General features: G+C 61.4%; 60 protein-coding genes, 3 tRNA genes and 2 rRNA genes (2 of these 65 cut by a window edge). 31 read left to right on the top strand and 34 right to left on the bottom strand.

Translation table 11 applies throughout. From position 1 onward, the window contains the following. Positions 1-479 carry the 3' portion of a flavin reductase family protein gene (locus tag KVU_RS13335; protein WP_013383156.1) on the top strand. 136 nt of this gene lie to the left of the window's left edge, so the window shows 479 of its 615 coding nt (coding positions 137-615); its start codon lies off the left edge, out of view; the stop codon is at positions 477-479. On the opposite strand, the gene KVU_RS13330 is transcribed toward KVU_RS13335, so the two are convergent. Beyond that, the gene (locus KVU_RS13330) at positions 476-1879 is read right to left on the bottom strand and encodes a c-type cytochrome (protein ID WP_013383155.1); all 1404 of its coding nucleotides are present in this window, start codon (positions 1877-1879) and stop codon (positions 476-478) included. The two genes, KVU_RS13335 and KVU_RS13330, sit on opposite strands and share 4 nt — an antisense overlap. Positions 1880-2216: 337 nt before the next feature. Here KVU_RS13330 and KVU_RS13325 point away from each other — a divergent pair, with 337 nt between their 5' ends. The 6 genes from KVU_RS13325 to KVU_RS13300 all read left to right on the top strand — a co-directional run bounded on the left by KVU_RS13325 (position 2217) and on the right by KVU_RS13300 (position 6701). Then, complete coding sequence (locus KVU_RS13325) at positions 2217-2591, top strand: hypothetical protein (RefSeq protein ID WP_014538119.1); 375 nt, start codon at positions 2217-2219, stop codon at positions 2589-2591. Positions 2592-2658: 67 nt separating this feature from the next. After that, positions 2659-3531, top strand: a complete 873-nt coding sequence (locus KVU_RS13320) for an MbnP family copper-binding protein (RefSeq protein WP_013383153.1) — start codon at positions 2659-2661, stop codon at positions 3529-3531. Between the two features lie 5 nt (positions 3532-3536). After that, a complete protein-coding gene (locus tag KVU_RS13315) occupies positions 3537-4703 on the top strand; it encodes a methanobactin export MATE transporter MbnM (RefSeq protein WP_014538117.1) in 1167 nt (388 codons plus the stop codon). Further along, entirely contained in the window at positions 4700-5539 is an 840-nt protein-coding gene (locus tag KVU_RS13310; protein ID WP_013383151.1) for a copper uptake system-associated protein, read from the top strand. Before KVU_RS13315 ends, KVU_RS13310 begins: the two co-directional genes overlap by 4 nt. After that, positions 5536-6039 (top strand): copper chaperone PCu(A)C, encoded by a 504-nt coding sequence (locus KVU_RS13305; RefSeq protein WP_013383150.1) that lies wholly within the window; start codon positions 5536-5538, stop codon positions 6037-6039. The genes KVU_RS13310 and KVU_RS13305 overlap by 4 nt, the downstream gene beginning before the upstream one ends. Further along, a complete protein-coding gene (locus KVU_RS13300; protein ID WP_013383149.1) occupies positions 6039-6701 on the top strand; it encodes an SCO family protein in 663 nt (220 codons plus the stop codon). Before KVU_RS13305 ends, KVU_RS13300 begins: the two co-directional genes overlap by 1 nt. A gap of 27 nt (positions 6702-6728) precedes the next feature. On the opposite strand, the gene KVU_RS13295 is transcribed toward KVU_RS13300, so the two are convergent. Together KVU_RS13295 and KVU_RS13290 are read right to left on the bottom strand one after the other, a co-directional pair. Further along, on the bottom strand, positions 6729-8501 hold the full coding sequence (locus KVU_RS13295; RefSeq protein ID WP_014538116.1) for a putative bifunctional diguanylate cyclase/phosphodiesterase: 1773 nt from the start codon (positions 8499-8501) through the stop codon (positions 6729-6731). Between the two features lie 236 nt (positions 8502-8737). Beyond that, positions 8738-8813: transfer RNA gene (locus tag KVU_RS13290), tRNA-Lys, on the bottom strand. A gap of 149 nt (positions 8814-8962) precedes the next feature. Between KVU_RS13290 and trxA the strand changes: the two genes are divergently transcribed. The 7 genes from trxA (at position 8963) to KVU_RS13255 (ending at position 15105) form a co-directional block, all read left to right on the top strand. After that, complete coding sequence (gene trxA, locus KVU_RS13285; RefSeq protein ID WP_013383147.1) at positions 8963-9859, top strand: thioredoxin; 897 nt, start codon at positions 8963-8965, stop codon at positions 9857-9859. After that, a complete protein-coding gene (locus KVU_RS13280; RefSeq protein ID WP_060486233.1) occupies positions 9859-10533 on the top strand; it encodes an LON peptidase substrate-binding domain-containing protein in 675 nt (224 codons plus the stop codon). Before trxA ends, KVU_RS13280 begins: the two co-directional genes overlap by 1 nt. Next, entirely contained in the window at positions 10530-10718 is a 189-nt protein-coding gene (locus KVU_RS13275) for a Trm112 family protein (protein ID WP_013383144.1), read from the top strand. Before KVU_RS13280 ends, KVU_RS13275 begins: the two co-directional genes overlap by 4 nt. 27 nt (positions 10719-10745) lie before the next feature. Beyond that, positions 10746-10985, top strand: a complete 240-nt coding sequence (locus KVU_RS13270; protein ID WP_013383143.1) for an exodeoxyribonuclease VII small subunit — start codon at positions 10746-10748, stop codon at positions 10983-10985. A gap of 3 nt (positions 10986-10988) precedes the next feature. Beyond that, positions 10989-11861 (top strand): polyprenyl synthetase family protein, encoded by an 873-nt coding sequence (locus KVU_RS13265; protein WP_013383142.1) that lies wholly within the window; start codon positions 10989-10991, stop codon positions 11859-11861. A gap of 12 nt (positions 11862-11873) precedes the next feature. After that, complete coding sequence (gene dxs / locus KVU_RS13260) at positions 11874-13808, top strand: 1-deoxy-D-xylulose-5-phosphate synthase (protein ID WP_013383141.1); 1935 nt, start codon at positions 11874-11876, stop codon at positions 13806-13808. 112 nt (positions 13809-13920) lie between these two features. Further along, positions 13921-15105, top strand: a complete 1185-nt coding sequence (locus KVU_RS13255; RefSeq protein ID WP_013383139.1) for an MFS transporter — start codon at positions 13921-13923, stop codon at positions 15103-15105. Here KVU_RS13255 and mtaB read toward each other — a convergent pair whose 3' ends face one another. Together mtaB and dapF are read right to left on the bottom strand one after the other, a co-directional pair. Beyond that, entirely contained in the window at positions 15106-16374 is a 1269-nt protein-coding gene (gene mtaB / locus KVU_RS13250; protein ID WP_013383138.1) for a tRNA (N(6)-L-threonylcarbamoyladenosine(37)-C(2))-methylthiotransferase MtaB, read from the bottom strand. It abuts the gene before it with no gap. Then, positions 16374-17216 (bottom strand): diaminopimelate epimerase, encoded by an 843-nt coding sequence (dapF, locus tag KVU_RS13245; protein ID WP_014538114.1) that lies wholly within the window; start codon positions 17214-17216, stop codon positions 16374-16376. Before dapF ends, mtaB begins: the two co-directional genes overlap by 1 nt. A gap of 99 nt (positions 17217-17315) precedes the next feature. Between dapF and KVU_RS13240 the strand changes: the two genes are divergently transcribed. Next, positions 17316-17391 (top strand) — tRNA-Lys (locus tag KVU_RS13240). Between the two features lie 150 nt (positions 17392-17541). Next, positions 17542-17994, top strand: coding sequence for a GNAT family N-acetyltransferase (locus KVU_RS13235; protein WP_254656148.1), 453 nt, complete (start codon positions 17542-17544; stop codon positions 17992-17994). Between the two features lie 114 nt (positions 17995-18108). Here KVU_RS13235 and KVU_RS13230 read toward each other — a convergent pair whose 3' ends face one another. From KVU_RS13230 to KVU_RS13190, 9 genes are all read right to left on the bottom strand, one after another. Next, positions 18109-19128 (bottom strand): zinc-dependent alcohol dehydrogenase, encoded by a 1020-nt coding sequence (locus KVU_RS13230; protein ID WP_013383135.1) that lies wholly within the window; start codon positions 19126-19128, stop codon positions 18109-18111. Positions 19129-19186: 58 nt separating this feature from the next. Then, the gene (locus KVU_RS13225; RefSeq protein WP_013383134.1) at positions 19187-19978 is read right to left on the bottom strand and encodes a transporter substrate-binding domain-containing protein; all 792 of its coding nucleotides are present in this window, start codon (positions 19976-19978) and stop codon (positions 19187-19189) included. A 52-nt stretch (positions 19979-20030) separates the two neighbouring features. Beyond that, positions 20031-20762, bottom strand: a complete 732-nt coding sequence (locus KVU_RS13220; RefSeq protein WP_013383133.1) for an amino acid ABC transporter ATP-binding protein — start codon at positions 20760-20762, stop codon at positions 20031-20033. Continuing rightward, positions 20746-21396: an amino acid ABC transporter permease gene (locus KVU_RS13215; protein WP_013383132.1), complete on the bottom strand. Its 651-nt coding sequence runs from the start codon at positions 21394-21396 to the stop codon at positions 20746-20748. The genes KVU_RS13220 and KVU_RS13215 overlap by 17 nt, the downstream gene beginning before the upstream one ends. Position 21397: 1 nt before the next feature. Further along, complete coding sequence (locus tag KVU_RS13210; protein WP_013383131.1) at positions 21398-22078, bottom strand: amino acid ABC transporter permease; 681 nt, start codon at positions 22076-22078, stop codon at positions 21398-21400. A gap of 33 nt (positions 22079-22111) precedes the next feature. Further along, positions 22112-22873, bottom strand: coding sequence for a 2-dehydro-3-deoxy-D-gluconate 5-dehydrogenase KduD (kduD, locus tag KVU_RS13205; protein ID WP_013383130.1), 762 nt, complete (start codon positions 22871-22873; stop codon positions 22112-22114). Beyond that, positions 22870-23712 carry a 5-dehydro-4-deoxy-D-glucuronate isomerase gene (kduI, locus tag KVU_RS13200; protein WP_060486232.1) on the bottom strand — a complete coding sequence of 281 codons (843 nt, stop codon included), beginning with the start codon at positions 23710-23712 and terminating at the stop codon, positions 22870-22872. The genes kduD and kduI overlap by 4 nt, the downstream gene beginning before the upstream one ends. 39 nt (positions 23713-23751) lie before the next feature. Then, entirely contained in the window at positions 23752-24459 is a 708-nt protein-coding gene (locus tag KVU_RS13195) for a GntR family transcriptional regulator (RefSeq protein WP_014538113.1), read from the bottom strand. A gap of 160 nt (positions 24460-24619) precedes the next feature. After that, positions 24620-25561 (bottom strand): LysR family transcriptional regulator, encoded by a 942-nt coding sequence (locus tag KVU_RS13190; protein WP_162491172.1) that lies wholly within the window; start codon positions 25559-25561, stop codon positions 24620-24622. A 149-nt stretch (positions 25562-25710) separates the two neighbouring features. Between KVU_RS13190 and KVU_RS13185 the strand changes: the two genes are divergently transcribed. The 11 genes from KVU_RS13185 to KVU_RS13135 all read left to right on the top strand — a co-directional run bounded on the left by KVU_RS13185 (position 25711) and on the right by KVU_RS13135 (position 35889). After that, positions 25711-27315 (top strand): ABC transporter substrate-binding protein, encoded by a 1605-nt coding sequence (locus KVU_RS13185; RefSeq protein ID WP_013383127.1) that lies wholly within the window; start codon positions 25711-25713, stop codon positions 27313-27315. A 55-nt stretch (positions 27316-27370) separates the two neighbouring features. Continuing rightward, complete coding sequence (locus KVU_RS13180) at positions 27371-28474, top strand: NAD(P)/FAD-dependent oxidoreductase (protein WP_014538111.1); 1104 nt, start codon at positions 27371-27373, stop codon at positions 28472-28474. 10 nt (positions 28475-28484) lie between these two features. Further along, positions 28485-28841: a RidA family protein gene (locus tag KVU_RS13175; RefSeq protein ID WP_013383125.1), complete on the top strand. Its 357-nt coding sequence runs from the start codon at positions 28485-28487 to the stop codon at positions 28839-28841. A gap of 15 nt (positions 28842-28856) precedes the next feature. After that, positions 28857-29864, top strand: coding sequence for an ABC transporter permease subunit (locus KVU_RS13170; RefSeq protein ID WP_013383124.1), 1008 nt, complete (start codon positions 28857-28859; stop codon positions 29862-29864). A gap of 11 nt (positions 29865-29875) precedes the next feature. Further along, entirely contained in the window at positions 29876-30772 is an 897-nt protein-coding gene (locus KVU_RS13165) for an ABC transporter permease subunit (RefSeq protein WP_013383123.1), read from the top strand. Positions 30773-30775: 3 nt separating this feature from the next. Next, complete coding sequence (locus tag KVU_RS13160; protein WP_013383122.1) at positions 30776-31609, top strand: ABC transporter ATP-binding protein; 834 nt, start codon at positions 30776-30778, stop codon at positions 31607-31609. After that, on the top strand, positions 31609-32448 hold the full coding sequence (locus KVU_RS13155; protein WP_013383121.1) for an ATP-binding cassette domain-containing protein: 840 nt from the start codon (positions 31609-31611) through the stop codon (positions 32446-32448). The genes KVU_RS13160 and KVU_RS13155 overlap by 1 nt, the downstream gene beginning before the upstream one ends. Then, a complete protein-coding gene (locus tag KVU_RS13150; protein WP_014538110.1) occupies positions 32445-33530 on the top strand; it encodes an alpha-hydroxy acid oxidase in 1086 nt (361 codons plus the stop codon). The genes KVU_RS13155 and KVU_RS13150 overlap by 4 nt, the downstream gene beginning before the upstream one ends. 15 nt (positions 33531-33545) lie before the next feature. After that, on the top strand, positions 33546-33968 hold the full coding sequence (locus KVU_RS13145; RefSeq protein WP_013383119.1) for a GlcG/HbpS family heme-binding protein: 423 nt from the start codon (positions 33546-33548) through the stop codon (positions 33966-33968). 138 nt (positions 33969-34106) lie between these two features. After that, positions 34107-34511: a hypothetical protein gene (locus tag KVU_RS13140; RefSeq protein ID WP_164928159.1), complete on the top strand. Its 405-nt coding sequence runs from the start codon at positions 34107-34109 to the stop codon at positions 34509-34511. Positions 34512-34530: 19 nt separating this feature from the next. Continuing rightward, positions 34531-35889 (top strand): PepSY-associated TM helix domain-containing protein, encoded by a 1359-nt coding sequence (locus tag KVU_RS13135; RefSeq protein WP_013383117.1) that lies wholly within the window; start codon positions 34531-34533, stop codon positions 35887-35889. Between the two features lie 40 nt (positions 35890-35929). Here the strand turns inward: KVU_RS13135 and KVU_RS13130 are convergent, their stop codons facing one another. Genes KVU_RS13130 through KVU_RS13120 form a run of 3 tightly spaced genes read right to left on the bottom strand, consistent with a single transcriptional unit; the run spans position 35930 to position 37960 of the window. Then, on the bottom strand, positions 35930-36907 hold the full coding sequence (locus KVU_RS13130; protein ID WP_013383116.1) for a zinc-binding dehydrogenase: 978 nt from the start codon (positions 36905-36907) through the stop codon (positions 35930-35932). 12 nt (positions 36908-36919) lie between these two features. Then, positions 36920-37327, bottom strand: coding sequence for an organic hydroperoxide resistance protein (locus tag KVU_RS13125; protein WP_013383115.1), 408 nt, complete (start codon positions 37325-37327; stop codon positions 36920-36922). A gap of 12 nt (positions 37328-37339) precedes the next feature. Further along, a complete protein-coding gene (locus tag KVU_RS13120) occupies positions 37340-37960 on the bottom strand; it encodes a TetR/AcrR family transcriptional regulator (RefSeq protein WP_236953119.1) in 621 nt (206 codons plus the stop codon). Positions 37961-38069: 109 nt separating this feature from the next. Here KVU_RS13120 and KVU_RS13115 point away from each other — a divergent pair, with 109 nt between their 5' ends. From KVU_RS13115 to KVU_RS13100, 4 genes are read left to right on the top strand one after another with little or no spacing between them, the layout of a single operon-like run. After that, a complete protein-coding gene (locus tag KVU_RS13115; RefSeq protein WP_013383113.1) occupies positions 38070-38330 on the top strand; it encodes a metal-sensing transcriptional repressor in 261 nt (86 codons plus the stop codon). An 11-nt stretch (positions 38331-38341) separates the two neighbouring features. Continuing rightward, a complete protein-coding gene (locus KVU_RS13110; protein ID WP_044008111.1) occupies positions 38342-39451 on the top strand; it encodes an S-(hydroxymethyl)glutathione dehydrogenase/class III alcohol dehydrogenase in 1110 nt (369 codons plus the stop codon). Continuing rightward, entirely contained in the window at positions 39451-40284 is an 834-nt protein-coding gene (fghA, locus tag KVU_RS13105) for an S-formylglutathione hydrolase (protein ID WP_013383111.1), read from the top strand. Before KVU_RS13110 ends, fghA begins: the two co-directional genes overlap by 1 nt. 1 nt (position 40285) lies before the next feature. Further along, on the top strand, positions 40286-40681 hold the full coding sequence (locus tag KVU_RS13100) for a VOC family protein (protein ID WP_013383110.1): 396 nt from the start codon (positions 40286-40288) through the stop codon (positions 40679-40681). 43 nt (positions 40682-40724) lie between these two features. Here KVU_RS13100 and KVU_RS13095 read toward each other — a convergent pair whose 3' ends face one another. From KVU_RS13095 to KVU_RS13020, 17 genes are all read right to left on the bottom strand, one after another. Beyond that, positions 40725-41624, bottom strand: coding sequence for an ABC transporter ATP-binding protein (locus KVU_RS13095; RefSeq protein ID WP_013383109.1), 900 nt, complete (start codon positions 41622-41624; stop codon positions 40725-40727). Then, on the bottom strand, positions 41621-42430 hold the full coding sequence (locus KVU_RS13090; RefSeq protein ID WP_013383108.1) for an ABC transporter ATP-binding protein: 810 nt from the start codon (positions 42428-42430) through the stop codon (positions 41621-41623). The genes KVU_RS13095 and KVU_RS13090 overlap by 4 nt, the downstream gene beginning before the upstream one ends. Continuing rightward, positions 42427-43314, bottom strand: a complete 888-nt coding sequence (locus KVU_RS13085) for an ABC transporter permease (RefSeq protein WP_013383107.1) — start codon at positions 43312-43314, stop codon at positions 42427-42429. Before KVU_RS13085 ends, KVU_RS13090 begins: the two co-directional genes overlap by 4 nt. Positions 43315-43317: 3 nt before the next feature. Then, entirely contained in the window at positions 43318-44295 is a 978-nt protein-coding gene (locus tag KVU_RS13080; RefSeq protein WP_013383106.1) for an ABC transporter permease, read from the bottom strand. Positions 44296-44349: 54 nt separating this feature from the next. Further along, positions 44350-46005, bottom strand: coding sequence for an ABC transporter substrate-binding protein (locus KVU_RS13075; protein WP_013383105.1), 1656 nt, complete (start codon positions 46003-46005; stop codon positions 44350-44352). A 31-nt stretch (positions 46006-46036) separates the two neighbouring features. Then, a complete protein-coding gene (locus tag KVU_RS13070; protein ID WP_013383104.1) occupies positions 46037-47059 on the bottom strand; it encodes a glycoside hydrolase family 3 N-terminal domain-containing protein in 1023 nt (340 codons plus the stop codon). Beyond that, positions 47056-47562 carry a GNAT family N-acetyltransferase gene (locus tag KVU_RS13065; protein ID WP_013383103.1) on the bottom strand — a complete coding sequence of 169 codons (507 nt, stop codon included), beginning with the start codon at positions 47560-47562 and terminating at the stop codon, positions 47056-47058. Before KVU_RS13065 ends, KVU_RS13070 begins: the two co-directional genes overlap by 4 nt. Before the next feature lie 126 nt (positions 47563-47688). Beyond that, the gene (locus KVU_RS13060; protein ID WP_014538108.1) at positions 47689-48462 is read right to left on the bottom strand and encodes a GntR family transcriptional regulator; all 774 of its coding nucleotides are present in this window, start codon (positions 48460-48462) and stop codon (positions 47689-47691) included. 24 nt (positions 48463-48486) lie between these two features. Further along, positions 48487-49122, bottom strand: a complete 636-nt coding sequence (locus KVU_RS13055) for an ABC transporter ATP-binding protein (protein WP_013383101.1) — start codon at positions 49120-49122, stop codon at positions 48487-48489. Further along, positions 49115-49846 (bottom strand): ATP-binding cassette domain-containing protein, encoded by a 732-nt coding sequence (locus tag KVU_RS13050; protein WP_013383100.1) that lies wholly within the window; start codon positions 49844-49846, stop codon positions 49115-49117. Before KVU_RS13050 ends, KVU_RS13055 begins: the two co-directional genes overlap by 8 nt. Next, positions 49840-50652: an ABC transporter permease gene (locus KVU_RS13045; RefSeq protein ID WP_013383099.1), complete on the bottom strand. Its 813-nt coding sequence runs from the start codon at positions 50650-50652 to the stop codon at positions 49840-49842. The genes KVU_RS13050 and KVU_RS13045 overlap by 7 nt, the downstream gene beginning before the upstream one ends. Next, complete coding sequence (locus KVU_RS13040; RefSeq protein WP_060486231.1) at positions 50649-51617, bottom strand: ABC transporter permease; 969 nt, start codon at positions 51615-51617, stop codon at positions 50649-50651. The genes KVU_RS13045 and KVU_RS13040 overlap by 4 nt, the downstream gene beginning before the upstream one ends. Then, positions 51602-52165: a periplasmic substrate-binding domain-containing protein gene (locus KVU_RS16200; RefSeq protein ID WP_217563430.1), complete on the bottom strand. Its 564-nt coding sequence runs from the start codon at positions 52163-52165 to the stop codon at positions 51602-51604. Before KVU_RS16200 ends, KVU_RS13040 begins: the two co-directional genes overlap by 16 nt. 2 nt (positions 52166-52167) lie before the next feature. Further along, positions 52168-53139, bottom strand: coding sequence for an ABC transporter substrate-binding protein (locus KVU_RS16195; RefSeq protein ID WP_217563429.1), 972 nt, complete (start codon positions 53137-53139; stop codon positions 52168-52170). Between the two features lie 522 nt (positions 53140-53661). Further along, positions 53662-53738, bottom strand: a tRNA-Met gene (locus KVU_RS13030). Between the two features lie 48 nt (positions 53739-53786). Further along, positions 53787-53901: ribosomal RNA gene (rrf, locus tag KVU_RS13025) — 5S ribosomal RNA — on the bottom strand. A gap of 78 nt (positions 53902-53979) precedes the next feature. After that, positions 53980-55993 (bottom strand): 23S ribosomal RNA (locus tag KVU_RS13020); it runs 823 nt beyond the window's last position.

The raw sequence follows: 55993 nt of genomic DNA, 5'->3' as shown, positions 1-55993 counted from the left end.
ATCTGGTCGCCTCGGCCCCCGCGCAGGTGATGTTTTCATCCACCGCGCAAAAGGCGGATCGGGGCGATACCAAGGACAGCGTCGGCAATATCCGCGAGACCGGCGTCTTTTGCGCCAATATCGTATCCGAGGCGCTGCTGGGCGCAATGAACCTGTCTGCGGCGAATTGGCCGCGCGATATTGATGAATTCGAAGCAGCGGGCCTTGCCAAGGCCGACTGCCAGACCATCAACTGCCCGCGCGTGGCGGACGCGCCCGCCAGCCTTGAATGCGTGGTCAGCCAGATCATCACGCTGGAAGGCGCGCATAATTTCATGGTGATCGGGCGCATCACCGGCGTGCATATTGCCGATACCTGCCTTGATGCAAACGGTGCCTTTGACCCGCGCCTGTTCGGGCAGGCCAGCCGCCTTGGCTATGCCGATTACGCGGTGGTGCGCGACACCTTTGCGATGCCGCGCCCGCAAAGGATCGGTTAGCCGAACCGCGCGCGGCGGCGGCGGTTGCGGATCAGATAGATGATCAGCAGCAGCACAGCGACCGCACCAATGCCGCCCAAGGCCAGCAGATAGGGCATGGCGCGCATCAGCAAAGGCGGCTCGCCGCCCGCTTGCAGCAGCTCGACATAGGCGGCATCCACCACCAGTTCGGGGTTGCCATAGGATTGCAGCACATAGTTCGCCACATCGGCGATTTGCTGGCTGGTCCACTGGCCAGCATAGGCCGGCATGAAGAAGTAATCTTCCTCGGTCTCGCGTTGCAGGCCCGAGGAAATCACCATCACCAGATTCGCCGCCGAGGTGCCGCTGGTTGCCGCATTATTCACCAGCGAGGGGTAGTAGAAATCATCCGTGCCGCGCGCATCCGCACCGTGGCAATTGGCGCAGCTGGACAGGAATAGTTGCTCGCCCTCGGGGTTCGGGGTGACCGCAGGCACTGCGCCGACCGTGCCATCGGGGTTCATCAGCGCCAAAGTATCGGGGTCGCGGAAGGCAAAGCTGGGCACGTCCTGCCCCTCGGTGCGCACAGGCGGGACGGTGCGCAGGAAAGCCGCAATCGCCTGCAGATCGTCATCGTTCAGATATTGCAGCGAATAGCTGACAGCCTCGGCCATGGGCCCTGCGGCCTGGGCTTTGCCATGGGCGTTGCCTTGGCGCAGGTATTGGACGATTTCCTCGTCGCTCCAACCGCCGATACCGCTGATCGGGTCGGATGTGATGTTCGGCACATCCCAGCCGCCCACGTTTCCGCCGGACAAGAAGGGGCCGCCCTCGGCCATCAGGATATTGCGAGGGCTGTGGCAGGTGTTGCAATGGGCCAGCGCCGTCACCAGATATTCGCCGCGATCCGCACCGCCCGGTTGCGTGGTCGCCGCATCGAAGGGCTGGTTATGCCCGAACAGCAGGTTCCAGCCCGCCATGACGTAGCGAATGTTGAACGGGAACGCGAGGCTGGTTTGCAGCGCCGGCGCCTGATCAATCGGCTCGATTTCCGACATGATAAAGGCGTAAAGCGCGCTGATATCCTCGTCCGAAATCCGCGCGTAATCGGCATAGGGCATACCGGGATAGATCATATGCAGACCCGGCGCGACGCCGTGGCGGACGGCGCGTTCAAACTGCGCTTCCGTCCAGCCACCAATGCCGAATTCAACCGAGGGCGTGATGTTGGTCGAGATCATCTGCCCCATCGGCGTGTCCAGCACATAGCCGCCCGCCCATTCCAGACCTTCCTCGTGGTTGGTGTGACAGGCAGCGCAATCGGCTGCGACCGCAACATATCGCCCACGCTCGACCAGATCAGGATCGAAATCCTGCGCCAGAACACCCATGGGAATCAGGGCAAGCGTAGCAATAGCGGGCAGTGCAAGGCGGTTCATCCTGCAACTCCTTGGGACAATCTGTCTGTTGGGCGAAAACTCAGGCGGCAACATGGCAAATGCAGCCGATACGCGACCCTCGGCGCATTTGAACGCACGATCTGCACATCAGTCACGACCACGCGTAGCTCCGTTGCGGCGTCAGGGTCTGCCTGCCTGTCTTCGCAGATTGCGAAATAAGCAGGATTTCAACAGGCTTACCCAAATTATTGTCGGATGTGAACACCCAAGAGGCGGCCGCGCCCCCTTGCATAGCAGATGTGATCGCATTGCACGGCAATTCAGCATTGCCAATTCTGCCCCGCTGACGCTATGTCCGTCCAAGGGGGACACGCGCGTGAGCCTGTATCGCAGAAAAATAACCGCCGAGATCGGCGCCGCGCTGGCGGTGCTGGGCCTGTGGTTATTGGTGATCATCTCGCCGCTGCACCAGGTTTCCGCCTTTGCGCGCGATGCGGGCTTTGGCACCCCTTGGACGATCTGCAACGTGCCGCAAGAACATGGCAGCGCCTCGCATGATCCGATGATGATGGCCTGCCCCGTCCATGCGATCGGCAAAAACCATCTGGATCTGGCCCTGCCGCCCGTTCTGGCGGCGCAGATCCTGCATACGACATTCGCCTACGCCAACCTGACCATGCCCGCGCGCCTTGCATGGTCGCGCATCCACCTTGAACCGGGGCAACCACGCGCCCCGCCTGCAGTGCTCTGATCTTTTGACGAGATCCGCCGTGCCTTTGGGCGCGGCAAAGACCTGTATGTTTTTCAAGGATGGACGGATGAAATCCGCTTATTTTGCTGCCTTTTTGGCAGCGACCGCCGTGCCCGCGCTGGCCGAGCAGCCCGTAACGCTGAACTTTGTCGCTGAAATCGGCGGCGCGGCGTTCGATTGCAGCCAAAGCTATGACCATTTGGGCGCAACCCATGCGCAGATGAATGTCACCGACTTTCGCCTGTTCGTGCAGGATGCCGCGCTGATCCGCGCCGATGGCAGCCAGCAGCCGATCACCCTGACCGCGAACGACTGGCAGCACGAGAATGTCACCCTGCTGGATTTCGAAAATGGCGCGGGCCATTGCGCAGGCACCGGCAATGCGCCGATGAACACCGTCATCACCGGCGAGGTGCCCGAGGGCGATTACATCGGTGTCAGCCTGACGCTGGGCGTGCCTTTCGCGCTGAACCATATCGATCCGACGCTGGCCAGCGCACCGCTGAATACGACGGGCATGTTCTGGACGTGGCAGAACGGGTTCCGCTTTTTGCGCATCGACTTTGCCCCCGCAGGCGGCACGCCGATGGCGCATGAAGGCCATGGCGGCCATAGCGATCACGGCAATGCGTCGGGCTGGTATCTGCACCTCGGCTCGACCCAATGCGCCGCCGCCTCGCAGACCGAGGCGCCCAGCGCCTGCGTCTTTCCCAATCGCACCACGGCAAGTTTCACCAGTTTTGACCCCGCCACCCAAGTGATCGTGGTCGATCCCGCGCCGGTGCTGCGCGATGCGGATGTGACGGTGAACGCGCCCGATACCTCGCCCGGCTGCATGTCGTTCCCTGGCGATGCCGATTGCGACAGCGTGATCCCGAAACTGGGACTGGCTTATGGCGATCATCCCGCCGAGGCGCAGCAATTGTTCAGTATCAGGTAGCACCCATGCGCAAGCAACTTTGCCTTGGGTTCGGTGCGGCGCTGGCAATCCTTGCCGCCGTCGCAACCGCCGGGGCCAATGGACGCTATATCTGGCCGATGCCCGCGTGGATGCCGCCCCCGCCCGTCCCCGCTGGCAATCCGATGTCAGCGGAAAAGGTCGATCTGGGGCGGCACCTGTTCTATGACGCACGGCTGTCGCGCGATGGCACGGTGGCCTGCGCCTCGTGCCACGAACAGGCGCGCGCCTTTAGTGACGGGCGCGAACTTGCGGTGGGGATTGGCCAGACCATCGGCATCCGCAATGCGCCCGCACTCGCGAATGCGGGCTATGTGCCGCAGCTGACATGGGCCAACCCGCATCTGACCACGCTTGAGGCGCAGGCGCTGGTGCCGTTGTTTGGCGAAGACCCGGTCGAGATGGGCAGCAATGGGCGCGAGGCCGATATTTTCGCCGCCCTTGCTGCCGATCCCTATTACACGGATGCCTTCGCCAGCGCCTTTCCCGATCGGCCCGTGATCGACCTGTTCACCGTGACGCGGGCCTTGGCAGCGTTTCAGCGGTCGCTGATCTCGCTTGATAGCCCCTATGACCGGTTCAAATATGGCGGTGACGCCGATGCCATGACGCCCGCCGCCCTGCGGGGCGAGCGGTTGTTCTTTGACCATCGGTTTGAATGCTACCACTGCCACGGCGGCATCTTGTTCACCGACAGCCAGCAGACCGCGCGCAATCCCGCGCCAATGCTGGGGAACCATAATAACGGTCTTTATAATATCGGCGGCACGGGGGCCTACCCCGCGCGCGCCACCGGCCTTTATGAGTTCACCGGCCTTGCCGCTGATATGGGCCGTTTCCGCACCCCCAGCCTGCGCAATGTCGCGGTGACCGCGCCCTATTTCCACGACGGATCGGCCGCGAGTTTGCGCGAAGTGCTGGACCATTACGCCGCCGGCGGGCGCACCATCAGTGATGGGCCCCATGCCGGTATCGGGGCTGCAAACCCCTTTAAAGACGGCATTCTGGTCGGCTTTGACGCCTCGGACGCCGAGATCAACGACCTGATCGCCTTTTTGGAAAGCCTGACAGACGAGGGCTTTCTGACCAACCCTGCCTATTCCGATCCATGGCCTGCGGATCACCCCGCACGCGCAACAAGGATGATGCCATGAAGACCCTGATGATCGCCGCCGCCGCGCTATTTGCGGCCTCCTTATCCACATCGGTCGCCGCGCATGAGTTTGTGCTGCAGGATATCCAGATCATTCACCCTGCCGTGCCCGCAAGCCCGCCGGGGGCCACCGCCGCGCCGCTTTATATGGCGCTGTCGAATAACACCGATACCGCCGACCGGCTGCTGGGGATCGAGACTCCTTACGGCCCCGTGCGCTTTCGCCGCCCGGTGACTGCCGCCGATGGCACCACCCGTTTCGAGGGGATGGCATGGATCGACGTGCCGCCGGGCGAGATTGTCGTCCTCAGCCAAGGCGCGATGCATGGCGTATTCGATATCCCCGAGCCACTGCATGAGGGGGGCGAGATCCCCGTCACCATGGTGTTCGAGGCCCGCGGCCGCGTCGAAATGCATCTGATGATCGACCCGGTGGGGGCGCTCGATACCGAAACTTCCGTCGCCAGTGGTGCCCAAGCGCCGCAGGCGGGCGATGTGCTGCAAGTGGGGGCCGCGCTGCGCAGCGCCCTTGCGCCGACCCAAGCCACCATCATGCCCATCGTGCTGCACGGCAATCACGCTGTCGCCGGATGGAGCAATGACACCGACGCCGCCCGCGCCCTGCTGCGCCGCGTGGATGGCAATTGGCAGGTCGAGATGTGGTCGGGCGCAAGCCTGCTGCTGCCCGCGACCTTTGTCAGCATGGGGATGAGCCAGGCCGATGCCGAAATTCTGATTGCCGAGGTCAAAGCCTATGAAAGCATGATCGATCCCGCGATCATTGCCCGCTTTGACGCCTTTCCCGGGACTGTTTTGATCGAGGGGGATGCCCAATGAAACACCTGCTTTTGACCATGGCGCTGGCCATCGCGCTGCCTGGCCTTGCGATGGCGGTGACGCCTTTGTCCTATTCCACCGCGGGCGGCGCGCCGGTGCAGGCGGGCGAGGTCGAGGTCTCGGCCCGTTTTGCCCGCGCCACCTTGCCCAACGCGCCGGTGGGCGGTGCCTATATGACCATCACCAACAAAGGGGCCGAGGACGACCGCCTGCTGGGCGCGACGACGCCGCTGGGCCCCGTGACGCTGCATGCGATGGAAATGTCGGGCAGCGCGATGACCATGCGCCCGCTGCCCGATGGTGTGCCGCTGCCTGCGGGGCAGACCGTCACCCTCAGCCCCAGCGGCACACATGTGATGATCAGCCCGCTCACATCCGCGTTGGTGCAGGGCGAAACGCTTGACCTGACGTTGGAATTCGAAAAAGCAGGCGCCGTGACCATGACCTTTGATATTCTGGCGCTGAACGCGCGCACCCACCCCGAGGCCGAGCCGCAATAATGACCCGCAAACCCAAACAAACCCCCGTCGTCTCTGCTGAAGAGGCCAAGCGCCGCGCCAGCCTGCGCAATATCCGCATCGCGATCTGGGGCCTTGCCGCCATCGCAGGCGCGGGTGCGGTCTGGCTAACAACGACCCAGCGCACTGCGATCCCCGCACCGATGACGATGCAAGCCGCCTATTCCGACATCGGTCAGGGCGATTACAGTCTGCAAACTACCGATGGCCAGCCGTTCACGGCGGCCTCGCTGGTGGGGCAACCCTCGCTGGTGTTCTTTGGCTTTACCCATTGCCCCGATGTCTGCCCGACGACTTTGGGCGACATCACATTGTGGAAGGACGATCTGGGCGCGGTCGGCGATGACCTGCAAGTCGTGTTCATCACCGTCGACCCCGAGCGTGACACCCCCGAGCTGCTGCATGACTATGTCTCGTGGGTGCCCGATTCGGTGGCCGTCACCGGCACGCCTGAAGAGATCGAAAAAACCGTCACCGCCTTTCGCATCTATGCCAGCAAAGTGCCGCTAGAGGGTGACGATTACACGATGAACCACGCCGCCTATGTCATGCTGTTCGACGAAAACGGCCAGTTCAACCAGATCTTTAGCTATCAAGAAGACATCGACCGCGTCACCGCAAAGATGCGTGAATTCCTCAGCTAACCGGTATGGGGGCGGCGCGCCCGCCCCCTACCACGCGATCAGTGGCGGCATATTGCGCACCGCATCGCGCAGCCCGTCGATCGGGGTCGCCTTGGAAAAATACCAGCCCTGATAATAGTCGCAGCGCAGCGAGTGCAGCAGCTCAACCTGCGCCCGCGTCTCGACCCCTTCGGCGGTCACCACCTTGCCCATGGAATGCGCGATGTCGATCACCCCGCGCACGATGGCCAGATCCTCGATACTGTTGGTGATGTTCGAGATAAAACTGCGGTCGATCTTGATCCGGTCAATCGGCATCCGCCGCAGATGCGTCAGCGAGGCAAAGCCGGTGCCGAAATCATCCAGCGCAATCTCGACCCCCGCCGCATGCAGTTGCGACAGCCGCCCCGCCAGATGCTGGAAGTCGCGGCCAAGGAACACACCCTCGGTCACTTCGATGCAGAACTTCGATGGCGGAATGCCCGTCTCGCGCGAGAGTTCGAAAAACCGGTCGACAAAGGCGTCCGAGCGGAAGTCGGCATTGGTGATATTGATCGCCAGCCGTCTGAGCGGCACGTTCTGATCCAGCATAATGCGCATATCGCGAAAGGCTTGCTCGACCACAAACATGCCAATCGCAGCCTGCAATCCCGGATCATCCATATCGGTCAAGAACGCAGCTGGCGTGATCAGGTTTCTGTCGGGGTGATTCCAGCGCAAAAGCCCTTCGAATGACAGGGCCCCCGGTGAGGAAATCGGAACAATCGGCTGATAATACAGGTGAAACTGCCCGCGATCCAGGCCAACCTCGACCGCGTGCAGCAGCTCGCTTTTGCGTTCGGCAATCTCGCGCAGGCGCGGGATAAAGAATTGTGCCTGATCGCGCCCCAGCGCTTTGGAATGATAAAGGGCCATATCGGCGGCCTTGAACAATTCATCCAGCGAGCCCGCATGTTCGGGAAAACTGGCCACGCCAATGCTGGCGCTATAGCGACGAATGACCGAGCCCAGGGGCACAGGCTCGCGCAAATGGGCCAGTGCCGTTTGCACCAGATCATTCACCCCCGTGCGGTCCATATTGGTCATGACCAGACAGAACTCGTCCCCCCCTAGCCGCGCGACAAAGACATCCGGGCTGGACAGGGCACTCAGGCGTTCACTGACCAGTTTCAGCAGCGTGTCGCCAACATCATGGCCAAAGGTGTCGTTAATCTCTTTGAATGTATCGACATCCAACAATGCCAAATGCACCTGCCCGGGATTGTCGCGTTCAGGGGGCAGGACGCTTTCAAGATATTCCTGAAAGCTGCGGCGATTGGGGATGCCGGTCAACGAATCGACGCTCACAATGCGGCGCAACAATTCTTCGGCCGCATGGCGCGACGAGATATCAAAGCGAATCGCGGTATAGCTATCGACTTTGCCGTTGATATTCACATGGGGCACGATGGTCGTATCGACCCAGTAATGACTGCCATCCTTGCGCCGATTGCAGATCTCGCCATGCCAGACCTCGCCACCCGCAATGCGGCGATACATGCTGCGGAAAAAATCGGTACTGTGGATGCCAGAATTCAAAATACGGTGATTGGCGCCGATCAGCTCGTCGCGGGAATAGCCGCTGATCTCGCAGAACTTGCTGTTCACAAAGGTAATTGTGCCGCGCACATCGGTCATCGCGACGATGGCCGCGCTATCCAAAGCATAGCGGATGAATTCCATCTCGGATGGAAAGGGCGACAGGCTGGCGCGCTGCGGATGCAAGTCTTGCTCCTCAACCGTCAGGGCAGGCTGCTGGTCATGCGGTGCATTCGCCACCATTGTAGCGTCTTCCCTTAAATCAGCGCCGACCCCATGGGATAAAGCCCGGGCAAGCGCAGCGGTCAACGAGCCGCTTTGAAATGAATGAACCTTGTAAATACGTTTGGGCACGTCGTTTGGTAATAAACTATCACGTGCATAGGTTAACAGGACAAGGGCGCAGCACTGAACGGCGCGCAAAACCTGCAAAAAGATGCAGGAATGCAAGCATTCTGTTCAGCGGTAGAAAGGGAAAGTGGTGAGCCGTGTTGGGTTCGAACCAACGACCTAGTGATTAAGAGTCACTTGCTCTACCGGCTGAGCTAACGGCCCCACAAGGGCTGTCATAGAAATAGCATAAACTGCCGTCAACAGCAAAACGCGGGCCATGCGATGGCGACGTTGCGCGATGATCGCCCCCTTGCCCCTTGGCCTTTCGCGCCTTAGCACCATATTAGGCGCAAAGCGTATGGGGGCATGACATGGATCTGACAGCCGATCTGAACACCAAAGACATTATCATCGACGGCACAGATGCCGGTTTCATGGATGATGTGATTGCGGCCTCGCAGCAGGTACCGGTGATCGTCGATTTCTGGGCGACGTGGTGCGGCCCGTGTAAAACGCTGGGCCCGGCACTGGAAGCTGCGGTGAAAAAGGCCGGTGGCAAGGTGCGTCTGGTCAAGATCGACGTCGACAAGCAGCCGCAATTCGCCGCGCAACTGCGCGTGCAATCCATCCCGACGGTCTATGCGTTCTGGCAAGGCCAGCCGGTGGATGGGTTCCAAGGCGCGATCCCGCCCTCGCAGGTCGATGAATTCGTGAACAAGCTCTCCGCCCTTGCGGGTGACGACGGCCTTGGCGCCGCGCTCGATGCGGCCGATGAGATGATGGAGCAAGGCGCCTTTGCCGATGCGACTGAAATCTACAATGCTGTCAGCCAAGAAGAGCCGGAAAATGCCCGCGCCTATGCCGGTCTTGTCAGCGCCGCCCTTGCGCAAAACGATCTGGACGGCGCCGAGGCGGTACTGAACGGCGCCCCCGCCGTCATCGCGAAATCGCCCGAGCTTGAGGCCGTGCGCGCCCGTCTGGAACTAGCCCGTCAGGCCGCCAGCGCGGGTCCGGTCGATGATCTGCGCGCGGCTGTCGCCGCCGATCCCGCGAACCTGCAAGCGCTGTTTGACCTTGCCACTGCGCTGCATGCCAGTGGCGATGTGCAGGGCGCGGTCGATAGCCTGCTGGATCTGTTCCGCAAGGATCGCGAATGGAACGATGGCGCCGCGAAAGCGCAGCTGTTCACCATCTTTGACGCCCTGCCCCCGAAAGACCCGATCGCTTTGGCAGGCCGCCGTCGCCTGTCATCGTTGATTTTCGCGTAATGGCCGAGGCCGCGCCCGACCGGCTGCCCGCGCAGCTGCCCGAGCGCATCGCGCTATTCCCGCTGTTTGGCGCGCTGCTGTTGCCGCGCGCCCATCTGCCGCTGCATATATTCGAGCCGCGCTATCTGGCGATGGTGGACGAGGTGCTGACCAGCCCCCATCGTCTGATCGGCATGATCCAACCCCTTGCGCCGAACGAGGGGGCGCGCCTGCACCGCATCGGCTGTGTCGGGCGAATCGTCGGCTTTGCCGAGCGCCCCGATGGCCGCATGGATTTGACACTGGCGGGGGTCTCGCGCTTTCGCCTGACGTCCGAGCTGATCGTCTCGACCCCATGGCGGCAGGCCGAGGTCAGCTGGGACGGCTTTGCCCATGACCGCAACCGCATGGCCGAGACCGACCCCTATCTGGATCGTGCCGCGCTGTTCGCCCTGCTGGCACGGTTCTTTGCCGCGCGCGGGCTGCCGCATGATTGGCAGAACCTGAAATCCGTCCCGGACGAGCTGCTGATCAATGTGCTGTCGGTGCTGTGCCCGTTGCCTGCTGGCGACAAACAGGCGCTGCTGGAAACCCCGCATCTGCCCGAGCGGCGCGAGACGCTGATCACCCTTTTGGAATTTGCCCTGCAACGCGGCGGCGATGATGCCGCCGATGATGACGAGATCATGCAATGACAACCCCTGCCCCCCGCCTGTTCGACCCGCGTATGCTCGAGGCGCTGGTATGCCCGCAGACGCAAACCACCCTGACCTATGACCGCGAGCGGGGCGAGCTGATCTCGCGCGCGGCGGGTTTGGCCTTTCCCATCCGCGATGGCATTCCCGTGATGCTGGTGGACGAAGCGCGCAAACTGGACTAGGCCAAGCGCAGTATAAGGAGCCGTCCCATGACACAAAAACCCGTTGCGGATCTGTCCTTCGAGGAAGCCTTGGCCGAGCTGGAACAGATCGTGGCCCAGCTTGAACGCGGTGACGTACCGCTGGAAGAATCGATCAGCCGCTATCAACGCGGGGCCGAGCTGCGCGCCCGCTGCACCGCCAAGCTGAACGAGGCGCAGGAAAAAATCGCCCGCATCACGATCGGCGAAAACGGCCAACCCGCAGGGCTGCAGCCGTTCGAGGCGTAATCCATGCAATCCCTCTCCACGCGCATGGCGGCGGCGGCGGCTGATGTGCAGGCGCTGATCGCCGCACATCTGTCGCCGCTTGCCGCCGCAAGCCCCGTCGCCAGCGCGATGATCTATGCCTGCACCGGCGGCAAGGGGCTGCGCGGGTTTCTGGTGCTGGAATCGGCGCGCCTGCACGGGATCGCTTACGCCGATGCCCTGCCCGTCGCTGCGGCGGTCGAGGCTGTCCACGCCTATTCGCTGGTCCATGACGACATGCCTGCGATGGATGACGACGATCTGCGCCGGGGCCGCCCCACCGTTCACCGCCAATGGGACGAGGCCACCGCGCTGCTGGCGGGGGATGCGCTGCAAAGCCTGGGGTTTGAACTGATCGCAACGGCGGCTCTGCCCGATAGCGCCCGCGTCACGCTGCTGGCAGGTTTCGCGCGTGCGGCGGGCATCCACGGCATGGTCGGCGGGCAAGAGGCGGATATCGCCGCTGAAACCGCGGCGCGGCCCCTGTCCCTTGACCAGATCATCGCACTGCAACGTGGCAAGACCGGCGCATTGATCACATGGTCGGCCAGCGCAGGCGCGGTAATGGCGGGCGCGGATGCTGCCCCATTGCGCGCCTTTGGCGATGCCATCGGCCTTGCCTTTCAGATCACCGACGACATTCTGGATGTCGAGGGAAGTGCTGCCACAATGGGCAAAGCCGTGCAAAAAGATGCCGCCGCTGGCAAGGCGACCTTTGTCTCGCTGCTGGGGCTGCAAGGCGCCAAGGATCAGGCGCTGGCCCTGCTGCAAACCGCCGACGCGGCGTTGATCCCCTATGGCGCCACCGCTGCGACATTGCGCGAGACCGCGCAATTTGTCATCACGCGGCAGAACTGACAGGCTAGGCCCATGACCGATATCCCCCGCCCATCGACCCCGCTGCTGGACCGCGTGTCCTCCCCCGCCGATTTGAAGCGCCTTTCGGACGCCGATCTTGTGCGTCTGGCGGGTGAACTCAGGGCCGAGACGATTTCTGCCGTCAGCGAAACCGGCGGGCATTTGGGCGCGGGCCTTGGCGTGGTCGAGCTGACCGTTGCCCTCCATGCGGTGTTTGATGCGCCGCGCGACAAGATCATCTGGGATGTCAGCCACCAATCTTATCCACACAAGATCCTGACCGGGCGGCGCGACCGCATCCGCACCTTGCGGCAAAAGGACGGGCTGTCGGGTTTCACTAAACGCAGCGAATCGCCCTATGACCCGTTTGGGGCGGCGCATAGCTCGACCTCGATTTCCGCCGCACTTGGCTTTGCCGTGGCGCGCGATCTGGGCGGCGCGACGCCCGAGGGCGCGATTGGCGACACGATTGCCATTATCGGCGACGGCTCGATGAGTGCCGGCATGGCATTCGAGGCGATGAACAACGCGGGCGATCTGAAAAAGCGCATGTTCGTCATCCTGAACGATAACGAGATGTCGATCGCCCCGCCGGTGGGCGCGCTGTCCAGCTATCTGTCGCGCCTTTACGCGGGCGGGCCGTTCCAGGATCTGAAAGCCGCCGCCAAGGGCGCAGTGAACATGCTGCCCGAGCCGCTGCGCGAAGGCGCGAAACGCGCCAAGGAAATGCTCAAACACATGACCGTCGGCGGTACGATGTTCGAGGAGCTCGGCTTTTCCTATCTTGGTCCCATCGACGGGCACGATATGGAACAACTGCTGGCCGTGCTGCGTACCGTCCATGACCGCGCCACCGGCCCCGTACTGATCCATGCGATCACGCAAAAGGGCAAGGGCTATGCCCCCGCCGAAGCGGCCCGCGACAAGGGTCACGGCGTCGGCAAATTCGATGTGGTCACGGGCGAGCAAGCCAAGGTCAAATCGAATGCGCCCAGCTATACTTCGGTCTTTGCCAATGCGCTGATCGAGCAGGCGGAAAAAGACAGCCGCATCGTCGCGATCACCGCCGCCATGCCCGATGGAACCGGCCTTGATAAATTCATGGTGCGCTTTGCGGATCGCTGTTTCGACGTGGGCATCGCCGAACAACATGCGGTGACCTTTGCTGCCGGTCTTGCGGCGGGCGGAATGAAACCGTTCTGCGCGCTCTATTCGACGTTCTTGCAGCGCGGCTATGATCAGGTCGTGCATGATGTCGCGATCCAGCGCCTGCCGGTGCGGTTCGCGATCGACCGTGCGGGTTTAGTGGGCGCCGATGGCGCGACCCATGCGGGGGCGTTTGACATCGCCTTTATGGCGAACCTGCCCGGCATGGTCGTCATGGCCGCCGCCGACGAGGCGGAACTGGTGCGTATGGTCGCAACCGCCGCGCAACATAACGACGGCCCCATCGCCTTCCGCTTTCCGCGCGGCGAAGGTGTGGGCGTCGAGATCCCCGCCGACGCCCAGCCGCTGGAAATCGGCAAGGGCCGCATCACGCAGGCCGGCGCGCGCGTCGCGATCTTGTCATTTGGCACCCGCCTGTCCGAGGCTGAGGCCGCCGCCGAGCTGCTATCGGCCCGCGGCATCACCCCCACCATCGCCGATGCCCGCTTTGCCAAACCGCTCGACCGCGACATGATCCTGCGCCTTGCGCGCGAGCACGAGGTTCTGATCACCATCGAAGAGGGTGCAATTGGCGGATTTGGCAGCCATGTCGCCCAGCTTTTGGCCGAGGCTGGCGTGTTCGATCACGGATTGAAATTCCGCTCGATGGTGCTGCCGGATATCTTTATCGATCAGGCCAACCCCCGCGACATGTATGATGTCGCAGGTCTGAACGCGAATGATATCGCCAATAAAGTGCTGTCTGCACTGGGTGTTGCCCTGCTGGAACGGCGCGCTTAACGCGGAATATCTGCGACACATTTACGCTTGCACCTGCCCCCTGATTGCAAGATCACGGGGGCAAGGCTGCTGCTGGCGGTCCATTTCACGCATTTCATCCATGAGGACCGCCTTGAGCGCAACATTAGTTGCCGGCCGTAAAGTGCCGGTCGGAATCATTATCTTTGCCCTTGCGATGGGCGGCTTTTCCATCGGCACTGCCGAATTCGCCGCCATGAGCCTGCTGCCCTATTACGCGCTGAACTTTGGCATCTCCGAGGCCGAGGCTTCGCATGCGATCAGCTCTTATGCGCTTGGCGTCGTGATCGGCGCGCCGATTTTGGCCGTGCTGGGCGCGCAAATGTCAAAGCGCATCCTGTTGGTCGCGCTGATGGCGTTTTATGCCATTGCGAACCTAGCAGCATCCGTGGCGCCAACCTATCAACTGATGATCGTCGCGCGGTTTTTCGCGGGCCTGCCCCATGGCGCGTATTTTGGCGTCGCGATGCTGCTGGCGGCGTCACTGGTGCCCTATGAGAAACGCTCTTTCGCGATTTCGCTGGTGATTACCGGCCTGACCGTCGCGACGGTGGTCGGTGTGCCGGCTGCGAACCTGATGGGCCAAACCATCGGCTGGCGCTGGGGTATCGCGATCGTGGGCGCGCTGGCGCTGTTGACGGCTGTGCTGATCCTGTCGCTTGCGCCGCAGGACAAGCCGAACAAAGCCGCGAACCCCCTGAGCGAGCTATCGGCACTGAAAAACCGCAAGGTCCTGCTGGCGCTCCTCAGTGGTGCTGTCGGCTTTGGCGGGTATTTTGCGACCTATACCTATGCGGCCTCGACGCTGGTCGAAGTCACCCAGATGCCCGAGCGCATGGTGCCGCTGGTCTTTGCGTTGATGGGAATCGGCATGACGCTGGGCACGCTGGTCATCGGCAAGCTGGCCGATAAATCGCTGATCGGTACGGGATGGACCATCCTTGGCGCGTCTTTTGTGCTGCAACTGATCTATCCCAGTGCGACAGGCAATATCTGGTCGGTGGTGCTGGTGCTGTTCCTGATCGGCGCTTTCTCGTCCTTCTCGACCGTCATGCAGACCTGGCTGATGAATGTCGCGGGCGATGCGCAGACGCTGGCCGCGGCGATGAACCATGCCTCGTTCAATATGGCCAACGCGCTGGGGCCGCTGTTTGCGGGCATGGCGCTGGCGGCCGGCTGGGGCCTGCCCTCGACCGGTTATGTCGCCGCCATCATGTATGCGGTTGGCATGGTGATTTTCGCGATCATGATCTGGGATCTGAAACGCGATCAGGCCTGATTACAGCGCGCGGGCCGTCAATTGATTGCCCGCGATGCCCATGACCTCAGCATTCACGATCTGCCCCTCGGGCTGATCACTGTCGAAAATGACCTCGGTGAATTGCGCGGTGCGGCCCATACGGGCGTTTTCCATCAACACACGATGCTGCACGCCCTGTTGCTGCGCCAGATGCACTGCCACCTGCGCATCGCCCGCCACGCGCAGACGCGCGGCACGTTCGCGGATGGCATTGCCGTTCACCTGCGGCATCCGCGCGGCGGGCGTGCCCTTGCGCGGGCTATAGGGGAAGACATGCAGCCATGTCAGGCCACAATCTTGCACCAGCTTTAGCGAATTTTCGAACATCGCCTCGGTCTCGGTCGGAAAGCCGGCGATGATATCGGCGCCAAAGGTCATGTCGGGGCGCAAAACGCGCGCCTCTTCACAAAAGCGGATGGCGTCTTCGCGCATGTGGCGGCGCTTCATCCGTTTCAGGATCATATTATCGCCCGCCTGCAACGACAAATGCAGATGCGGCATCAGGCGCTGTTCGGTCGCGATGGCCTGCATCAGCATCTCATCCGCCTCGATCGAATCGATAGATGAAATGCGCAGGCGCGGCAGATCCGGCACCAGCTTTAGAATCCGCATGACCAGATCGCCAAGGCGCGGCGTCGCAGGCAGATCAGCGCCCCACGAGGTCAGATCGACACCGGTCAGCACCACCTCGTTATAGCCGCGATCCACCAGACGCTTGATCTGATCGACGACGACGCCCGCAGGCACCGAACGGGAATTACCGCGGCCATAGGGGATGATGCAGAACGTGCAGCGGTGGTCACAGCCGTTTTGCACCTGCACATAGGCGCGGGCGCGCGTGCCAAAGCCGTCGATCAGGTGACCGGCGGTTTCCTTGACCGACATGATATCATCGACCTGCACGGGTTCGGTGCGGCCAATCAGATCGGGTGCCATCGCGGCCCAAGTCTCGGGCTTCATCTTTTCAGTGTTGCCGATGACGAAATCGACCTCGCCCATGGCGGTAAAGGTCTCGGGCTCGGTCTGGGCGGCGCAGCCGGTGACGATGATCTTTTTGTCGGGATGCTCGCGCCGTAGCTTGCGGATCTCTTGGCGGGCCTTGCGCACGGCCTCGGATGTGACGGCGCAGGTATTCACCACGACGGCGCCGGACACGCCCGCGCGGGCGGCCAGATCCTTCATCGCCTCGGTTTCATAGGCATTTAGGCGACAGCCGAGTGTCGCAAAAATCGGCGCGTTCTGATCCATTACAGGCTATCCAGAAATTGCTGCGTCAGCACGCCGTTAAAGGCGTGCATCGTTGGCCCCGTCATCCAGACCCCATCATCGCGCCATTCGACCTGCAGGCTGCCGCCGTCCAACACGATTTCCACCTTGGCCCGCGTCAGGCCACGACGGTAAGCCGCCACCGCCGTCGCACAGGACGACGATCCAGAGGCCAGCGTGATCCCGGTGCCGCGCTCCCACACGCGCATACGGATGCGATCCTCGCCAATGACTTGCGCGAATTGCACATTGGTGCGCTCGGGGAACAGCGGGTGGTGTTCGATGGTGGGGCCGATGGCGGCCAGATCAATGGCCATCACATCATCGACAAAAAAGGTGCAATGCGGATTGCCCATGCTGGTCGCAGTCGGCGCGCCTAGGATCGGCAGCGCAAGCGTGTCCACATCCTCGGCCAGCGGGATCTCGTCCCAGTCGGTCATCGGATGCCCCATATTGACCGAGGTGAGGCCGTTGCCTTCCTCGCGCGCCAAAAGGACACCGCGATCGGTGGTGATGGTCAGGCTGGTCTTGCCGGTGCGATCCATCTCATAGCGGGCAATGCAGCGCGTGGCATTGCCGCAAGCCGCCGACGGGCTGCCATCGGCATTAAAGAAGGTCAGATGCAGGTCGGCATTGCCGCCATCGGTGATAATCGCCATCTGGTCGAAGCCGACCCCGCGATTGCGATCCGCCAAGGCCGCGACAAGCGCGGGCGTGACGCGCGGGGGAAGGCCCCGCTCATCCATGACAACGAAGTCATTGCCCAACCCGTGCATCTTCATGAACGGCAGGCCGGTATCCGAATTGCTTTGCATTCGCGTCATCTAGTGCGTTTTACGTGGTAAATCCATAGCTGCCGCATGGTAACATGCATTTCATGGGTTGACCCCCCCGCGCACTCCCCCTATTAGCCCCAACACGGAGAGCCGGTAGCTCAGTTGGTAGAGCAACTGACTTTTAATCAGTAGGTCCTGGGTTCGACCCCCAGCCGGCTCACCAAAGAATTCAAGGGCTTAGACAGCGATGTCTAGGCCCTTATTCTTTTGCGGATCAAAGCCTTGGAAAGCTGCGGCGATCCTTCATCCTGCACATTATTCGGGAATCACACGCCGCCAGTTAGGGACCGCCAAAATGATATCACTGCGCAAAATGCTTGAACCCGAGTATCAAGCCTATCTGGATTACTTCATCCCGGATTACGCCGCCGAGATCGCGGCGAATTATGGGCTGACCCTTGTGGATGCGGCCGCGCAGGCCCAGCGCGAGATTGCCCATAGCCTGCCGCACGGCCCGCAGACCGCGGGACATATCCTGTTTTGTATCTTTGACCGCACGGCTAAGGGCGAGGATCACGTCGGCTATCTGTGGTGCAAGCCAGACACCGAGGCCCAATCCGTATTCATTTACGATTTCGGCATCCTGCCCGCGTTTCAGGGCCGTGGCCTTGGCAAAGCCGCCCTCGCCCGTTTCGAGGATGATATGGCCGCGCTAGGCTTTAAACAGATCAAGCTACGCGTTGCGGGCGACAATGCGCGCGCCAAACATGTCTATGAGCGGGGCGGCTTTCGCGTGACGGGCATCAATATGGCCAAATCAATCTAAAACGCGACCCGCCCGCGGGGAACGGATCGCGCTTTGCGTCTGCGGGCGCTGTCATGGAATGGTGCGGTCCCCGCTTGTGCGCGCCACACCACCCGCCTGTTCCCGCGTGGCCGCCTAGCCGCTGATGCGGATCAGGCTTTTCATGGCCTTCGCATTGCCGTCCAGCGCCGCAAAAGCTGCGCCGACTTGCGAGAGGTCCTGCACATCGGTGATCATGCGGCCCGCATCGACGACGCCGGTCGCAATCAGGTCGATGGCGGTGTCGAAATCCTCGGCCTCGTAAACGCGGGCGCCGATCAGCTCTAGCTCGCGCCAGAAAAAGCGGAACAGGTCGACCTGGGGGCGGGTCGTGTGGATGGCCACCATACAGATCCGCCCGCGCGATGCGGCGACATCGGTCATCAACTCGACCCCAGCCACCGTGCCCGACACTTCGAATACCACATCCGCGCCCTTTTGCCCGGTAGCGGCGTTCACGGTGTCGATGACATTTGCCTCGCGCGGGTTCACGACGTCAAAGCCCATCTCTTGCGCGATGCCGATCCGCAGCGGGTTCACCTCGGAGATGAGCACACGCGCGCCCGCGTGGCGCGCCACCATGGCGATCAGCAGACCAATGGGGCCGCCACCGATGACCAGCGCAAACTCGCCCGCAGCAAGGCGGCTGCGGCGCACATCATGGGCCGCCACGGCGACCGGCTCGGCCAGCGCGGCGTGGTCCAGCGGCACGGTTTCGGGCAGCGGATGCACCGCATAGGCAGGCACCGACCAGTAATCCTGCAAAGCGCCATCGGTATCGAGGCCAAGAAATTTCAGCTTGTGGCAGATATGCGAAAGCCCCGCATTGCACGCGGGACAATCACCGCAGGGTTTCAGCGGGCGGATCACGACGGGCTGCCCAACAGCCAGACCCGTCACACCCGCGCCAAGGCGCGCGACGCGGCCCGACATTTCATGGCCCAGCACGCGGTTATGGCCGATCCGCGCATCCATCGCGCCGTGATAGGCATGCAGATCGGTGCCGCAAATGCCATTATAGGCGACGGCGATCTCGACCTCGCCCGCGGCGGGATCTGGGCGCGCAATCTCGCGCAGCTCAAAAGACTTATCACCGGTGTAAAAGACCGCTTTCATCGCGAATATCCGTTGAAAAAGGGAGAGTGGGGGCGCAAAGCCGCGCCCCCAAGTGAGATCAGCGCGAGGTCAGATCGTCGGGCAGATCGCGGTGCTGATAGGTGGTGAACACCTCGCGCAGGCGACCGTTGTCAAAGTTGGTGACAACCCATTCATCGACCCAGGCCAGCAGTTCGGGGTTACCCTTGGCCAGACCAATGCCAAGGTTGGTCTCGCGCTGGATGAATTTGATCTCGAGCGGGCCGCCACGGCGACGCTCGTTGATGCCGCCGATGACGGCGGACTGGCTCGAGATGATATCCACCTGACCCGAAATGACCGACGTGATCAGCGTGGCGTCATCCTCGAACCGCAGGATTTCGGCGCCGGTGGTGTTGGCAGTGATATCCTGATCGTTGGTGGTGGCGCGGGTCAGCGCGATGCGCTTGCCGGTCAGATCGGCATAATCGCTGATGTCGATATCGGCAGGCGCGGCCACAACCAGTGCCAGCGTGGCATAGGGCACCGAGAAGTCGATCGCCTGGCGACGCTCATCCGTAATGCCCAGCGCCGAGACGACCAGATCGGCCTTGTCGGTCTGAATGGTCGGCACGCGGGCGGCGTTGGTAATCTCGACCAGCTCCAGCGCGACACCCAGATCCTCGGCCAGCATACGGGCGGTTTCCACATCCGAGCCGGCGGGCTGCATATTGCTGTCGATATAGGAATATTGCGGGATACCCATCGCCACGGCGATACGGATCACACCGCGTTCGCGGATTTCGGCCAGATCGGCGGCGGCGGGCATGGCAAGACCCAGCGACATGCCGGCAGTCATCGCCAAAAGGGCAATACGACGATTGATTTTCATAACTTTCTCCTCCTGTTGATCCGGTCCCTCCTGACCGGCTTGGGTCGGCACGTTAGTTCAGGTCATGCTCCAGAAATTCACGCAGTTCAGGCGTGGTTGGGGCATTCAGAATCGCGGCATCACCCTCCTCATGAATGTTGCCGTGATGCATGAAGATCACCCGGTCGGCGGCGCGACGGGCAAAGCCCATCTCATGCGTGACAACCACCATCGTCATGCCGCCTTTGGCCAGATCCTCCATCACGCGCAGCACTTCGCCTGTCAGGCGCGGGTCCAGCGCGGATGTCACTTCGTCGAACAGCATGACCTTTGGCTGCATCGCCAAAGACCGTGCGATGGCGACGCGCTGTTGCTGGCCGCCCGAAAGCTGTTCGGGGTAATTGTCGATCTTTTCCAGCAGGCCGACCTGATCCAGCACCTTGCGCGAGATCTGCACCGCATCAGCGCGGCTGATCTTTTTCACGCGGCGCAGGGCCAGAATGACATTCTCGCCCACGGTCATATGCGGGAACAGATTGTATTGCTGGAACACCATGCCGACGTCCTGGCGCAGCGCGCGCAGGTCGACCTTGTCGTCATTCACCGCGCGGCCGCACACCTCGATCGTTCCGCCCTGGATCTGCTCGAGCCGGTTGATACAGCGCAGCGCGGTCGACTTTCCCGATCCCGATGCGCCGATCAGCGCCACGACCTCGCCCGCCTTGATATCGAACGAGACACCCTTCAGCACCTCAAGGGCGCCATAACGTTTGACCACATTATCCAGCTTAACGGCGACCGACATTGAGTTTCCTTTCCAGATTGCGGCTCCACAGCGACAGCGGGTAGCAAACCGCGAAATACAGCGCCGCCGCGATCCCAAAGACCAAGAAGGGTTCGAACAGCGAGTTGTTGATGACCTGCGCCGCGCGCGTCAGTTCCAAAAATCCGACGACCGAGGCCAGCGAGGTATTTTTGATCAGCTGCACCGTGAAACCCACGGTGGGCGGGGTGGCGATGCGCATGGCCTGCGGCAAGATCACATCGCGCAGCGCCTGCCAGCGGGTCAGCCCCATGGATTCGGCGGCCTCGAACTGGGTTTTGGCAATGGATTGCACGCAGCCGCGCCAGATCTCGCCAAGATAAGCCGAGGCATAGATCATCGTCGCAATCGCCGCCGCCGCCAGCGCGGGCACCGAAATGCCGACCACACCCAGACCGAAATAGATGATGAACATCTGGATCAGCAGCGGCGTCCCTTGGATGATCTGCACCCATGTCCCGCTAAGGCGCACCAGCCATTTGCGGCGCGAAATGCGTCCCAGCATGACGATGAAACCTGCGATACTGCCCAGCGACATCGCCAGCGCAGACAAGATGATTGTCCACCACAGCCCGTTCAGCAGGTAGATGAAATGTCCTGTTCCAAAGGTCTGCATATCACACCCCACCCATGACGCGGCGACGCGGGAAGGCGTAAAGCCCGATCAGCCAGAACCCAAAGCGCATCATCAGCGTGATCCCGATGTAGAACAGGCCAATCACGATATAGGTTTCGAAACTGCGGAAAGTGTTGGACTGGATATTATTCGCCACCCCCGTCAGCTCTTCGGCCGAGATTTGCGAACAGATCGAGGTCGTCAGCATCATCAGCACGAACTGGCTGGTCAGCGCCGGATAGACCTTTTCAATCGCGGGCATCAGGATGATGTCGCGATAGATCTGGAACTGTGACAGGCCCAGCGCCTCGGCGGCCTCGATCTGGCCTTTGGGAATGGCGTCCATGCCGGCACGGATGATCTCGGCCGTATAGGCACCGACATTGACCACCAGTGCGAAAATTGCGGCGACCATGATCGGCATCCGCACGCCAACAGATGACATGCCAAAGAACAGGAAAAAGATCTGCACGATGAACGGCGTATTGCGCACCGTCTCGACATAGACCCCGGCCACCGATCGCAGCGCAACAAAGCGCGAACGCCGCGCGATGGCGCATAGAACACCGATCACCATCCCGAAAATGACGGCGCCGACCGTCAGCTGCAACGTGACCCAAGCGCCAGAGATGAAATCCGGCCAATAGGGTACAAGTGCAGCAAAGTTGAACTGATAACTCATCGTTGCAGACCTCCCCTCTGCTGCCGATTTCGCCTAGCGCGCCAGCCAACCCCCATCGACCGGCAGCACAACGCCATCGACATAATCCGACGCCTGCGAGGCAAGGAATACGGCCGCCCCGCCGATATCGCCGGGCTTGCCCCAGCGGCCCGCCGGAATACGGCCCAAAATGGCGGCGTTGCGATCGGCATCCGCGCGCAGGGCCTCGGTATTATTCGTCACGAAATAGCCCGGTGCGATGGCGTTCACATTGACGCCCTTGGCGGCCCATTCGCAGGCCAAAAGGCGCGTCAGCCCCGCGACACCGCTTTTGGATGCAGTATAGGCGGGAATGCGGATGCCGCCCTGAAACGACAGCAGCGATGCGATATTGATGATCTTGCCCGCGCCCTTGGCCAGCATATGGCGACCGGCGGCTTGGCTGAGGAAAAACAGCGACTTGAGGTTGGTGTCGATCACCGCATCCCAGTCAGCCTCGGTATAATCGACCGCATCGGCGCGCCGGATGATGCCCGCGTTGTTCACCAAAATATCGACGCCGCCCAGCTTGCTGACAACCTCGTCGACGATCCCGGCCAGGGGCGCGGTCGAGGACAGATCGGCGCGGATCTCGTGGACGCGGGTGCCAAAGCCCTGCAACTGGCTGCGCGTGTCATCCATGGGCGAACGTCCGACCAGCACAACATCTGCCCCCGCCCCCGCCAAGGCGATGGCAATGCCCTGCCCGATGCCGGTATTGGCGCCGGTGACAACAGCCACTTTGCCTGTCAGATCAAACAGCGGATTGGCACTCATTTCAGATCCTCGATTTTAATATGGTCCATGTCGGTGAAATTCTTGTTGTCGCCGCCCATGGCCCAGATGAACGCATAGGCCGAGGTGCCCGCCCCCGCATGGATCGACCACGAGGGCGACAGGATCGCCTCGCCATTGCCGGTCACGATATGGCGGGTCTCATGCCCCTCGCCCATCAGGTGAAAGACGCGCTGGCCTTCGGGCAGGCCGAAATACAGATAGACCTCGGAGCGGCGGTCATGCGTATGGGCGGGCATGGTGTTCCAGACACTGCCGGCCTCAAGACGGGTCATGCCCATCGTCAACTGACAGGTTTCGATCACATCAGGATGCAGGAATTGCAAAATGGTGCGTTTGTTCGCGGTCGCAACCTCGCCCAAATTCAATCGGTTCGCCTGATCCGCCGTCACGCGGCGGGTCGGCAGGTCTTTATGCGCGGGGGTCGAGATCATGTAGAATTGCGCAAGGTGCGCAGGATCAGTGCTTTCGAACTGCACCTCGGCCGTGCCGCGCCCGATATAAAGGGCGGTCTCGCCGTGCAGATCATGCGCCGCGCCATCGACAATCACGCGGCCCGCGCCGCCGATATTGATAACGCCGCCTTCGCGGTTATCAAAAAAGCGCGTCTGTCCGACCGCTTTTGGGGTCGGCAAGGCCAACGCAGTATCTGCTGGCATCGCGCCTGCGACGATCAGCCGGTCGATATGCGAATAGGTCATCCGCACCTCGCCCATGCGGAAAAGATCCGCGATCAGAAAATGGCGGCGCAGCCCCTCGGCATCGAGTGCCTTTGCCATTTCCGGATGAACATTATGTCTGATATCAATTGCTTCGCTCATGTGCCCCCTCCCAAGGTCCATGCGGCGTAAACCTGCCCGCTATTCCCTGTCGTCGTAGAAATAATCCCGATCGAGGTGCTGAAGCGCCTCAACCTCATCCAGCATTTGGCCGATATGAAAGGCCATCGCCTCGCCCGCCCGCGCGGCATCGCGCACGGCGCGGTGTTCGGTAATGACGCGCGTCAAACGCCCGGCCTGCGGCAGGGTCATCAGCCGATAGCGGTCGATCTGCGCGCGCACATGTTCAATCGTATTCGACACCGTCCCAAGGCCCGATATGCGCCCGATCAGCCGGTGGAATTCGCTGTCGATCCGGTGGAATTCCCCCAGATCGCCCGCGTTCACCGCCCCCTCCAGCTCGGCCAGATTGGCGTCGATGTCGCGGATATCCTGCGCCACGGCCATTTCCGTCGCGGTCTGCGCGATCACAACTTCCAGCGCGCGGCGGATCAGGATCGATTCCATCAACAGCCGCACGGGAATAGGTGCAACAAAGGTGCCAGCCTGCGGAAAGACGGCGACCAGACCATCCTCGGCCAGCCGCTGGATCGCCTCGCGCAAAGGCGTGCGCGAGACACCGAAATGCTCGCTCAGTTCCTTTTCCGACAGCTTGCTGTTGGGCTTGAGTCGCATCGAAACAATGTCGCGATGCAGATCGCGATAGATCAGATCAGCGGTCCGTGGCGCTTGTGCGCGCGTACGCGACACTTCGGAAATGCCGCCAATCGTGCGCGCCTTCCTCTCCATCTCGCTGACATCCCCCTACGAATCAGCAGCCTCCTCGCCGCTATAAGTAGAATACTAATATTTCAATTTTAAGAAAGTGAAATATTAGTATGGCAAAAATCAAGGCAAAGCAGGACGGCGCCTGCCCGAATGCCAAAGGAGACGAGAGGATGAAGCGCGACTAGCTGGCCAATGAGACGCTGGCCAATGAGACGCTGGGCTGTGCCAATGGCTCTTCGTCGATGGCGCGCAAGGTGCGCAGGATTTGCGCGCGGATCATATCGGCCGCCATAGAAATCGGGCGATTACGGCGCTTTAGCATCCAGATATCCAAATGCTCGACCGGACGAATGGCCCGGCGCAGCACGCGCTGCGCGTCGAATTCGATGCCGGCAAAGGGCGGCACGATGGTCAGGCCAATTCCGTTCGCCACCATCAGCGCGGCGGTTTCCGAATGCGGCGCCTCGATCCGGCGCGAGACAGAGACGCCGTTCACTTTAAAGGCGCGGCTGGTATTACTAAACGTGCAATCGCCCGTCGGCAGCGAGATAAACGGCTGCTCGCGCAGGTCCTCGATATCCAACGCGGGTTTTGCACCCAAAGGATGGCCAAAGGGCAGCAAACAGACCAGGGCAAAGCTGCGGACATGCTCGACCTCGATATCTGGATGATCGACGGCCATCGAACTCAGACCAATGTCCAACTGCCCCGCCGCGACCAGATCAATGATCTGCGGCGACGACCGCGACATGATCTGCAAGTGTAAGTCGCTGAGGTCGCGGATCTCGGACGCAAGGATCTGCGGCAGATATCGCGTGGCAAGGGCGGGCGGCGCGGCCAATGAAACCTCGCCCACCTGATTGGTACGAATTGCCTGAATAAACTCGGCCACACGGCGACTGCCAGAGAAAAGCCGCGCAACTTCCAATCCCAATAGCTGCGCTTCGCGCGTCGGGACAAGCTGGCCGCCGCGGCGCTGGAACAACACGAATCCGCATTCGTCTGCCAAAGATTTCATCAGTTTGGAAATGGCGGGCTGGGTAATGCCCAGACGCTCGCCCGCGCGGGTGGCCGAGCCTGTCTCCATAACGGCGTGAAATGCTTCAAGCTGACGGATATTCACGGCGCATCATATCCTTTGGTTATATTGCTTGGCTGATTTCGCATTTGACAATCATATCATAGCCCAAGGAAATGGTTTTACCAAGACAAACCCAGCCAGCAGCCAAGGCCTGGGACATAATAAAAGTCGCAACGCTCAGGGAGCACCACATGAAGACCTCTTTCGCCGCGGCCGCTGCGCTGCTTGCCCTGTCCAGCCCCGCTTTTGCTGGCACACTTACGGTATGCCTTGAAGGCGCACCCGAGATTTTCAACCCGCAACTGACCAGCAGCGGCACCACCTCGACCGTGCTGGGCCAGATCTATGACAACCTGGTCGCGGTCGAACGGGGCGGCGCGAATATCCAGCCTGCGCTGGCGGAAAGCTGGGATGTATCCGACGATGGGCTGACCTATACGTTCCACCTGCGCCAAGGTGTGCAGTGGCAGTCGAACGACGCCTTTACCCCCACACGCGATTTCAACGCCGATGATGTGGTGTTCACCTTTGCCCGCATGATGGATGAGGCCCACCCCTACCATTCTGTCAGCGGCGGCAGCTATATCACCTTCAACACCAAACTGGCCGATGCGCTGGCCGGCGTTGAAAAAATCGACGACTACACCGTCGCCTTCACCCTGACCGCGCCGCTTGCGCCATTCATCGGCATTATGGCGCATGGCTCGATCGCGATGACCTCGGCCGAATATGCCGATGTGCTGCAAGCCGCGGGCACCCCCGATGCATTTGACCGCGAGCCCATCGGTACGGGCCCGTTCCAGCTACAGGCCTATCAAACGGACGCCATTGTGCGCCTGATCCCTTTCCATGACACATGGGGCGAGGCGGCCGGCATTGCTGAAAACACGCCCATGGTCGATGCGATCATCATGGCGATCAGCGCCGATGCCTCGGTCCGTGTGCAGCGCGCGCTGGCGGGTGAATGCGCGATTTCCTATTATCCGAACCTTGCCGATGCGCCGCTGATCGACGCAAGCGAGACGGTCGAGCTGGTGCCTGCGCAGGTCGCCTCCTCGGGCTTCATCACTTTCAACCAGACCATCGACAAATTCCAAGATATCCGCGTCCGTCAGGCGCTGGCCCATGCGATCAATATGGAACCCCTGGTCGAGACGGTGTTCAACGGCATGGGCCATCTGACCGGCGCTGTGGTGCCGCCTGCCTTCTGGGGATCGGCAACCGATCTTGCGCCCTATGCTTATGATCCGGAATTGGCCAAACAACTGCTGGCCGATGCGGGTTTTGCCGATGGCTTTACCACGCAGATCTGGGCCGTTCCTGTCTCGCGCCCCTATATGCCCAACGGTCGCCGCGCAGCGGAAATGATCCAGGCCGATTGGGCCGCCATCGGCGTGAATGCCGAGATCGTCACCTATGAATGGGCCGAGTATATCCAGCGCTCGCGCGCGTTCGAGGCCGAGGTCGGCATGTTCGGCGGCATCTATGACTTTCCCGATCCCAGCCAGATCCCGAACAACTACTTTACCTGTAACGCCGAAGGCACGCCCAGCCCGTCGAATATCGGCCACTGGTGCAACGCCGAATTCAACGCCGTCATGCAGGCCGCTGGCGAGATCACCGATCAATCTGAACGCGAGGCACTGTATCTGCAGGCGCAGCACATCCTTTATGACGATGTGGCGGCGGTTATGTTCGGCGGCGCAGACCAATTGATGGCTGTCTCGACGTCGGTCAATGGCTTTACGCCCGCGATCTTCGGCTCGAGCCGCATGTCTGGCGTCACGGTCGAATAACCCCGTGTTGCGGCGGGCCCAGCGTCCGCCGCACATTCAATACGAAGGAACAAAGATGCGCGCTATTGTCATTGGCGCGGGCATGTTCGGGGCCAGTACCGCCCTGCAACTGGCCCGTCGCGGCGTTCAGGTTAAGATTTTCGACTTTGCCCATAATGGCAAAGCCACCATGGCGGGCGCAGGCATTGTTTGCCCCTGGGCCACCCAGATCGAAGAGCCTGCATGGTACGAAATGTATGCCGCAGGTGCGCGATTTTATGACACGCTGATCGCCGATCTGAACGGCGCGGGCGAGACGGATCTGGGCTATCGCAAAGTTGGCGCGCTGGTCACCTCGCAAAACGCGGATGATTTCAAGGCCGCCGGCGCGCGCATTGCCCGTCGCGCCGCCACCGCGCCCGAGGCCGGTGATGTCCGCCTGTTGTCGCCAAAGGACGCCCAAGCGCTATTTCCGGTCCTGAAAGACGGGTTAGAGGCCTGGTTCATTCCCGGCGGCGCACGGGTGGACGCCCGCCTGCTATCGGCGGCGATGGTGCGTCAGGCCATCGCGCTGGGGGCGGAATTCAGCAATGATTACGTGACATTGGTACAAGGCCCAGAGGGCACTGCCGTACGTGACGGATCGGGGACGCTGCATACGGCGGACGAGGTGATCGTCGCAGGCGGGGCATGGGCCTCGCAAATTCTGGCGCCGCTGGGTGTCGATCATCCGGTCAAGCCGCAAAAAGGCCAGATCGTCCATCTGCGCCTTGCCGGTGTCCAAACCGCGCAATGGCCGGTGCTGCTGCCGATGACCAGTCACTATATGCTGGCCTTTGACGACAGCCGCATTGTCGTCGGCGCGACGCGCGAGGTTGATTCCGGCTTTGACTATCGCGTCACCGCCACAGGTCAGGCCAGCGTGCTCGAGGCCGGCATGGCCATCGCCCCCGGCCTTGCCCATGCCGAGATTATCGAAACGCGCATCGGCTTTCGTCCTGCCGGCCCCACGATCAAGCCGATTTTCGGCCGCGTCCCAGGTGCCCCCGGGCTGTCGCTCGCCAATGGCCTTGGCGCGGGGGGCATCTCGATCGGGCCGTTCGCGGGCAAGCTGCTGGCCGACGTCCTGACAGGCAAGCAGACCGAAGTGCCGGTCGCCCCCTATGCTCCACAGAACTGAAAGTAAAAGCATGATCAAACACTTCCGTAAGTCCGCCCATTTGCATGGCGCCGTCCAGCATAATGATACGCTGTATATCAGCGGCCATGCCGCGCATGATCTGTCACAAGATATGGCCGGCCAGACCCAAGAAATCTGTGATAAGCTGGACAAGCTGCTGGCAGATTGCAATTCGGACAAGACTTTGCTGCTGCAGGCCCGCATCTATGTCACCGACATGACCCAAAAAGAGGCGATGAACAAAGTCTGGCTGGCTTGGCTGGACGGCATCGACCTGCCGACACGCGCGACGATCGGGGTGAATGACTTAGGCGATCCGCGCCGCCTGATCGAGATCGCGACCGTCGCCGCCGTGCGCGAAGCCTAAGGACAACCTGCCGTCATGCTCCGCTTTTTGTTCCGTAAGCTGATCGTGATCGTCCCCGTTTTGATCGGGATCACGATCGTCTCGTTTGGCTTCGTCCGCATTCTTCCGGGCGATCCCGTCATGCTTATGGCCGGAGAGCGGGGCTTGACCCCCGAACGCCATGCCCAGTTGATGGCCCAGTTCGGCTATGACCGCCCCATACTGGTGCAGTATTTCAGTTATTTGGGCGATGTTCTGACGGGCAATTTTGGCACCTCATTGGTGACGAAAAAGCCTGTCCTTGCAGATTTCGCCGCCCTGTTCCCGGCCACGGTCGAACTTGCGATCTGCGCCGTCATCTTGGCCGCGCTGATCGGTATTCCATTGGGGGTTCTGGCGGCGGTCAAGCGCGGTTCGTGGTTTGATCAAATCGCCATGAGCATCGCACTCACAGGTTATTCGATGCCCATTTTCTGGTGGGGACTGCTGCTGATCATCCTGTTTTCCAGCACGCTGGGGTGGACGCCGGTGTCGGGCCGGATCGGTTTGATGTATTATTTCCCGAACCCGACAGGCTTTATGCTGTGGGACGCGGCGACATCGGGACAAACGGGCGCATTCACCTCGGCGGTGAGGCACCTGATCCTGCCTTCGATTGTGCTGGCAACGATCCCGATGGCCGTTCTGGCGCGGCAATCCCGCTCGGCCATGCTCGAGATTCTGGGCGAGGATTATGTCCGCACCGCCCGCGCCAAGGGCTTGTCGCCCCTGCGCATCGTCGGCCTGCACGCGCTGCGCAACGCGCTGATCCCGATTGTCACGACGCTGGGCCTGCAAATCGGCGCGCTGCTGACCGGCGCGATCCTGACCGAGACGATCTTTTCATGGCCGGGCATCGGCAAGTGGATGGTCGATTCGATCTCCAAGCGTGACTACCCGGTGGTGCAGGGCGGCCTGTTGCTGATCGCGGCCATCGTCATGGCCGTCAACCTGCTGGTCGATGTGCTTTACGCCGTCATCAATCCACGCATCCGCCATAAATAATTGGGGCTGACATGACCGATACGATTTCACAGCCCATCCCCAAACCCGTCGGGCCGATCCGTGCCTTTTGGTACGGCTTTTCCGCAAACAAAGGCGCTGTGCTGGGCCTGATCGTCTTTAGCATTGTTGTGCTGACGGCCCTGCTGGCGCCGCTGGTTGCACCGCACTCGCCCATCCAACAGTACCGCGACGCCTTCCTTGTGCCACCCGCCTGGCTGGAGGGGGGACGTGCGGAGTTTCTGCTGGGCACCGATGCCGTCGGGCGCGATATCCTGTCGCGGCTGATCTGGGGCGCGCGTTATTCGCTGTATGTGGGTCTACTGGTCATCACCATCGCGCTGATCTGCGGCGTCAGCCTGGGCCTGCTGGCAGGTTACGTCGGCGGCGCGGTCGATACCGTCATCATGCGCGTGATGGATGTAATCCTTGCTTTTCCCTCGCTGCTGCTGGCGCTGGTGCTGGTCGCCATTCTGGGGCCGGGCTTGACGAATGCGATGATCGCCATTGCACTGGTGCTGCAGCCGCATTTTGCGCGCCTGACCCGCGCCGCAGTGCTGTCGGAAAAGGGCAAGGACTATGTCACTGCGCTGCGCGTATCGGGCGCATCCCCCCTGCGGCTGATGTTTGTGACGATTTTGCCGAACTGCATGTCGCCCGTTGTGGTGCAGGCGACGCTGTCATTTTCAACGGCGATTCTGGATGCGGCGGCACTGGGGTTTCTGGGCATGGGCGCGCAGCCGCCAACACCCGAATGGGGTACCATGCTGGCAGATGCACGCGAGCTGATCCTGCGCGCGTGGTGGGTCGCCACCTTTCCCGGCCTTGCGATCCTTGTGACTGTGCTGGCGATCAATCTGGTGGGCGATGGGTTGCGCGACACGCTTGACCCCAAGCTGAAGAAAGGCTGAGACATGGCGCTGCTCGAGATCAAAAACCTCTCAGTCACCTTTCCGACCGCAGCGGGCGTCTTGCGTGCGGTTGACGGCATCGACCTGCGCGTCGATCAAGGCGAAATTCTGGCGATTGTCGGTGAAAGCGGGTCTGGCAAATCTGTATCAATGCTGGCGGTGATGGGGCTACTGCCGCCCGCCGCCGTGATCCGCGCCGATCAGATTTTGTTCAACGGGCAGGATATGCTGCGCCTGTCCGCCCGCGCGCGGCGCAAGATCATCGGCAAAGACATCTCGATGATCTTTCAGGACCCGCTATCCTCGTTGAACCCCAGCTTTACCGTCGGCTTCCAGATTTGCGAGGTGCTGCGCCTGCATCTTGGTCTGTCACGCCGCGATGCCGCCGCCCGCGCGATCGCCTTGCTGGACGCCGTCGGTATTCCCGACCCCGCCGCCCGCATGAACAGTTTTCCGCATCAAATGTCCGGTGGCCAGTGCCAGCGCGTGATGATCGCCATGGCCATCGCCTGCAAACCGCGCCTGCTGATCGCGGACGAGCCCACCACCGCACTGGATGTGACGATTCAAAAGCAGATCCTTGATCTGCTGGCCGATCTGCAACGCGAGACGGGCATGGGTCTGATCATGATCACCCATGACATGGGCGTTGTGGCCGAGACAGCCGATCGCGTCATCGTGCAATACAAAGGCCGCAAGGTCGAGGAACAGCCCGTGCTGGATCTGTTTTCCAGTCCGCAGCAGGCCTATACCCGCGCGCTGCTGTCGGCGCTGCCCGAAAATGCTACCGGCCTGCGCCTGCCGACGGTTGATACCTTGATGAAAGGCGGTGCGTAATGGGCGAAATCGTTTTGAAGGCCGAGGGGCTGATCCGCGATTACACTTCTGGCGGCCTGATCGGTGGGCGCAAGGTGAACCGCGCGCTGAAGGGCGTGTCGCTGCAACTGGAACGCGGGCGCACCTTGGCCGTTGTCGGCGAAAGCGGCTGCGGCAAATCCACACTTGCCCGCATTCTGACCATGATCGACGCGCAGACCGAAGGCGATCTGACCATTTGCGGCGAAAAGGTCGACCTCAGCCAGCATAAGCCGGGACGCGATCTGCGGCGCAAGGTACAGATCGTCTTCCAGAACCCCTATTCATCGCTGAACCCGCGCCAGAAAATCCTGAGCGCATTGACCGAGCAGCTTTATCTGAACACCGACGACACCCCCACACAGCGCCGCGACAAGGCGCTGGCGATGCTGGGCCGCGTCGGCCTTGGGCCAGAGGTCGCCGGGCGCTATCCGCATATGCTGTCAGGCGGGATGCGTCAGCGTGTGGTCATCGCCCGCGCCCTGATGGTGCAGCCCGAAATCGTCGTGCTGGACGAGCCGGTCTCGGCCCTCGATCTGTCGGTGCAGGCGCAGGTGCTGAACCTTTTGCGCGATCTGCAGGACGAGATGGGTCTTAGCTATATCTTTATCAGCCACGACCTGTCGGTGGTGCGCTATCTGGCCGACCGGTTGATCGTGATGAAGGCGGGCGAGATCGTCGAAGAGGGCGCCGCCACCGATATCTTTGCCGCCCCGCAACATGCCTATACGCGCAAGCTTTTCGCCGCGACACCCTCGGCCAGCATCGAGGCAATCCGCACCCGTATCACCGCCCGCCAAACAGCAGGACTGCGTCCATGAACACTGATCCGATCGACAACCGCTATGCCACGGGCGAGCGTTTCACCACCAACCTCGGCATCTGGCGCGCCGCGCGCGAGGCCTGCACGGATGAGGTCTGGAACTATTTGAACTGCGGCACCGGCGACGAGGTGACTTTGCGTGCAAATACCGCGGATTTCGACAAATGGCAGTGGAAAACCCCGCTATTCGCCGGCATCGGACGCCCGGACACCGCGACCCAGTTTCTAGGCCACAGCCTGTCGTTTCCGGCCTTTATCGCGCCTTTTGGGGGCGGTGAATATATGCTGGACGCCGAGGGGCACCGCGCCACAGGCCGCGCGGCGCGTGATGTCGGCATTCGCCAGATCGTGCCCGTCGCCGCGGCCCACAGCCTCGAGGATATCGCGACCGCAAGCGGTGTCGCACAGATGTTTCAGGTGACCTTTGTGGGTGATGTCGGGGCCGTCGTCGACATGATGCACCGCGCCAAAGCCGCCGGATATGAACAGATCGTCGCCACCTATTCCCCCATACGTCAATGGCGCGAGCGGATGATCGAGGATCGCACCCGCTTCGCACCGGGCAAGGCCGAGGCGAATTTTGGCCCCGGCCTGTCCGACCCCGCCGCCCTGCGCGAACAGATCGCGTTTTCGCAGCCGCGTTGGGGATGGGCTGAGGCGCGCGAGGCAATTGCCCGCGCCCCGTTGCCCATCTTGGTCAAAGGTGTGATGTCCGCCGACGAGGCCAAGCAGTGCTTGGACGCGGGTGCGATGGGTCTATATGTCTCGAACTATGGTGGACGCTCGATTGATCGCCAGCCTTCTGCGATCTCGGCCCTGCCGCAGGTGCGCGCGGCGGCTGGCCCCGATGTGCCGATCATCTTTGACAGTGGCATCCGTCGCGGGTCGGATATCGCCGCTGCTGTCGCGCTGGGCGCGAATGCGGTGGCGCTGGGGCGTGCAGTCGGCTTTGGCCTTGCCGCCGATGGTGAAGCGGGCGTGCGCCGCGTGCTGCAGATCCTTAAGGACGAATATTGGACAACGCTGGGCCATCTGGGTTGCAACAGCACGGCTGATCTTGGCCCGCATGTTTTTATCTAAAATCAAAGGCCTGATATGAAGACCCTGACCAGACTAGACCTGAATGATGCCCGCAGATTGATCGCGGGTGCCATCCGCCACGCCGATCAGATCGGCGTGCCGATGTGCATCGCCATCACCGACGAAAGCGGCAATCTGATCGCGTTTGAACGCATGGAGGGCGGCAAAGTCACCTCGAGCACCATCGCCATCGACAAGGCCTATACCGCCGCCGCCGCGCGCAAAGCGACGCATGAATATGGGGCCGCCAGCCAACCGGGCGCGCCGGCCTATGGCATCAACAGCGCCATCGGGGGCCGGCTGATGATCGTCGCGGGCGGCCTGCCCGTGACCTATGCGGACGCGGTGATCGGCGCCATTGGCATATCCTCGGGCACGCCCGCGCAGGATCTGGCTGTCGCCGAGGCCGCATTGCAGTTCTGGCAGGCGGCAAGCTAAAGCCTTTCGCATATCAAAGGCAGCGCGCTATGCGCATCCGGTGGCTCGCGATAAGACCTGCCCCGCTGCTGTCACAGCCACCCAGCCGCCTTGCCCCTGTGGCAAGCTTGGGCTATGCGCCCCGTTATGGAACGCGGCTTGTGGCGATATCTGCGCCTGATGGTGCTTTGGGTAATGCTTTTGCCCTTTGCAGCCTCGTCGCTGTTCGCGGCTGGCATCATGCCGACCCGCGCGCCAAGCGGCGCGATCATGCTGGTGATCTGCATGGGCGAAGGCGGCATGATGGAAGTCGCCGTCGACCCGCAGACCCTGCTGCCGATCGAGGCCCCCGATGCCAGCGATATGGACGGCGGGCAGCACTGCTATTGGGCGGCGGCGCATGTGCCGTTCACGCCGCCCGAAACGCCGCCCCTGCGGCTGCCCGATGCGCACCGCGACACGCCCGCCATCGCCGCGCAATCCACCGCGCTGCGGGGCAGCCATTGCGACGGGCCTGCCGCCGTCGACGGGGCCGCCTGTAACCCTCTGACGTTTTTCACTTAAAACTTCAGATGGAACTATCATGACCATTCAAACGAGCGGGGGCCTGCCCCCTGACGCCGCGCGCCGCGCCAAGGCGTCGAACCTTTATCGTGCCGTATGGCGCTGGCATTTCTATGCCGGGCTGATCATCCTGCCCTTTATGATCACGCTGGCCGTGACCGGCGGCATCTATCTGTTCAAGGACGAGGTAGACCGCATCGTCCACGCTGATTTCATGCGGGTGGAACCCGGGGGCGCGATGCTGCAACCCTCGGCCCTGATCGCAGCCGCGTTGGCGGCCCAGCCCGGCACGGCCGTCAAATATACCGATCCCGCCCGCGACGACCAATCGACCGAGATCACGGTCCAATCCGATGAGGGTGCCAAGGCGGTCTTTGTGAACCAATACACCGGCGAAGTGCTAGAGGTGCGCGCCGACCGCAGCACCTTTGCCTGGACGGTGCGCTATCTGCATTCCTTCCGCTATTTCGGACCGAACCCTCGCAAGATCATCGAGATTGTGGGCGGCTTTTCGATCCTTATGGTGCTGACGGGTGTTTATCTGTGGTGGCCGCGTGGGCAAAAGGGCGGTGTCGTCACCTTGCGCGGCACGCCGGCGCGCCGCACCTATTGGCGCGATGTCCACGCTGTCAGCGGGATTATCCTAGGGGCATTCATCGTCTTCCTGTCGATCACGGGCATGCCGTGGTCGGGCGTCTGGGGCGGCAAGGTGAACCAATGGGCCAATAGCGGCAATTTCGGCTATCCCGCCGGGCTGCGTGTTGATGTCCCGATGTCGCATGACCATCTGGATCATATCGCGAAAACATCATGGTCGATGGAACAGGCGCAGATCCCGGAAACTGCGCCGCCAATCCCCGACATGCCCTCGATCGGGATCGACATCGCCGTGCAGATCTTTGACGAGATGGGGCTGCATCGCGGCTATTCCGTCGCGCTGCCGAACGGCCCGACCGGCGTCTTTTCGGGTTCCGTCTATCCCGATGACCTGACGCAGCAGCGCGTCGTCCATCTTGACCAATATACCGCCGATGCGCTGATCGACATGAGCTATGCCGATTACGGCCCGCTTGGGCGCTGGCTGGAATTCGGCATCAACACGCATATGGGGCAGACATTCGGACTGCTGAACCAGATCGTGCTGCTGCTGGTGTGCATCGGGATCGTGGTGCTAATGGTCTCGGCCGCTGTGATGTGGTGGAAGCGCCGTCCCAGTGGCAAGCTGGGCGTGCCGCCCATGCCGTCGGATCGCAAAGTCTTTATCGGGCTGTTCATCATCCTTGGCATCGGCGGGGTGATCTTTCCGCTGACAGGGATCACGCTGGCCGTGATGATCGCATTTGACATGCTGTGGCAGCGCATATCGCCCGCCGCATAACAAAAGCCCCCGGCCATTTTGGTGGCCGGGGGCGATTATTTTAGGGACGCAGCAGGACTTTGCCTGTCTTGCCCGTCGCCTGCGCGGCCAGCGATGCCGCGCGCAGTTGATCCAGACCGTAAATGCCGCCGACCGCCAATTGCAGCTTGCCGCTGGCGGCCTGCGTCAGCAGCTCGCCAAACAGCGCGCGGCGTTTATCCACCGGCATAGTGGCACTGACGACCGAGCCCCAGAACCCCTTGATCCTGACCTGTTTAAAGATCACATCGCCCGAGGAGATCTGCATCGGCGCGCCGGTCATCGACCCGAATACCACCAACAGCCCGTTCTCGCCCAGAAGACCCGTCAGATCGCCGGTCGCGGTGCCGCCGATGGAATCGACCGCCGCACGGATCGGCGCATCACCCACCAGCGCACGCACCTGATCTTTCCAGCCCTCGGCGGCGGTCGAGATGACATTGCCGATGCCCAACGCCGCCATCTCGGCCACGCCCGCGTCGCGGCGCACAAGGTTGATGACATTCACGCCTCGTGCCGTTGCCAGCATCGCCAGCGTCTTGCCGACGGCACCATTGGCGGTGTTCTGGATCACCCAGTCACCTGCTTTGACGTCCAATTCCTCGAGCAGCGACAGCGCGCTAAAGGGCATGGCGATCAGCTGGGCGGCGACCTCGTCCGATATCGCGTCAGGCACCGGCACCAGACCCGCGGCGGGCGCAAGGAAATATTCCGCCCATGTGCCGTGAACTGAGGCAACCGCGACCCGCGTACCCGGCGCGATGCCCGTCACCCCCTCGCCCAGCGCGTCGACGATGCCGACAGCTTCGCTGCCGCCGATGGCGGGCAGTTCGGGTTTATAGCCGTAATTGCCGCGCACCGTCCAAACGTCGTGGTTATGGATCGGCGACAGGATCGTCTTAATCCGCACCTGACCCGCAGCGGGCTCTGGCATCGGCGCATCGCCAAGGGTCAGAACATCTTCGGGCAGGCCGAAGGTGGCGTGAATTGCACTGCGCATGGTGGTTTTCCTTTAATTCACGACAACATGCAGGCGCACGTCGATATTGCCGCGCGTGGCGTTGGAATAGGGGCAGACCTCATGCGCCTTCTCGATCAGGCGATGGGCCTCGTCCTCGGTGATGCCGGTGGTTTCGGCATAGATGTCGATATCAAGGGCATAGCCGCCGCTGGCCGTCTGACCGATGCCAACCTCGACCGAGGTTTTGGCGGTGACGTCCAGTTTCATCTGCTTGGCGATCAGTTCCAGCGCGCTGCCGAAACAAGCGGCATAACCCAGCGCGAAAAGCTGTTCAGGGTTCGCGCCCTCTTTCCCCGATCCGGGACTGGCCAGATCGAATGCAAGGCTGCCGTCATCCAGCGCGGTATGGCCGGTACGGCCGCCGGTCGAGGTGGCGCGGGTTTTATAAAAGACTTTCATGATCGTGTCCTTTCAGGTGTTCGGTTGATCGCCGCAGGCCAGCAATAGCCGCGCGGCAGTGGCGGCCCCGTCCAGCGGGGCGCGGGTGCGGGTGACTTTGGCCATAACGGCAGCACCCAGCAGCAATTGATACAAAACGACAGCCAACCCCTGCGGATCAGCCTTGGCGGGGACAGAGCCATCCGCCTGCCCCGCCGCGATCAGCGCCGCCATGCGGTCGGTGATGCGCGTGATGCCATCGGCCAGCACAAGGCGCATATCCTCGGACAGGTCGGCGACCTCGGCAGAGAGTTTCACGACAAGACAGCCCTCGGCCCAGCCGGGCTGATCGGGGTGCGCCGGGTCCGTGATCCACGCATCCAGATAACGCAGCAAAAGCGCGCGACCAGAATCAGAAGCACGCATCAGCACTTCGAACCGGGCAGCGTAATCGACCATATATTGCTGCAACATCGCGACGCCGAACGCCTCTTTCGAGGCGAAGTAATGGTAGAATGACCCCTTTGGCACGCCCGCCGCCTGCAGGATCTGCTGCAGGCCAAGGCCGCTAAAGCCGCGGCTTTGCACCAGCTTTTCGCCAGTTTTCAGAATGTGCAGCCGCGTTGCGGTGGCTTTGGGTGTCAGATGTAGCATGTCCATGGTTATAAAATAGACCGGTCGTCTATAAAATCAACCCCGCAGGCGGTCTTGCGCATGAATTTCACCCCATATACTATACCCCAGTATAGTTCCGGATATCGCAATGCCCAAACACCCCGAGGATAAGAAACGCGCCATGACGCGGCTGAACCGCATCCGCGGCCAGTGTGACGCGTTGGAACGCGCGCTGGAAGCGGGCGATCCCTGCGGGCCGATTTTGCAGCAGATTGCTGCCGTTCGGGGTGGCATCAACGGCCTGATGGCCGAGGTGATGGAAAGCTATATCCGCGAAGAATTTGCCGCCGATGCCGCATCCGGCAAGGCTGATGACCTGCTGGCGCTTGTGCGCAGCTATCTGAAGTAAGGAACAGAATGATGAAATCTCGTGCCGCCGTCGCCTTTGGCCCCGGAAAGCCGCTGGAAATCGTTGAAATCGACGTGGCCCCGCCAAAAGCGGGCGAGGTGATGATCAAGATCACCCATACCGGCGTTTGCCACACCGACGCCTTTACCCTGTCGGGCGACGACCCCGAGGGGATCTTTCCCTGCGTGCTGGGCCATGAAGGCGCAGGCGTCGTGGTCGAGGTTGGTGCGGGCGTCACTTCGGTCGCGGTGGGCGATCACGTCATCCCGCTTTACACCGCCGAATGCGGCGAATGCCTGTTCTGCAAATCCGGCAAAACCAACCTGTGCACCGCTGTCCGTGCGACGCAGGGCAAGGGTGTCATGCCCGATGGCACCACCCGTTTCAGCTATAACGGCGAGCCGATCTATCACTATATGGGCTGCTCGACCTTCAGCGAATACACCGTCGTGGCCGAGGTCTCGCTGGCCAAGATCAACCCCGATGCGAACCATGAACATGTCTGCCTGCTGGGCTGCGGCGTGACCACCGGCATTGGCGCTGTGCATAACACCGCCAAAGTGCAGCCGGGCGATACGGTTGCGGTCTTTGGCCTTGGCGGCATTGGCCTCGCCGTGATCCAGGGCGCGCGTCAGGCGCAGGCGGGCCGCATTATTGCCGTCGACACCAACCCCACGAAATTCGACCTCGCCCGCCAGTTCGGCGCGACCGATTGCGTGAACCCCAAGGATCATGACAAGCCGATCCAGCAGGTGATTGTCGAGATGACCACTTGGGGTGTGGACCATTCGTTCGAATGTATCGGCAACGTCAACGTCATGCGTGCCGCGCTGGAATGCGCGCATCGCGGCTGGGGCCAGTCGGTCATTATCGGCGTCGCGGGTGCGGGTCAGGAAATCTCGACCCGTCCGTTCCAACTGGTCACGGGTCGCAAATGGATGGGCACCGCCTTTGGCGGCGTCAAAGGCCGCAGCCAACTGCCCGGCATGGTCGAACAGTCCATGAAGGGCGAGATCGAGCTGGAACCCTTTGTCACCCACACCATGGGCCTGGACGCGATCAACGAGGCGTTCGATCTGATGCACGAGGGCAAATCCATCCGTTCGGTCGTGCATTACTGATGGAACGGGTTGAACTTCATATCGCCGCAGGTGGCCGCCAAGAGGTTTGGCGCCACCGCGCCGAGGCGCTGGATTGCGAAGTGAACTTCGCAATCTATCTGCCACCGCAGGCTGACACCGCCCCGGTGCCGGTGATCTATTTTCTGTCCGGCCTGACCTGCAACGAACAGAACTTTATCACCAAGGCCGGTGCGCAGGCCTTTGCCGCGCAGCATGGCGTAGCCATTGTCGCGCCCGAGACTAGTCCGCGAGGGGACGGCGTCGCCGATGATCCCGCCTATGACATGGGCCAAGGCGCAGGCTTCTATCTGAACGCGACCGAGGCGCCTTGGGCCGCGCATTTCCAGATGTATGATTACATCCGCGCGGAACTGCCCGCACTGATCGAGGCGACCTTCCCCGTGACAGACGCCCGCAGCATCATGGGCCATTCCATGGGCGGCCACGGCGCGCTGGTCATCGGGTTGCGCAATCCGGGGCGGTACAAGGCGATCTCGGCATTCTCGCCCATCGTTGCGCCGACCCAAGTGCCGTGGGGCGAAAAGGCCTTCACCGGCTATCTGGGTGCAGATCGCAGCACTTGGGCCGCCTATGACGCCACCGCCTTGCTGGCACATGCGGCCGAGCGTCTGCCCATCCTGATCGACCAAGGCAGCGCCGATAATTTCCTCGAAACCCAGCTAAAGCCAGAGATCTTCGTGGCCGAGGCCCAGCGCCTTGGTCATCCGGTCGAGTTGCGGATGCAACAGGGCTATGACCACAGCTATTACTTTATCAGCAGCTTTATCGGCGATCACATCGCCCATCACGCTGCGGCATTGAAAGGCACCTGACATGGCAAAGATGGTTCATACCATGATCCGCGTGCTGGACGAGGCGCGCGCGCTGGCGTTTTACGACACCGCCTTTGGGCTGCGGGTGAAAGACCGTCTCGATTTTGCGGATTTCACGCTGGTCTATCTTGTGAATGACGAGACAGCCTTCGAGCTGGAGCTAACCGTCAATAAAGGCCGCACGGAACCCTATGACCTCGGCAATGGCTATGGCCATCTGGCTGTCGTCGTCGACGACATGCCCGCACTGCACGCGCGCCTGACTGAGGCGGGCTATGCCCCGCGCAAGATGGTCGATTTCGCACCGGGCGGCGAAGTGATTGCGCAGTTCTTTTTCATCGCCGACCCCGATGGCTATCAGATCGAAGTGATCCAAAAAGCCGGTCGCTACGCCTGATGTAAAGACGCCCCCGCAAGGGGGCGTTTTTCATTCCGTGTTTTCATTCTGTGCTGCGGATAAAATGATTTTCCGCAATCTGTCGCACCGCGGGCTGCACCTTGGCAGCGCGGGCGCGGATCGCATCGACATCGTCCATCGCGCCAGTGGGCGTGCCATCCAGCCTTTTGTCCGGATCCGGCACCGCCGATAACAGCAGGCGCGTGTAGGGATGCTGCGGATTGGTCAGCACCGCATCGACATCCCCCCATTCGACCACCTGTCCCGCATACATGACCATGATATCCTCGGCCACGAAACGAGCGGTGGCGATGTCATGGGTAATGTAAAGCAGCGCAAGGCCCAGTTCGGATTTCATATCGTTCAGCAGGTTCAATATCCCCAGCCGCACCGAGACATCCAGCATCGAGGTCGGCTCATCCGCGACGATCACCTGCGGGTTCACCGCCAGCGCGCGGGCGATGCTGATGCGCTGGCGTTGGCCACCCGACAGCTCGTGGGGGAATTTCTCGATCACGCGCTCGGGGTCTAGCTGCACCCGGCCCAGCAGCTCCACCATCGCCGCCGCGCGGCCCGCGCGGTCCAGATCGGGCCGGTGCAGGCGCAGGGGGCGTTCCAGATGATGGCGAATGCTGCGCGTCGGGTTCAAGGCCGAGAACGGGTCCTGAAACACCATCTGCACCGCGCTGCGATAGTCGCGTAAGGCCCGCCCCTTGGCGCGGGCGACCGGCGCGCCGCGAAACAGCAACTGGCCCTCGTCCGGGTGATATTCCCGCATCAGTAGGCGCGCGACCGTGGTTTTCCCCGAACCGGATTCGCCGACCAGCGCCAAACTGCGCCCCGGAAAAAGCCCGAACGAGACGCCGCGCGTCGCATAGATCGGATTTTCCGCCGATCCAAAGGTTTTCGAGACGCCATCCAGCGCCAGAATAGGTGCGCTCAACGCCCTGCCTCCTGCAAACGTGCGCCATGCAGGCGCGGCATCGCGGCCCAAAGACGTTTGGTGTAATCATGCTGCGGGTTGCGATAGATGCTTTGCGCCTCGCCCACCTCGACCAGCTCGCCTTCCAGCATAATGCCGATGCGGTCGCTGACCTGCACCATCAGCCCAAGGTCATGGGTAATGAACAGCACCGAAAAGCCCAGATCTTTGCGCAGCTTGTTGATGCGCTGCAAAATCTCGTGCTGGACGACGACATCCAATGCGGTGGTCGGCTCGTCCATGATCAGCAGCTTGGGGTTCAGCGACAGGCAAATCGCGATAACAATGCGCTGGCGCATCCCGCCCGAACATTGGTGCGGATAGGCATCCAGACGATGCGCCGGAATATCGACCAGCGCCAGCAGCTCGGCCGCGCGGGCACGGGCCTGATCGCGGCTCATGCCGGCATGGGTTTTCAGCACATCATAGAACTGATCGACAATCGTCAGCACCGGGTTCAGCGAGTTCATCGCGCTTTGGAACACCATTGCCACCTCGCGCCAGCGGAAATCGCGCAAAGCGCGCGCGTCCAGCGCCATGACATCGCGGCCCTCAATCAGGATCTGGCTGCCCTTGCGGATCAGCGCGGGCGGGCGATGCAGGCGGCTGATGGCAAAGGCGATGGTGCTTTTGCCGCAACCGGATTCGCCCGCAAGGCCAAAGAACTCGCCGCGCCCGACGTCAAAGCTGACATCCTTGACCGCGTGAAAATCGCTGCGCGGGCCGATGTAATCAATCGACAGGTTTCGAATGGATAGCGTTGTCATAGCTTGCCCTCGCCGCTGCGGATCAGGCCGAACCAGCGGCCCAGAATCGTGCCGGTGCGCAGACGCGGATTGGCCATTTCATCAATCGCAAAGTTGATCAACGCCAGCCCCAGGCCCAGCACGGCAAGCCCGAAACATGGCGCCAGCAGATCCCACCACGCGCCCACCACTAGGGCCGAGGCGTTTTGTGCATTATACAGCATAATCCCCCATGACACGGTGTTTGGATTGCCAAGGCCAAGGAATTCCAGCGTCGCCTCGGTAATCACGGCAAAGATCACGCTGCCGATGAAATTGATGCCGACGATGGAAATCAGGTTCGGGAAAATCTCGAACAGCATGATGCGCCACTGCGGCTCACCCAGCATTTCGGCGGATTTCACAAAATCACGCTCGCGGATCGACATGGTTTGCGCGCGGGTGACGCGCACGCCCCACGCCCACGAGGTGAACCCTAGGATCAGCGCGATCACCAGCGGGCTGACCTGCCCGATGAACGCCGCCAGTACCAGCAGCAACGGCAGGTTCGGCACGACCAGCACCATATTGGTGAAAAAGTTGATCACCTCATCCACCACGCCGCCTTTATAGCCGGCGATAATGCCCAAAGTGGTGCCAATGATTGTGATCAGCAGCCCCGCACCGAACCCCACCATCAGCGAGGTGCGCGCCCCATACAGGAACCGCGTGAACACATCATGCCCAAGGCGCGTCGTGCCCATGATGTGATCCCAGGACGGCGGTTCATGCGGACGCCCCACACGGCGGGTCGGGCTGTATTCTGTCAGCAGCGGCGCAAAGATCGCCATCAGCACCAGCGCCGCCACGATCGACAGCCCCACCAGCACCTTTTTGTTTTCCCAAAGCTTTTTGAAAACAGCCACGGATCAACCCTTTTTCAGACGTGGATCGAGCAGCACATAGCTGAGGTCGACCAGAAAATTTGCCACCAGCATCGCGCCAGTCATGATCAGCAATTGCCCCTGAATAACGGGGTAATCGCGCGCCAAAATCGCCTGATAAAGGGTGTTGCCAAGGCCGGGATAGTTGAACACCACCTCGACCACCAAAGATCCGCTGAGGACCGTTCCCAGCGCGATGGCAAGGTTCGACACCGTGGGCAGCAGCGCGTTGCGGGCGGCGTACCACAGCATCACGTCACGCTCGGCCAGACCCTTGGCGCGGCCCATGACGATGTAATCCTCGCCCAAAAGGTTGATCATATTGTTGCGCATGGTCACAACAAAGCCGCCGGTCAGCACAAAGACCAGCGTCAGCATCGGCAGCGTGCCGTGATAGAGGACGGATTTGATATAAACCCAGCTGAACGCGGGGTCGATCATCGGATCGGCAGCATAGCCATTGGGGAACCAGCGCAGCGTGTAGCCGAACAGAAACAGCACCAGCAGCGCCACCACCACCGCCGGGATCGAGGTCGCAAAGATCGACAGCAGCGAGACGAAGCTATCGAATTTTGACCCGCGCCGCCATGCGGCCACCACCCCCAAAAGCGTGCCAAAGATAAAGCTGAACACCGTCGCGATCCCGACCAAGGTCAGCGTCCAGATCAGCGCCCGCCCCAAAAGATCGGTCACCGGCAGTGGGAAGTAGCGGATCGACAGGCCCAGATCGCCGGTAAAGACGCTTTTCAGATAGGTCAGATATTGCTGCCACAACGGCGCGTCGATGAAACCAAAGGTCAGCCGCAGCGCGTTCAGATTGTCCAACGTCAACGTTGAGCCCGCGCTCGAGAACATAATCTCGATCGGGTCGCCCGGCATCAGGCGTGGCAAAAAGAAATTGATCGTCGCTGCCACCAAAAAGGCGGCAAAGTAAAACACCAAACGCCGCAGCAGAAAACCCATGGGAACCCTCGTCAGTCAGGCATGGGGGCGACGGGGCGCCCCCATGCGAAGTCTTTATTCAACCGGACGCAAGGCCAGCAGTTGCAGCAGGCGAGTACGGTTCACGCGCGACACCACGGGCGAGGCCACGGGGTTTTCGGCATTGAACCAACCGGTGAAATTGGTCGTGTTGTACTGATAGAACGCCGGGCTGTTATAGACCGGGATCACCGGCATGTTTTGCGCGACGATCATCTGCACCTCGTCCATGATGGCCTTTTGCTGATCGGCGTCCTGTGTCGTGGTATAGGTGTTCAACAGCTCCATCATGTGTTCGTCGCTCCAATGGGGGGCGGCAAAGCGGCTGCGGCCGAAATCATCGGGGTTGAACGTCTGGCGATAGGGGAAATACGGGTTCGACGCGGACGCCAGCGCGTTCAGCGTCATCGCATAATTACCCGCGATCAGATCCGCGCCCCAAACCGCCGAATCCGGCGTCGACATCGAGACGTTCAGTCCCGCCTCGGTCAGCGTTTCCATCGCGATTTGCACCGCATCGATCCAGTCAGTCCAGCCGCTGGGGACATTGATGTCGATGGTGATCGGCGTGCCATCGGGATTATCGCGAAAGCCGTCGCCATTGGCATCGACATAGCCCGCCTCGTCCAGCAGGGCCGTGCCTGCGTCATAATCGAACCGGCCATAGGTGCCGAATTCCTCGGCCACGGCAGGGTTCGCATAGGCGCTATACAGCTCGCCCAGCATCGAGGGGTCTTCGTTGATCAGCGGATAGCCATAGCCCGCAATATCCACAATCGTCTGGCGGTCGATCAGCATCGACAGCGCGCGGCGGAAGTTCACATCGGTGAACGCCTTGCGGTTATTCTCGTCCGGCGTGGTAAAGCTGAGCTGGAACGACACCAGCGAGGATGGGGTGAACCAGTATTTGTGATGCTCGGGGTTCGTCGCCACGAACGAGGCGTCGATATTGGGGACAAAGCTGGTCGACCATTCCACGGTGCCCGCGTTTAGCGCCGCCAGCAGCTGCGGGTTGTCGGCCAATTGCGGCATGCGGATACAATCGACAAACAGGCTGTCATTGTCCCAGTAATGCGGGTTGCGGCACTGTTCATAGACCTGCGGGGTAAAGCGGGTGACCTCGGTCATCGGGCCAGAGCCGACCGGGTTTTCATTGGCAAAGGTCACGGGATCTGCGACCTCGGACCAGATATGCTGCGGCACGATCGGCATTTCGACGATCGTATTGGCGATCAGCGAATTCGGCTGGCTGAGGGTAAAGCGTACCGAAGTCTCGTCCACCTTCTCGACCGCGGTCAAATCCCCCCAGACCGAGATGAAATCGAGCGCGGGGTTTTCCTTGATGAAATCAAACGTGAAAACCACGTCATCGGCGGTGAACGCCTCGCCGTCCGACCATTTCAGACCGTCCCGCAGCTTGAAGGTGATCGAGGTCAGATCGTCCGACAGCTCATAACTTTCGGCCAGCCGGAAATGCGGCGTGCCGCCCTGCAGACGGTTGAACACCACCAGCGGCTCATAGATGAAATCCATGGTGGTATAGCGCGAGGTCGTCTGCGCGAAGGGGTTAAAGTTGCGCACCCAAGTGGTCGCCGCCTCGGCATTCAGCGACAGGATCGCCTCGGCTGATACGGGGGCGGCGGTGGTCAGCGCAGTCGCCGACAAAGCCGCCAGTAGAATCCGTTTTTTCACGTCTCTCTCCTGTTGTTATATCCGGCCGGACTTACGCCAGCGCGGCTGTCTTGAAGATTTCTTCAACTTCGGCGTGGACGGCCCGCGCATCGACATGGGCCTGCCCAAGGCGCGCATCCCCGCGTGCAATGCGGGCCAGCGTCGCATCGGACAGCGGGCGAGCGGCGACGGCAGCGGCCTGATAATCGCCGAGTTCGCCCTGACATTGCAGCGCGATGTCATAACCTGCGTCAAGCACACCTTTGATCCGCTCAGGCCATGTGCCCGACAGCGCCTCCATCGTGATGCAATCGCTGATCAGAACGCCGTCATACTCCAGCTCTTCCCGGATCAAGTTGCAGATTGCGGCGGACCTCGTCGCGACGTTTTCCGCGTCGATCTGGGTGTAAAGCGTATGCGCCACCATCGCCCAAGGCGTATCTTTCAGCGCCTTGAACGGGCGGAAATCGCTGGCGCGCAGATCGTCCAGCGAGGCATCGACCACCGGCAATTCCATATGCGGATCGACCGCGGCATGGCCGTAACCGGGAATATGTTTCATCATCGGCATCTGCCCGACCTCGAGGAAGGCATCCACGATCACCCGGCCAAGGGCGGCGACAACATCGGGGTCGCTGTCCAGCAGGCGGTTGCCCATCACGCCATGGGTGTAGCTGCGGCTGAGGTCGATGACCGGCGCCGCGCCGCTGTTCATCGACAAGTCCGACAGCATCGACCCCATCGCCAGCGTCGACAGGCGCAGCGCGTGTTTCGCCAGATCCATATCCTTGCGCGCCAATGCGCCAAAATCGGCAAGCGGGCGGAACAGCGGCCAGTTGCCATTGTCCAGACGCGTGACGCGGCCGCCCTCTTGATCGACGAACACCGGCGCATCAGGGCGGCCGACCGCGTCGCGGAACTGGGCGCAGAGGCGGCGGATCTGGTCGGGATTGTCGAGATTCCGCTTGAACAGGAACAACGCATAGGGGTTCGCCTCGCGCAGGAAGGCGATTTCATCTGCATCGAGCGCAAGGCCGGGCATTCCGATAGACAGGGCAAGCGGGGTCGAGGTCATTGACCGGGGTCCTTAAAGGCTGCGGGCGCGCGCAGCAGCCCTTGGTAAATATCGCCAGAATCGGTGGGGATGGGCATGGCACCGACCGCCTCGGCATAGAAGTCCACCGGGCCGACCGCGCCGATGATCGCATAGGCATGACCCTGCGATTTCATCGCCACCAATGTCTGATGCAGCAGCGCAAGGCCGATGCCCCGCCCCCGCTGGGTTTCGGCCACGCCGGTCGGGCCAAAAAAGCCCCGCGCGGTGGCATCATAGCAGGCAAAACCGAGCAGCGATCCGCCCTCGGTCGCGATCAGGCAACCGGGCGGCTGATGCGCCATGGCTACGGTCACTTCACTGACCCAATAGGGGCTGAAATGCGCGCGGGTCCAGTCTTGCAAAATATGCAATTCGGGCGGGATGGCGCGGCGGATGGTGATGGCACTGCCATCCAGCGCCTTGGCCGCACGCAGGCCAAGCGCGTCGATGCGCGGCGAGAACAGATTGACGAGCATATCCATGGCGTCAGCTGTCCATGCGCGAGATGTGGTGTCGTTGCAGATGCAAGGATCACCCTCCCGTGTAATACCTGCTTAATACCAAAATGATCCGCGAAGCCCCGTCACTTGTAAAGAGGCAATTCCACGTCAATCGTCGATCTGCAATTCAGCGACGAAATCATAACGGTCGCCGCGATAGGACGACCGCGTCACTTCGATCGGGCGACCGTTTTCCATAAAGGTATGACGCTCGATATGCAGGATCGGGCTGCCGGGCGGGATCAACAGATGGGCGGCTTCATCGGCATCGGCCAGTGCGACGCGCAGCCGCTGCAGGGCGCGATAGGGGCGATAGCCGTTCTGACGCAAAGCCTCATACAGCGAATCGCCAAGCGCGCCCGCAACAGCAAAGGCCGGCACGACCGCATGTTCGACGGCCAAAGGCTCGCCATCCGCCAGACGCACGCGCGACAGGCGCAAAACCTGCTCACCCAGCGAGATACCCAGCTTCAACACCTCGTCCGGCGTTGGCATATCCATTATTTTATGCAGCAAAACCGAATGGCCAACCGTGCCCCGCCTGCGCATATCGGCGGTAAAGCCCATCAGCACCGACAGGCTTTGATCCATATCCTGCGCCACATGCGAGCGCGCGCCCGCGCGGCGTTCGACCAAGCCGCCATCGACCAATTCCTCCAGCGCCTTGCGGACGGTGACGCGCGACAGGCCCGTGGCCTCGGCCAGCCGCCGTTCGGACGGCAAGCTGTCGCGGTTGCGCAGATGGCCGCCCGCGATCAGGCCGCGCAGGGCAGCAGCAAGGCGACGGTAAAGGGGGTCTTCACTTTGATCATTTTGCAAGGCGGCGGCGATACGCTGCGCAAGGGGCTGCGCCTCAGCCAATTGGTCTGTGGGGGCGGGCATCGGAGGCTCCGTCACATGCGGTTACTAAAGCCCAGTATAATACCAGTTTTCGCTCTGGCCAGCAGAATGCGTCTGGGGCGCGGGATCGATTGTAAGCAGGTTCCCCGTCAAACGCGAGAGCAGCGCGCGATCATGGCTGATCGCCACCAGCCCCACCTGCCCGCAGGCCGCCAGATCGCGTAGCACCTGCCAGATCTGCACCTGCGCCAAGGGGTCAAGCGCGGCGGTGATCTCGTCCGCGATCAGATAGCGCGGCGCGGCACCCAGCGCGCGCAGGATCGCAACCCGCTGTAGCTGGCCGCCCGACAGCTCATGCGGAAAACGGGTGAACCAGTCGGGCAGAACGCCGATTTGCTGCTGAAGGGCGGCGTCAACCGGCCCCGCCTCGGCCAGAATCCGTGCGATGCGCCAACGGGGATTCATTGCCAGCAGCGGCGTCTGGTGCAGATATTGCACAGGAGAGGCGTGCGCGGCTGGCGGCACGATCACCTGCCCCGCCTGCGGCGCATCCAATCCCGCCAATATCCGCCCAAGGGTGGTTTTCCCCGCGCCGGATGGGCCGCACAGGCCGATGATCTGTCCCTGTCGCAGATGCAGGGACAGGTTTTGAAACAATATCCTGCCGCCCGCGGTGGCGGATAGCGCACGTGCCTCAAGCATCCGCGATAAATCCATTTTCTGGCAACGCGCGCCACAAGGCCCGGGCGTAGGGCGCCGACAGCGCATCGCCCTGCCCGCTGAAATGGACCGCCTGCTCGATGCTCACCATCTGCCCGTCATGCAAAATCACCACCCGATCGGCGACGGGCAAAGCGGGCAGCAGGTCATGCGTGATCAGCAGCACCGCGCCACCCCGCGCGGCATGTGCCTGCAGTATGTTCAGGATCAGATCGCGGTTTTCAGGGTCGAGCCCGGCCGTCGGCTCATCCGCGATCAGCAGATCGGGCTGACCGGCCAGCGCCATCGCGATGAACACACGCCGCGCCATACCGCCGGATAACTGATGCGGAAAGAGGCGTTGGACTCTATCGGAAAGGCCGACCGCCTTTAGGCTTTCGGCAATATCAACCGCCCGCCCCTGACGCCGCGCCGCCCATGCCAATTGGGAACCGACCCGCGCCAACGGGTCCAGATGGCTGATCTGTTGGGGAATAAAGCCAGCCTTTACCGATACCACCTGGCCCGTTTGCACCGCATTGGGCGGCAGGATACCCAGCACCGCATGGGCGAGCACGCTTTTCCCCGCGCCCGACGCGCCGATGACGGCCACAATCTGCCCCGCGCCAAGGGTCAATGAAAAATCGCGCAAGCGCCACGCCACGCCCTGCCGCAGCAGGGTTTCGTAATGTCGAAAACCGACCGAGAGGGCGCTGATCGTTAACATGCAGCCTCGCGCGGGTTGGTCAGGCGGCGCAGCGCGCTGCCCAACGCCTCGAACGCCAACACCATGGCCAGCAGCATCAGCCCCGGAAACACCGCCAGCCACCAGCGGCCCGCACTGATCTGCCGCATCGCGTCGGACAGCATAACCCCAATGGCCGGGCGCGAGGGCTCAAGCCCAAAGCCGATAAAGGTCAGCCCCGCCTCGTGCAGGATCGCATGGGGAAACATCAGCAGAAAGCCGACCAGCATCTGCGGCGCCAGATGCGGCAGGATGTGATGCCACAGCACGAACAAGCGTGAGCGCCCCAGCGCGCGCGCGGTTTCAATATAGGGCGCGGCCGAGGCCTGAATCACCTCGGCCCGCAAGAGACGCGCAAGACGGGGCCAGTGACTGATCGCCACCGCGATGATCACTGCCGTCGCGCCGCCCCCCAGCGCAAAGGAAATCAGCAAAAGCAGCAGTAAATGCGGCATTGCCAACATGGCATCGGTCACAAAACCCGCCACATGATCGCAGTGCCGCGACAGGCCCGAAAGCAGCGCCATGGCGGCGGCGATCAGCACCGACAGACCGGCAGCGATCATCCCGACCCGCAGGCTCAGCGCCAGACCGTGCAGCGAACGCGCCAATATATCGCGCCCCATCTGATCCGTGCCAAACAGATGCCCCCCGCCTGGGGCAAGGCTGCGGGCGCTAAAATCGGCGCGAATGCCCAGATCGCCAAGGCTATAAGCCGCAATCGCAACGCCGCCGATCAGCCCCAGCGCCAGCGCCGCGATAATGATCGCCTGGACGCGCCCGTTCATTGCCGCACCCGCGGATCAACCAGCTGATAAAGCCAATCCGCCAGCATATTGGCGCTGCTGACCACCAGCGCCGTCAACACTGCAATCGCCAGCAGCAGCGGCACATCGCCTTTCATCCCGGCCTCGACACTGGCGCGGCCAAGGCCGGGCCAAGCAAAGACCTGTTCCGCCAGGATCGCGCCGCCAAACAGCTCGCCGATCGAGGCCATCATCACCGTCAGCGCGGGCAGCGCCGCATTGCGCAGCCCGTGGTGCCAGACGATGTCTAATGCACTGGCCCCTTGGGCGCGGGCAAGCAGCACATAGTCCGATTGCAGCACTTCGATCAGCTTGACCCGCGTATGCAGCGCAATCTGCGCAACGCCAAACAGCGTCAGCGCGGTTAGCGGCAGGATCAAATGCTGCAAGCGCTGCACAAAGCTTACCTGATCGGGCGGCACCCCGATTGGCCCCGAACAGCAGATCGGCGTCCAACCCAGCGTGACCGAAAACACCATCAGCAAGATCATCGCGAACCAGAATGTCGGGGTCGAGGCCAGCACATAGCAGTAAAGGCGGATCACCCGATCAATCCACCCGCCCCGCACCGCCGCAATGACGCCAAGCGCAAATCCCAGCAGCCCCGACAGCAGCCACGCCAGCCCCGTCAGCGCCAGCGAGGCCCCGATCCGATCCCCCATAACCTGCGCCACAGGCGCGTGATAGGTGGTGCTAAAGCCCAGATCACCGCGCAGAACATGCCCTGCCCATGCCAGAAACTGCACATGCGCGGGCTGATCAAGCCCCCAAGCCGCCGCAATCTGTGCGCGCTGCTCGGGCCCCGCGGTCGCGATGGCGGGGCCAAGATAGGCGTCAATCGGATCGACGGGCGAGGTTTTCATCAACAAAAATACCGCCAAAGCGACTGTGGCCAGCAACAGAACCTGCCGGATCAGCCGCGCCGCCACCGTCAATTGCAGGTCCATTGCCAGTTGGCGATGCTTGCCGTGATAGGCCAGCCGTGGCCATGCGGCTCGATCTGGGTCGGGCCAAGATCAAGGCAATCGCTGACCAGATAGACGTGATCAAGGTTCACCAGCCACGCCCAAGCCTGATCGCCGGCCACGCCATAATGCTCTGCCGCCGCCGCCCAGAGGGGAAATGAGGCCTCTAGGCTTTCCGCCGCCTGCGCCTGTTCAAACAGCGCGTCAACCGCCGGATTCGCGTAATAGCTGGGGTTCATATAGTCGACACCGCCAAGGCGCGCAGCGAAAAGGCTGTAAAGCTGATAGGGCGAATGGCTGCCAAAGCCAAAGACGACAGGCTCGGCATGCATGACACGCTGGATCGCATCCCAACTCCCGCCCACCGGCGTTGCGGCAATGCCCAAGGGCCGCAGCAGTTCGGCCGCGATTTCGGCCAGTGCTTGGCGGGTCGCATCGCCTGCCGGGTAGTTGATCGGGAATGCCGCGATCAGCGCACCCTTGCGCCGCACGCCATCCGCGCCCGGCTGCCAACCGGCGGCATCCAGCACATTCAGCGCGCCCTGTAGATCATAGGCAATCGTATCACCCGCCCCGCCCAGGGCAGTCCGTCCGCCGGACCAAAGGCCGGGGTGCCGTGGCCGTTCAAAGCCACCTCGACCAGCAGATCCCTGTCGATGCCCATATTGATCGCGCGACGGATCGCGGGATCTGCGGTGACAGCATTGCCGATATTGCGGCCATCCACCTCATGCGGCGGCTGGAATGGCAGGCTGAGGCCACGGTTATCGACCGTCTGCACCGGAACCGCGTGGAAGTGCGCTGGCACAGCATCCGCAAGCTGCGCCGGAACCGACACCATATGCGCAACGCCCGCCTGTGCTGCGGCAAGCCCTGCATCTTCGCCTGTAAAAAGAAAGGTGATCTGCCCGAACGGCGACGGCGCGCCGTAGTAATAAGGGTTCGGCGCGACGATCAACTGCTCGCCCTCGGCCCAAGACACCATCCTGAATGGGCCAGAGCCCAGCGGGTTGCGCCCGTAATCCGGCCCGTATGCGGCGGCGGGCACAATGCCAAGGGTATAGAAAGCCTCGGCAAATGTAATCCACGGCCGATCAAGGCCGATTTGCACGGTATCGGACGAGATAGCCTCGGCCCGAACCATGACGGCAAGGTCCACCGCTCCGGCTGCGCCCTTTGCGGTATTAAAGGTGAAGGCGACATCTGCGGCTGTGACCGGGCTGCCATCGGCAAATCGGGCGTCACCCCGCAGGGTAATGGTCCAAACTTTGCGATCCTCGGATAGCGACCATGTGGTCGCAAGGTCCGGCGCTGTGGCAAGATTTGCATCGCGCTTTAGCAGTGTCGACTGGAACAGCGGATTGCCATAGGCGCCCCACCCCAGCAGCGGATCAAAGCCGGTATCAGGCTCGCCGCCAATGGCCAGCACAAGGTCCGGGACCTCAGCTTGCAGAGCGGCCGTCGACAGCAGCAAAGCCGCGAATGCGTGGCGAAGGACGGTCATTGGAACCTGTGTATGATAATTTATAAAATTATGCATACATCTCGAATATGGAAGTGCAAGCACTCGCCCGTGACTTCGCATACGTCGGTGCGAAGTCTGCGGTGAATGCGCCTATCGTTTCGGCACCATACCATTCATGTGACGTCCTCCGCCCCATAGGTTGGCACCAAAGAGTTTTCACGGACTCTATCGTTTTGTGTTTGAGGGTTGTCGCGGCTGGTGTGCTGTATTGGGCCTTTATTGCGGGAAGATCGCCGGCCTGTCGGCGGCGCTGAACCCGTCCGGGTTAAAGCTGGAAGCTGCTCAGCTTCTGCGCGGGTTGGTTTCGGAGGTGCGGATGGTGCGGGATCGTGCGGCGCCCAGCCTCCATCACATTGAACTTGTTGGGGATCTGGCGTGCATCCTGGCTCTGAGTGCCGCACATACAAAAAGCCCCGCGGGAGGCGGGGCGTTCTGGTGAGATCAGTTTGCGATCAGCAGCTGCTGATTTTCAAGCCACTGATTTCGCTAATGATTTAGTTCTGGTTGCGGGGGCAGGATTTGAACCTGCGGCCTTCAGGTTATGAGCCTGACGAGCTACCGGGCTGCTCCACCCCGCGTTGTTGGGATTTTGATCGTATTGAGAGAGAGAAGATGCTTCTTATCAGGTCTGGCGGTGACTTACTCTCCCACGACTTAAGTCGCAGTACCATCAGCGTAGCCGCCCTTAACTTCCGAGTTCGGGAAGGGATCGGGTGTTTAACGGCCACTATGGCCACCAGACCGGGAAAGAAGCATCATTTTTGTTGTCAAGTATACTGATTTGTATGATTTTTTGATTTGGTTGAGCTATTTCTGGATCAAACCAAGCCTATTGGACGATTAGTACTAGTCAACTGAATGCATTACTGCACTTACATCTCTAGCCTATTGACGTGATGGTCTTTCACGGTCCTCAGGGATACCTTGTTTTGAGGGGGGCTTCACGCTTAGATGCCTTCAGCGTTTATCCTGTCCGAACATAGCTACCCAGCACTACCGTTGGCACGATAACTGGTCCACCAGTGGTCCGTTCACCCCGGTCCTCTCGTACTAGGGGCAACTCCTCTCAAGTATCCTACACCCACGGAAGATAGGGACCGAACTGTCTCACGACGTTCTAAACCCAGCTCACGTACCTCTTTAAATGGCGAACAGCCATACCCTTGGGACCTGCTCCAGCCCCAGGATGAGATGAGCCGACATCGAGGTGCCAAACGATGCCGTCGATATGGACTCTTGGGCATCATCAGCCTGTTATCCCCAGCGTACCTTTTATTCGTTGAGCGATGGCCCTTCCACTCGGGACCACCGGATCACTATGGCCGACTTTCGTCTCTGCTCGACTTGTCAGTCTTGCAGTCAGGCTGGCTTATGCCATTGCACTCGACGACCGATTTCCGACCGGTCTGAGCCAACCTTCGCGCGCCTCCGTTACACTTTGGGAGGCGACCGCCCCAGTCAAACTCCCCACCACACAGGGTCCCGGATCCGGATAACGGACCGCGGTTAGACATCAAGCAAAGCAAGGGTGGTATCTCAAGGATGGCTCCGCAAGGACTGGCGTCCCTGTTTCAATGCCTACCACCTATCCTGCACATGCTTGGCCTGATGCCAATGTGAAGCTGGAGTAAAGGTGCATGGGGTCTTTCCGTCTAACCGCGGGTAGCCCGCATCTTCACGGGCAGTTCAATTTCGCTGAGTCTATGTTGGAGACAGCGGGGAAGTCGTTACGCCATTCGTGCAGGTCGGAACTTACCCGACAAGGAATTTCGCTACCTTAGGACCGTTATAGTTACGGCCGCCGTTTACTGGGGCTTCAATTCAAGGCTTGCACCTCTCCTTTTAACCTTCCAGCACCGGGCAGGCGTCAGACTGTATACGTCGTCTTACGACTTCGCACAGCCCTGTGTTTTTAGTAAACAGTCGCCACCCCCTAGTTTGTGCCCCCGCCCAATAGTTGCCTACTGAACGGGCCTCCTTCTCGCGAACTTACGGAGGTATTTTGCCGAGTTCCTTCAACATAGTTCTCTCAAGCGCCTTGGTATTCTCTACCAGTCCACCTGTGTCGGTTTAGGGTACGATCTTATGGAGGGCTATTTCCAGGGACCTCTGAGCAGCCCAATCAATCCGATAAGATTGAACTACCTTTGAGATCCGTCACCATCTCCTGGCCCAGGAATATTAACCTGGTTCCCATCGACTACGCCTTTCGGCCTCGCCTTAGGGGTCGGCTTACCCTGCTCAGATTAGCTTTAAGCAGGAACCCTTGGACTTTCGGCGAGAGGGTCTCTCACCCTCTTTGTCGCTACTTATATCATCATTCTCACTAGTGATCTCTCCACCGGATGCCTCACAGCCCGGCTTCACAGAAAGCGCCTTGCCTCCAAAACCTTCTTGCGAAGGCTGAAGAGGCATTGCGCTATGTCACACTACGCTCTGCTACCGCGTGCATAAATGCACACCCTAAGCTTCGGCTCATGGCTTGAGCCCCGTTACATCTTCGCCGCAGGACAACTTAATTAGACCAGTGAGCTGTTACGCTATCTTTAAAGGATGGCTGCTTCTAAGCCAACCTCCTGGTTGTTTTGGTCGTCCCACCTGCTTTCCCACTTAGCCATGAATTAGGGGCCTTAGCTGTAGGTCAGGGTTGTTTCCCTCTTCACGACGGACGTTAGCACCCGCCGTGTGTCTGCCAGATATTACTCCTCGGTATTCGGAGTTTGGTTAGGATCAGTAAGTCTGTGGGACCCCATTACCCATCCAGTGCTCTACCCCCGAGGGTATTCGTCTGACGCTCTACCTAAATAGATTTCGCAGAGAACCAGCTATCTCC

The sequence above is a fragment of the Ketogulonicigenium vulgare WSH-001 genome (assembly GCF_000223375.1).
GTDB classification, from domain to species: domain Bacteria; phylum Pseudomonadota; class Alphaproteobacteria; order Rhodobacterales; family Rhodobacteraceae; genus Ketogulonicigenium; species Ketogulonicigenium vulgare.
This window is presented reverse-complemented; position numbering and strand designations above follow the sequence as displayed.

Coding starts and splice junctions, on each gene's coding strand:
- KVU_RS13305 (WP_013383150.1), top strand. CDS start 5,536: ATGAAACACCTGCTTTTGACCATGGCGCTGGCCATCGCGCTGCCTGGC.
- KVU_RS13275 (WP_013383144.1), top strand. CDS start 10,530: ATGACAACCCCTGCCCCCCGCCTGTTCGACCCGCGTATGCTCGAGGCG.
- KVU_RS13120 (WP_236953119.1), bottom strand. CDS start 37,960: ATGCTACATCTGACACCCAAAGCCACCGCAACGCGGCTGCACATTCTG.
- KVU_RS13080 (WP_013383106.1), bottom strand. CDS start 44,295: ATGGGTTTTCTGCTGCGGCGTTTGGTGTTTTACTTTGCCGCCTTTTTG.
- KVU_RS13155 (WP_013383121.1), top strand. CDS start 31,609: ATGGGCGAAATCGTTTTGAAGGCCGAGGGGCTGATCCGCGATTACACT.
- KVU_RS13115 (WP_013383113.1), top strand. CDS start 38,070: ATGCCCAAACACCCCGAGGATAAGAAACGCGCCATGACGCGGCTGAAC.
- KVU_RS13265 (WP_013383142.1), top strand. CDS start 10,989: ATGCAATCCCTCTCCACGCGCATGGCGGCGGCGGCGGCTGATGTGCAG.
- KVU_RS13160 (WP_013383122.1), top strand. CDS start 30,776: ATGGCGCTGCTCGAGATCAAAAACCTCTCAGTCACCTTTCCGACCGCA.
- KVU_RS13170 (WP_013383124.1), top strand. CDS start 28,857: ATGCTCCGCTTTTTGTTCCGTAAGCTGATCGTGATCGTCCCCGTTTTG.
- KVU_RS13135 (WP_013383117.1), top strand. CDS start 34,531: ATGACCATTCAAACGAGCGGGGGCCTGCCCCCTGACGCCGCGCGCCGC.
- KVU_RS13280 (WP_060486233.1), top strand. CDS start 9,859: ATGGCCGAGGCCGCGCCCGACCGGCTGCCCGCGCAGCTGCCCGAGCGC.
- KVU_RS13110 (WP_044008111.1), top strand. CDS start 38,342: ATGAAATCTCGTGCCGCCGTCGCCTTTGGCCCCGGAAAGCCGCTGGAA.
- KVU_RS13210 (WP_013383131.1), bottom strand. CDS start 22,078: ATGAGTTATCAGTTCAACTTTGCTGCACTTGTACCCTATTGGCCGGAT.
- KVU_RS13185 (WP_013383127.1), top strand. CDS start 25,711: ATGAAGACCTCTTTCGCCGCGGCCGCTGCGCTGCTTGCCCTGTCCAGC.
- KVU_RS13070 (WP_013383104.1), bottom strand. CDS start 47,059: ATGACCTCGACCCCGCTTGCCCTGTCTATCGGAATGCCCGGCCTTGCG.
- KVU_RS13145 (WP_013383119.1), top strand. CDS start 33,546: ATGAAGACCCTGACCAGACTAGACCTGAATGATGCCCGCAGATTGATC.
- KVU_RS13215 (WP_013383132.1), bottom strand. CDS start 21,396: ATGCAGACCTTTGGAACAGGACATTTCATCTACCTGCTGAACGGGCTG.
- KVU_RS13300 (WP_013383149.1), top strand. CDS start 6,039: ATGACCCGCAAACCCAAACAAACCCCCGTCGTCTCTGCTGAAGAGGCC.
- KVU_RS13165 (WP_013383123.1), top strand. CDS start 29,876: ATGACCGATACGATTTCACAGCCCATCCCCAAACCCGTCGGGCCGATC.
- KVU_RS13150 (WP_014538110.1), top strand. CDS start 32,445: ATGAACACTGATCCGATCGACAACCGCTATGCCACGGGCGAGCGTTTC.
- KVU_RS13045 (WP_013383099.1), bottom strand. CDS start 50,652: ATGAACGGGCGCGTCCAGGCGATCATTATCGCGGCGCTGGCGCTGGGG.
- KVU_RS13270 (WP_013383143.1), top strand. CDS start 10,746: ATGACACAAAAACCCGTTGCGGATCTGTCCTTCGAGGAAGCCTTGGCC.
- kduI (WP_060486232.1), bottom strand. CDS start 23,712: ATGAGCGAAGCAATTGATATCAGACATAATGTTCATCCGGAAATGGCA.
- KVU_RS13100 (WP_013383110.1), top strand. CDS start 40,286: ATGGCAAAGATGGTTCATACCATGATCCGCGTGCTGGACGAGGCGCGC.
- KVU_RS13230 (WP_013383135.1), bottom strand. CDS start 19,128: ATGAAAGCGGTCTTTTACACCGGTGATAAGTCTTTTGAGCTGCGCGAG.
- KVU_RS13235 (WP_254656148.1), top strand. CDS start 17,542: ATGCTTGAACCCGAGTATCAAGCCTATCTGGATTACTTCATCCCGGAT.
- KVU_RS13330 (WP_013383155.1), bottom strand. CDS start 1,879: ATGAACCGCCTTGCACTGCCCGCTATTGCTACGCTTGCCCTGATTCCC.
- dapF (WP_014538114.1), bottom strand. CDS start 17,216: ATGACGCGAATGCAAAGCAATTCGGATACCGGCCTGCCGTTCATGAAG.
- KVU_RS13040 (WP_060486231.1), bottom strand. CDS start 51,617: ATGGACCTGCAATTGACGGTGGCGGCGCGGCTGATCCGGCAGGTTCTG.
- KVU_RS13125 (WP_013383115.1), bottom strand. CDS start 37,327: ATGAAAGTCTTTTATAAAACCCGCGCCACCTCGACCGGCGGCCGTACC.
- KVU_RS13065 (WP_013383103.1), bottom strand. CDS start 47,562: ATGGATATGCTCGTCAATCTGTTCTCGCCGCGCATCGACGCGCTTGGC.
- KVU_RS13295 (WP_014538116.1), bottom strand. CDS start 8,501: ATGGTGGCGAATGCACCGCATGACCAGCAGCCTGCCCTGACGGTTGAG.
- trxA (WP_013383147.1), top strand. CDS start 8,963: ATGGATCTGACAGCCGATCTGAACACCAAAGACATTATCATCGACGGC.
- KVU_RS13090 (WP_013383108.1), bottom strand. CDS start 42,430: ATGACAACGCTATCCATTCGAAACCTGTCGATTGATTACATCGGCCCG.
- KVU_RS13050 (WP_013383100.1), bottom strand. CDS start 49,846: ATGTTAACGATCAGCGCCCTCTCGGTCGGTTTTCGACATTACGAAACC.
- KVU_RS13315 (WP_014538117.1), top strand. CDS start 3,537: ATGCGCAAGCAACTTTGCCTTGGGTTCGGTGCGGCGCTGGCAATCCTT.
- fghA (WP_013383111.1), top strand. CDS start 39,451: ATGGAACGGGTTGAACTTCATATCGCCGCAGGTGGCCGCCAAGAGGTT.
- KVU_RS13060 (WP_014538108.1), bottom strand. CDS start 48,462: ATGCCCGCCCCCACAGACCAATTGGCTGAGGCGCAGCCCCTTGCGCAG.
- KVU_RS13130 (WP_013383116.1), bottom strand. CDS start 36,907: ATGCGCAGTGCAATTCACGCCACCTTCGGCCTGCCCGAAGATGTTCTG.
- KVU_RS13195 (WP_014538113.1), bottom strand. CDS start 24,459: ATGGAGAGGAAGGCGCGCACGATTGGCGGCATTTCCGAAGTGTCGCGT.
- KVU_RS13310 (WP_013383151.1), top strand. CDS start 4,700: ATGAAGACCCTGATGATCGCCGCCGCCGCGCTATTTGCGGCCTCCTTA.
- KVU_RS13220 (WP_013383133.1), bottom strand. CDS start 20,762: ATGTCGGTCGCCGTTAAGCTGGATAATGTGGTCAAACGTTATGGCGCC.
- KVU_RS13320 (WP_013383153.1), top strand. CDS start 2,659: ATGAAATCCGCTTATTTTGCTGCCTTTTTGGCAGCGACCGCCGTGCCC.
- mtaB (WP_013383138.1), bottom strand. CDS start 16,374: ATGGATCAGAACGCGCCGATTTTTGCGACACTCGGCTGTCGCCTAAAT.
- KVU_RS13225 (WP_013383134.1), bottom strand. CDS start 19,978: ATGAAAATCAATCGTCGTATTGCCCTTTTGGCGATGACTGCCGGCATG.
- KVU_RS13180 (WP_014538111.1), top strand. CDS start 27,371: ATGCGCGCTATTGTCATTGGCGCGGGCATGTTCGGGGCCAGTACCGCC.
- KVU_RS16195 (WP_217563429.1), bottom strand. CDS start 53,139: ATGACCGTCCTTCGCCACGCATTCGCGGCTTTGCTGCTGTCGACGGCC.
- kduD (WP_013383130.1), bottom strand. CDS start 22,873: ATGAGTGCCAATCCGCTGTTTGATCTGACAGGCAAAGTGGCTGTTGTC.
- dxs (WP_013383141.1), top strand. CDS start 11,874: ATGACCGATATCCCCCGCCCATCGACCCCGCTGCTGGACCGCGTGTCC.
- KVU_RS13055 (WP_013383101.1), bottom strand. CDS start 49,122: ATGCTTGAGGCACGTGCGCTATCCGCCACCGCGGGCGGCAGGATATTG.
- KVU_RS13175 (WP_013383125.1), top strand. CDS start 28,485: ATGATCAAACACTTCCGTAAGTCCGCCCATTTGCATGGCGCCGTCCAG.